Raw genomic sequence first — 57,671 nt, 5'->3', positions numbered from 1 at the left:
GAAACTTGCCGGGTGTAGGGAGCCGGATGGCTGGTAGTGACAGTTAATTTGGCAGGGTCGGCCGGATCTGGCGTGCCAAATGTACCGGGATCACGGGCAATGCCCGGGTAAATTTTGCTATCCTTAGAGTCTATTGTAAAGTGATATATGGTTCCCTGTGGTACACCTACCTGTACCATCGATTCTGGCGCGGGATTATGGGTTGCACCGATAACAAAGTTTCCATTTATACTGGGCGAGGGATTGGTGCCATCCGGCAATTCGGTGGCCGATACATAACCCGGCGTATGCGGATCGCGGGTTGGCACCTGGGCCATCGCCGGGTTTATGCGCTGTGTGATGTAAAACAACGTACCGAAAACTATGGCACGGATAATCATTTTAGATCGCTTCATTTATTTGGGTTTAAGGGAGATGAACGTATGCACGCACCTTAAATTTAGAACTTATTATGGCGGTATCAAAATTTGGTTGATTTATTTATTGGAGACTTTGCACGCGGACCAAAGTGGGAAAATAGCTTTTAGAATTTCCAGGTTTATTTAGGCTAAGGCCACTTTGTTTATCGCTTTTTGCCGCCCCATAAAGGCGACGGCAATGAATTTTCAAATAGGTTTCAAGCCTGCTTTTTTAATTCATTGCCGTTTTGAGTTTAGCCAACGATTAATTAAAGTAACCATAAAAGAGGTTTTAACCCCAAAATTGCAGAGTTGGTTTCTAAAAGCGATTTCCTTGTTTTGAGTGCCTCACCTCAACAACGTTAAACTGCCCGATAATATGCTGCAACTGGTGCTTAAATTGATGATGTAATAATACACGGCAGCAGGTAATTTTTTTCCATTCATAGTACCGTTAAAAGGCTGTGCATAACCCTTTGATTCAAATACTTTTTGCCCCTGGCGGTTAAAAACCTGCACGAGCGATGCCGGATAGTTTTCAATGCCAGGGATGGTCCAGTAATCGTTAACGCCATCATTGTTAGGAGTAAACGTATTGGGAATATTGGTGCTGGCAATGCCTACGCCAATTTGTACAGGAGCGCGGGCGCTTTCGCAAGTGCCCGAAAATTGACTCACGTAAACAGTTGTATTGGTTTGCACATCTACCTTAAAAACACCATCCGGCCGGGTGTCTGCCGGGAGAGTGCCTGTTTGAGAGGTGTATAAATGATAGCTGTATATGGTTTGCGGATTATTAACCTTTACCAGCACATAGCCGGGGCTGCATAACTGCACGTTATTAACAACGGGTAACGGAATATCGTTTTCCTGGTTTTGTACATGGTAAATTGATGAAACCAGGCTATTACAATTGCGGGCGTCGTTAACCTGCAGGGTATAATCGCCGGCATTAAGACCTGTAAGATCAGCGCTGACCGAAACAATATTATTGTTAACATCAGTCCATTGGTAGGTATAAGGCGGCACGCCACCGGTTACCTTAATATTTTTGATACTTCCTGTTTTTTGCGTGCATTGGTCATCCGTGATTTCTGCCGAACCTGTAACCAATTGAAGTGGGGGGATGGCGGCCACGGCGTAATCTTTAAACAGGGTTTCGCAACCATTTTGATCGGTAAGGTAAAGCCGGTAGCTGCCCTCCGCCAAATTTTTTGCCTGGTTATCGGTAGCTACAGTTGCCCCCAGGCTGTTCACCCATCGTGCAGCTTTGACTATCGCATCGGTAGCTACGGAAATAAAACCATTACTTTGGCCCTGGCAGGTGTTTTGTATAGTGGCCTGGTAGGCGGGGTAAATAGTTGGCGGCAACAAATCGATATGGTACGTTTTACTGGATTTAAGGCAGCCAAATGAGTTAGATGCGTTAAGGGTATAATCGCCGGCTGCCGTGGCATTTAAATCTGTAGTGGTGGCAATCACGTTATTGTGTGCGTCAACCCATTTATAATCTGTTGCGCCACTTACCTGTATGCCACTTACCGCTCCGTTATTATTGCTACAGGTAGCCGGCGTAGTTTGCGCTTTGCTTTCATCAAGGGTAATGCCGTTTACTTCGGGTATCTGAATAACGGTGGAATATACAGGGCCGCATTGGGTGTTATCGGTAATTTGTAAAGTGTATTGCCCGGCCGGCTGGCCGGTTAAATCGGCGGTGGTGCCAACTTCCTGCTGCGAGGCGTTTTTCCAGCTGTACACCACTGTGCCGGAGCCGGTAGCGGTTATCCCGGTGATAGAACCAACAGATTGCCCGCAGTTGGTTGGCTCAACAACAGCTTTGGATTGATCAATGTTGGGGCCTGTGGTGTTTTTAAGCACCACCGGGCCGTAATTAGCAGTACAGCCATCTGAAGTTTTAACGGTTAAAAGATAGCTTCCGGCAGGCAAACTTTCAACATCGGAACCAGATCCTACAACCATCCCGCTTCCGTTGGTCCATGTTTCGCTACTGATTTGGGATAAAGGATCATAAATAAACAGTCCTTTTATAGCGCCGGTGTTGGCTCCGCAGCTGATATCGGTTTTGGTTAACCCGTCATCATAAATCCTTAACCTGTTATCGTTAATCTGAAAAGGGTCGCTGATGATACAGCCATCCCCCAATACCAGCTGATAGGTTCCCTGTTTTCCTGTTTTGAAATCTAAATCTGTGGATACCTTGTTTCCCTGGTCATCTATCCAATAATAAGAGAGCCCCGCCGGAACCTTCAGGCCCGTGATAGAGGCCTGGGCGTTACACCGTAAATTGGTTATAACCATGTTTTGGGTATTAATTTCGAACGTTTTGAATGCCGATGTTCTTTTGTTTATGGATGCAGAAGCGTAAAAGATGCCCGAAAAGTTTAACGGGCCGCTATGCCAATGCCCGGTATTATCCGCGGTTGTTGTTTCAACAAGAGTCCTGATACTGCATTTAGCAAAATCACAGGATTCGGACGAGTAAATTTCAATTGTCGCGCCCGGATCGGCAGTGCCGGATATGGCAGTTTGCGTAGGGTTTTTCACAACCTGGTCTATCGAGATGGGCGGAAGAGGCTTGCTGGCATAGGTGCCATATACGTTACCAGAAACGCATTCATAATCGTTGTTCCTGATAAATATATTAGACGAATTTTCGGTCACAACCGCAGAAACGCAATTTGCAAGGAAGTTCTTTTTTGTTGGGTCAGCGCCGCCAATTGTTACTTGAGCTGTGCAATAGTGAAACGCAATGGGGGCACCATCATTTGGGTGCGAGTTAAGGTCCAGGTTGGTTGATCCGTCTTTGGAGATACCTAAATAATTATTATAGAAATTGATAACACCGGCCACCGTGTTTAAAATAAAGGCATTACTAAAGCTCCCGGCAACATTGTTTTCAATATTCATATTAACCGTTGCCAGTACGCTGCTGTCAAAATCTGCCGGACCGGTATAACTTACATTTTCTGTAGATAGGTGGATAAACGTACCCTCCTGGAACATAAAACTAATGGTTTTGCCATCCTGGAACACGCCGAACAGATTCGACTTTACAGCGATATTGTTGCCGGTTGATTTTTGAGAAAAAACTAAGTCTACGAGCGTAAAAAAAACGTTTCCCTCATTGGCATTGCCTCCTATGGTAATATTATTACATTTATAAATACTCAAGGGCGTGGTATAGTCATATATACCAATTTCGTCTTCATCAAAATCGTTGTGTTCGCCTAATCCAATAACATTGCTTTGCAGCGTTACAAAGTTTACGTTGCTTAAGTTTACAGAGTTTATGTTAAAACCCCGTATCATGTTACCTTTCCCCGCACTTCCAATAATAATGTTGGTTGATTGTGATATATTAATGCCGGTTCGGGCCTGCAAATCCGGGCGTGATACGTTACCACCGGTATAATCATATATGTAAAGACCGTAAAACTCAACGTCGTTTAACCCTGTACCGGTGAAGGTTGTAATAGTGATGTAATTACGGGGTGTGGCAATTTTAACCATGGCATTGCTTTTGCCAAATGGTGTTCCGGCTTGCGTTGTGCCATCAATTACCAAATTTGATGACAGGTTGGGCAATTGACTAACCAATGTTATCGTTCTGCCGGTTTCTGTTAAATCGGGTAAATTAAATATAATGAGGTCTTTTAGGGTACTGCCGTTGGCCGACGCTTGCGTTAATGCGTCCCTGAGCGTTCCCGGGCCGGCGTCGGCGTTGCTGGTAACCGTGAATACGGTGCCATGGGCTTTTATACTCAAAAACAAAAACAGGATGAAAAGGAATGGTATTCTTAATATCATAGACAAGGCAAAGCGCTTTAAAATTAATTATTTATGCGGGATTTGTGCGTGCGGTGGGCATTTTATCATTGTTGTTTCCGTTCGGGGCTGAAACCGTTAGTAAAAGCATTTACATAGGGCGATATATGCAGCTATGTATCGCCCCGCGTGTTGGAATTAGTATGCCATAATGTTTTACTATCTGGAAAATCGCTTTTAAACTTTTATAGCTCATTTTGGCTAAAGCCAGCTCGTTTATTTCTTTTTTCCGCCCCATAAATGGGACGGCAATGAGTTTTAAAATAACTTTCAAGTCTGACTTTTTTATTCATTGCCGTTTTGGCTTTAGCCAACGGTTAATGAAAGTAACCAGCAAGGTGGCTTTAGCCCCAAATTGCAGAGTTGGATTCTAAAAGCGATTTCCCCGGTTTTACTATACAGGGAAATCGCTTTTAAACTTTAAACTGATAAGGAGGCACCTACGGAGCCTTGTTTTTAGAACTAATTTGACTATAAACACGGGACTCCCCTGGAGTCTGTTTAATGCAATTTAAAACTCCGTTAGGAGTATCGTGTTTATAGGTTTAAAATCATCTGTCTTTTTGACTCCTTAGGTGTCTCCTTTTTAAAAGCGATTTCCTTCTTTTTACTATGCCATTTTAAACAGTTTGCTATATAAATCGTAAATTCATCCATCGTTTATCAATAAACAACATCATGAAAGTTTTAAAGACCGCTACTTTAAGTATCCTGTATGTATTGCTCTTTACCATAGGTGTCGGTGCACAGGATAAAGTGTTAAAAGAACCGGTAAATACGGTAATAAATAACTACCTGGCACTAAAAAACACATTGATAACTGCCGATGGTGATGCCGCGGAGATTAAAGCGAAGACATTATTAAATTCAGTTAGCGCGATACCCAAAGCCGGATTAAGTACCGATGTTACCGACCTGGTTGCCAAACTGGCGTATGATAGCAGGCACATCAGCGAAGTAAATAAAGTACCACATCAGCGGGAACATTTTGCCAGCCTATCCTATAATTTATACACCCTGGTAAAAAAACTGAGGATTAATAACACGGTGCTTTATCGCCAGTACTGCACCATGACTAAAAACTATTTCCTGAGCGAATCTGACAAGGGGCGCGACCCTTATATGGGTATGGCCAATTGTACTAAAGTGACGGAAACCTTGCCGGCATTTAGATAGGTGATACCGGTGTTTGCGCCTTGTTGTGACACGACCTACTTCAAAATCTTATCCGCCTCCTTATCCGTAAGCAAAGTTAACTTCATCCAAACCGGCGTATCGGGGTTTCCCGCTTTATCAACTTTTACAGCGGTGATCTTGTCTATAAGGTCTATCCCTTTTACAATTTCGCCAAACACGGTATAATGCTGATCGAGGCGGGGCGTGCCGCCGATGGTGCGGTAAGCGTTGCGCTGTTCGGCGGTAAAATGGTTTTTGTATTTTATTTCGATTGCATCCAATTGCTCGTCGGTATAGGTTTTGCCATCCACAATATAAAACTGGGTAGTAAAGGACGATTCGGCCGCATTGCCGTCGCGCCCCATCGCTACCACTCCCCTGTGATGATAAAGTTCGGGCACAAACTCGGGCGCTATCCAATACATTTCGGGCTTTAACACGTGGCCTTTTTCATACAAAGAATCCTGGTCGCCGCCCTGTATCACAAAGTTTTTGAGGATGCGGTTAAAGGTGGTGGCATCAAAATAGTGGCTTTTAACCAGTTTGATAAAGTTATCGCGGTGCACCGGCGTTTCATTATACAATTTTACCAGGCACCAGCCTTGCGGCGTTTCTATTTTAACGTATTGATTTTTTTGCTGGGCGAATGTGCTTATACAAAAGCCCCAGATGAGGGCCATCAGCAGAATTGATTTTTTCAAATGACTATAGTTTACAAAGCGTTAGCGAACACTAATTTATATAAAAAGATTATTTTTTTTTGGCGCATTAAACGCGCCTGATAAATATCCGCTTAGTGGCGGTTTAACCAGGTAAGTATTTTTGTTGTGTACTCTGTTTGCTTTACAGTTTTGTCGCTATCGGTACTGTTAAGATAATGATCGCAGCCAACGCATGGGTCGTACGTCAAATTTGTTTTTCCAAGCCGCATAAAATCCAACAGAACATAATCCAGGCCGTAAATGGGCGAGTTATTATCGGCGGTACTCACTATCATATAAATGGGAATGTGCAGCATCCTCAGTTTTTCAAACGGAGGGTTAAGGCCAAAGCTTGCCCACCTTTTGTATGAGTGCCCATCGTACTGTAGTGTTGAACTTTCCGGGTGTCGGTAAATATCTTTAATTTGTTTCAAATTGGCATCAATACTATCCTGGGCTTGTTGTTGCGTAACTTCGTTATGGGCAGCCTTAATCCGCCAGCCAATAATCCGGTCGTAAAATTGATTTAAACCACTGCCAACCACAGGTATAATATGTGTTACCCGCTTGTCGGCAACGGCTAAAGAAGGCACCACCTGCCCCCCTTCCGAATAACCATAAGCAACAATTTTGCCCCGGTTCCAAAAGCGATGCGTAATGAGGTACGATATCACTTTTTTAGTTGCCTGCACCCGCCAGTTTAAACTAAGCCGTTGGTTATATTCCTTTGAAAAAGCATAGCTGGAAATTAAAGCATGTTCATCATAATGTTTGATGTCATTTGGTGTACTTATGCTATCGCAAAACGGCGTGCCTGGTTTGCCCAGCACAATGTAATGAAATTGGTTTTTTGTGGCATCCTTAAGCTGGCTGTTAAAGGTATTTAAAGTGGCGCCAAAGCCCTTGCCTTTAATATAAACACAAAGCGGAAGCCCGCCGCTACCGTTAACCTCAATAAAAAGAGGCTTCTTTTTTTGTATATTTTCGGTGCTTACATAAAATCGTATTAGCCCCAGTTTTTTATCCTGTAAACTAAACTCCTTTAGCCCGTAATCAGCTGGTTTCAGTGGCTGGGCGTTTAAGCGTGCGGTTAAACAACCTAAAAATATTACAGGCAAAAATAAATGTTTAAGATAAGGCATGCTAACAAATTTATTTTTGAAGATACTTAAATTTACTAAACCGTGCCACTATATTAAGGGTGCTACAGGGCTGTTTTATATGCGATATTTTTAATATCTATGAATTACTGTCGGCCAAATAGATTTTATCTATGAAGCAAACCCGGTTTCGGTGGTTACATTTGAGCATCTATTGTAAACGTTATGGAACGACGGACTTTTTGTAAAAACTCTTTATTAGGCGGTGCCGCGGTGCTGGCCAATCCTTTAATTGGCAGGGCCAATGCGCTGAACCTTTTTGGCGGCAACCAGGTTACACCTTTAATGGGCAACCGCTTTGTTACCTTTTGCATTATGATCCGTACTTCGCCCTGGGAGGTATCGCGCGATGTAAAGCTCATTAACCGCGACGAAGCCTTCGCGCATACTTTGGAGGTTGCACAGCGCCTAAGGGAAACCTTTGCCAAAAACGCGCCCGGCGGCAGGCTCACCTGGGGTTTTACGCTGAACGCGCTGGAAGATAAGCGCCAGAACTACGTAGACATCCGCAAATACGTGGCCGATTGCCAGCTTAAATATGGCGATGAGGTTTCTTATTTCCCCGGCTACTTCCCGGCCATGTACCTGCCCCGTAAACGTATAAACCAGGAAATGACCGAAGCCCTGCAACGTATTACACATATGGTAGGTAATGGCTATCGCCCGAAGGGGATTATGGGCGGCTTTTTATCGGCCGATAACCTGGCTTACCTGGCCGAAAAGGAAGATATCCATGTGGCGCACGCCGTAATTTGGAGCCAGCATGAAACCGATGGCGGCGGAGCCGATGGTTCGCCCTCCTACCCTTTTTATCCATCCAAACAACATTTTTGTAAACCCGCCCAGGGCAAAAGCGATTTTATTGATTGCGTAAACCTGGATGGCTGGAGCGTTGATTTTTTAAACGCCTTGCAAAGCGGTAACGTATGGGGAACTACGCCGTTTAACGGTGCGGCAAGCAGGCGTGGCGTTGGGCCGATAGAAACCTATGGCGATTGGGGACTTGATATTGGCCATTATGCGGTGATGCATACGCAATCTATTCATTTTGATAAAGGTTTTGAGCTGAATGGTTTTGGCTGGATTCCGAACATATGGGAGGCCGCATTAGTAAAAATAGCCGAACGTAAAAACTGGGACGATACCCTGGCCTACCGGGCGCTGGATAAATGGATTGGCGCCACCGTACAACGCTGGCCCGACGTAAAGTTTATAACCTTTGGCGAGTATGGCGAGATCTGGCGTAACCACTACAGTGATAACAACCAATGGAACTATCGCTTTGAAGAAAAGGGCCTGGGCATTGGCAATTCATGGGGTAACGAAGAGATCAAATGGTATATGAACAAGGAATTTCGCCTGGCTACAGTACGGAACTGGCACCGCAACACGCCCGAAATGGTGGTCGACTTTACACGGTATGATCTGCCGGCCCAGGAACCCGCCGATCCGTCGCCGCAAAAACCGGCTAAAGACTGGAGCCTCATGAACCGCATTAATCAAAAAGGCCTGCGCCCGCAGGATGCTCCCATTTTATTGAGCCAGCTTACTAATGATGAAAAAGATATGATTGTTAAATATTATCCAGGCTTGTTTAAGTAAAGGGGATATCCTTTGTATTCAAAATCGTAACAACAACTCTTGTTTAATTTTATTTGCATTGGTCTGAATAACAACAACTCTCAGAAGAAACGACAGGCGCTATGCTGCGGGTTTGATTGACGCATGGCCTCTATTTTATTCAATTAATTGAGGAGCTCCTTCGCAATTAATTCCAGCTGGTGAATATGCCGTTGCGCGTGGTATAAAGCTACGCATACCCACTCCAGCCGGGTAAGTTGTCCTATGCCTGTAAAATCAAAACTTGTACAGGTATCTGTAAGATCCAACTGTGCCGATATTTGTATTAGCTGGTCAAAAGCGGTAGCCACTTCAGGAATTAATATCGCTTTATCATATCGCTTAGGTTCGGGTATCAGGCTTGGGGCTGATGGATATTTGGCGTTAAAGTCAAGAAAAAGGTTCCTGATCGCGTTTACATTTTGATCGGGTGCCCGGTTAGTGGCCGTAGCGGGTCCTTTCAATATTTGAATACTTCCGGAGAGCGATAGCCTCAGGTGTTCCGTGTTTTCTGCCGCGCTCCATTTTCCTTCAAATGGTGTATTGTTAAAATTAAGTTCATTGATGCCCGCCAATACTTCGACTAAATGCGCCGCTGTTGATTGCAGTTCGATCAATAAAGGTTGCGGTAGGGTGTTTTGCTGATCTTTCATGATTTATCCCTTAGGTTATATCTCAAAGATAGGGTTCCATAGCCTTAAAAGACCGGGGCAAAAACGACACTTAAGGGGCGGTTTGCGACAATTTCATTTTGCATCGGCCCGTTAAATGGGGTAATATAAATCGTATACCTTGCATGCGGACCACAAGGCAGAGCCTTGCGGCAGCTACGAATAAAAAGATTAGCTATTGATATGCTGCAATGCGAAGTTGATAAAGTTGCTTGTTAACCCGTAATCCTCTGTGCCTTTGCGACGAATGAAAAAGAAATCGCGGGTAATTTTCAGGCCCTCTATGGGTACCCCAACCAGGTCGCCCTCGGCTAATTGCCTTACTATGGATGGGCGGGGCATAAAACCAAGGCATTGATCGGCCAATAAAAAGTTCTTCAGCGCTTCGGTACCACCCAGGCGGATTTTTACCGATAGATCTGCCGGTTTGATATGCAGGGCCGAAAGCGATTTTAGGACGGCGTTAAGCGTGCCAGAGCCACGCTCCCTAACAGCCAAAGGTGTTTTAACCAATTGCTTTAAAGTGAGCGAGCGGCCCGCCAAAGGACTTTTAGCCGAGCATACCGGTATCACCTCATCGCTCATAAATGGCGTGTAGGATACCGTTGTGAGTTTATTATCAACCTCAATAATACCAATATCAACTTCGTGGTTTAGCAGCGCATTCAGGATATACTCTGAGTTACGGTTTACCAGCTGCACATCCACATTCGCATATTCGCGCTGAAAGCCGGAAAGTATCGATGGTAAAATATACAAGGCGATGGTGGTACTGGCACCTAAACGCAAATGCCCGGCCGCCTGCGAAAGGTTGCTGAGTACCGATAGGTCGTATTCAATTTTCCGTTCTATCTCGGTAGCCTGTTGCAGATATTCGTTGAGTTTTTTTCCGGCTTCGGTGAGCAGGATGCTGTTGCCTTTACGCTCAAACAGGGGCACTTTATACTGATCTTCCAGCGCTTTGATGTGCTTGCTGATGGCCGGCTGCGTTACAAACAGCACCTGTGCCGCCTTTGAGAAACTCAAATTGGCAGCCACTTCCATAAAAACACGGTGAGCGAAGGAGATCATGGCGCTAAGTTAGCTTTTTACCTTCTCAAAAAACTGCCCTGTAAATTTGTAGGTGATAAATCTACGGGTCATTTTACCTTTATAGTCAACTAACGGTGCCAGGATGGTTTGGGCTTTGGCATCAACGGTTATGGTGGGGAATGTATCCCAATCGGCTACTGAATTTAAATCGTACTCATAGTAAAGCCGGCTTAGCACCGCTGTTGGCGTTTTAACCATGGGCACGCGGCCATTCAATACTCCTTTTTCTATAGCATAAGCCCGAATACCCTGCCCGGCTTTGGTAGCCGACATTACCGAGTTATACACTGCCAGGTACATGGTTTTATTATTGGCCGTAAACATATAAATTTTAGGGAACCAATACGCTTCCTTGCCCGGCGGGTCCATTTTTAACAGGGAAAGTGTTTGAGCGCCAACTTTGTATTGCAGTATATTATCAAAATCGTAGCCTCCGTTGCCCAGCCGGGTATCCCAGGAGTAGGTACGGAACATGCCATCCGCAGAGGTTGCGATTACCATCCGTTCTTTTATTAGCGATGTAAATTTTTGGCTAATGGTGAAAGGATATTTTGAAGTGTAGTATTTAAGTTTAAAAGCAAAAATGCTGTTCATCTTTTTTAAAGAATCAACTGCCTTAAATTCCTTTTTATGTGTGCCGTAATAGTTTACCCGTTTAAAGATCCGCAGCAAATCATCCTCAATAGCCTGTGGACTACTTATAGTTTGCCCGAATGAATGGGCAGTAATAAAACAGCTGCAAAAAATAAATATCAGCCTAAATGATCTCATCGGAAACAAGTTAGTAAAAAAGCATCAACATGCTAAGATAACAGTTATAATTTATAACTAAATGGCAAGATGGTTTGCTTTCAAAGGAAATAGCTTTAATATAGGAGGCACCTAACGGAGCCCAAAAACAATATGTGGCTTTACTATAAACACGATACTCCTACGGAGTGCTGAATTGCTTTCGTTTAATGTATATCATGAATAGATAATAGAATTATCTCCTAACTCTAAATCAATTTAAGGATAATACCCCATAAAGCGATGGGGCTCCAGCGGAGCCACGTGTTTATAGCTTAAATGCCCTAAAATATTTGGCTCCGTTAGGTGCCTCCTATATTAAAGCGATGAACTATAATGGTTTTGTTTTATTAAAACGCTAATCTCCCTACCTCAACGTAGCATAATTATAAAACTGCAATCCGCCGTTACCCTGTACATTAATAGTTTTGGTTTCGGTAGCACCATGCGCGTTTGTTAAAGCTATGCTTACTTTATTATCTCCTTTTTGCAGTGGAACACGGGCGTAAGAGATAGAAGAAGGCAGGGACTGCCAGTTGCGGGTATCGGCTTTTTCTGATAGCAGGCTGTAAAGCTGAATACCGTATCCCAACCCTTCTAACACGCCGTTTGTTTTGCCATCGGTGGTGGCCGCGGCGCGTACGCTGTACTCAGCAATCTTTTTAACCGCAAGCCTGGCCAACACTTTGCCCATTTCTTTTAAGGCGCGTTGCCTCAGTGTTGCAAAAGCCAGTTCATTAACATCTTCGGTTTTTTCAAAAGGGATTTGCTGGTTATTTACCGCAACGCTGCCGGTTAAATAATAAAGCGGCTGGGCAATGTATTTTGGAAATGCCACACGCATGGTTTCAACCGATTTTAATTTTACGCTGTTCCTGTCGCCGCTATAATTAAAGGGGATTTCTAAACCGGTTCCGTCAACAAAAAACAGGCCGCCATCACTATGCCTTACCAGGCTAAAAAATAAATCCTCCTGGGTTTTAACAGGAGCCAAACCGTTTTCCCAAAACAGGATCAGCTCGCCACCCTCTAAAGGTTTTTCGGGTTTATATTGAATATTAAATGTTTTCTCAAACTGATCGGCCTCGGTTGTAAAACCGTTTAGCATAGCCGTCCGGATCACATCCTCTTTTAATCCCATTGGCATGGTGGTGCCGTAATAGGTTTGGTCGGGGTTTTTCAGGTAAATCTCGGCAGCATTGCGGTACGATATAAAGGCGTTATTTACATCGTTATTCTTTTCATAAAGCATCCCCTGGAACATCAGCGAAAATGCGTCGTTGGAGTACCGGTTATCCTTATTGTTAAATTTATCGCCCTGCTGCTGCGCTTGCAATGTAATACGGCGGGCTTCTACAATGGCATCTTCGGTATTGTGGAGATACAAATAATTAAGCGCCTTGTAATAATGCACCATGAATTTTTCAAAATCCTCGCCTTTGTACGTTTGCGACAGGGAGTTAACTAGCAGGCCAACCGCCGCGTCGGCAGTGCCGCTCAGGCCACTATCAAGCAGGTTATCGGCATTATTAAAATACTTATTGCTTGCTTCATATTCGCCCCTCAAATGCGCTATGCGGCCCTTCTCCATCAAAAACAATAGTTTATTGCGGGGCTTTTGAATGAGGCCATTATTATCCAGGTCTTTTTCGGCCTGGGGGTAATTGCCGGCGTAAACGTTTTTGTAATAAGAGGTAAGGCTTTGGTTGTAAGTGGTACAACCAAATAAAAAAAGCATCATCCCGATAACAGATGATGCGCGAAAAAAATACGTACGTATGTTTATCATTATAAGGTTTAAGTAAGCCCGGATATGGCATACCATATTCGGGCTTTACTCAATTAATTTTTTACGTATTTGGCTATTTTTTTCTCACCTATCCAAACTACTTCATTGGTTTGAATATTGGTAAGCTCCAGGTTTACCTGGTAGTAAACCACTTTTTGGCGTTTGTGCGCGTCAACAATAGAATTGATGGAGCCTTGCAGTATATAATCGGCACCGTTCTCTAAACCAAATTGTTTCATGGTTGATACGGTGGCGTTGGTCTGCTGATCGGCTTTTTCGGCACGCAGCTCTTCACGTTTTTTACCGCCTTGTACCAAACGCACTTTTTGAGTTTGGATAAATGAGCTTTCTATATCCTTTAAAAACGTTTCGGCATCAATATGCTCGTGGCTCTTGTTTTGAACAAAGCCCACAATAACCACCGGTTTTTTGCCCTGGTGTTCGTTTTGGTGGGTGTCTATCCAGTTTGCACCTAAAATTTTGCCGGTAAGTTCATCGGCGGCCATCCTTGAGTCGCTGTTATTCCAGTTGCCGCTTACATCGATGGTTTCGTCGGTGTTTACACGGGTTACCTGCCTTGTTGCGCATGAGACCACAAAAAGTGTTGAAGCTGCCAACGCGGCAATGGTTAAAATCCTATTGAATTTCATTGGTATGATGTTATTAAATTATGATGGTTTGATTGTATGTTGTGCTATTTGTTACCAGCCGAAGCCTACTCCTATGCTTGAACGACCGCCCCAGCCGCCCCAGCCGCCACGGCCCCAGCTGCGGCCAAAACCAAAGTTTAAGGATGGTGTGTAATAATTATCATAAAAGCCCCATGATGGTGTATAATCATAATACCCGTTCATGCGTTCCTGGTGCCGCCATTCGCGGTTTTGCTGGCGACGGGCAAGTTTGGCCTCGTACCAATCATATGCTTTATAAGTGTCCTGTATGGTAGTGCCGTGTAAGCTGTTCAGGCTATCTGCTCCCAGGGCATACTTAATTTGGCTTTCCCTAAAACGCGGATTTTGATCGGCAAGAAGGGTAATTTGCTGCGCGCTAACTTTGCTGCTGTAAATGCCACATAACACGGTAACGGCTGCTATAATTATCTTAGTTTTCATGATGAAATAAAATAATGTAATTAAAATACAAATGACGTTATTAAACGTAATAAGTTAACGGCAATGCACTGTTAAATTGTGTTAATAAGCCTCTTTTTACTTAATTATGAAAGATAAAGTTATATCGGTACAAAAAAGCCCGAAATCAGCAGTATTACACTGCTGTTTTCGGGCTTCTGAACTTTTATTAAAACTTACGGGGCAAGCCCCGGCTCAATTAAACTTATGCCTCAACCGGCTGACCGATGAGGTTTTTTGCCGCAAGATATTCTGCAATTTGTACGGCATTGGTAGCAGCACCTTTACGCAGGTTATCTGATACTATCCAGCAGTTTAACGTATTATCCTGGCTTTCGTCACGGCGTAAGCGACCTACAAACACCTCGTCTTTATCGTGCGCGTCAAGCGGCATTGGGTATTTAAGATTGGCGGTATCATCAACCACAACAATGCCTGGCGAATTAGCCAACAGATCACGGACTTCACTCAAATCAAAATCATGTAAAAACTCAATGTTTACAGATTCTGAGTGACCGCCCATAACCGGGATACGCACGGTGGTAGCCGTAACTTTAATGCTATCATCGCCCATGATCTTTTTGGTTTCCAGGATCATTTTCATTTCCTCTTTGGTGTAACCATTGTCGGTGAAAACATCAATCTGCGGAATCACGTTCAGGTCGATAGTATAAGGGTAAACCTTAGGGCCATCAATACCTTTACGCTCGTTAAACAACTGGTCAACAGCCTTAACGCCTGTACCTGTTACCGATTGGTAGGTAGATACTACTACGCGTTTAATTTTATATTTATCGTGCAGTGGTTTTAAAGCCACTACCATTTGTATGGTTGAGCAATTTGGGTTGGCAATGATCTTGTCATCGGCGGTTAATACATCGGCATTTACTTCGGGCACAACCAGTTTTTTGGTTGGGTCCATACGCCAGGCCGATGAATTATCAATAACAGTGGTGCCTGCAGCCGCGAAAAGCGGAGCCTGCGTTAATGAAGTGCTTCCGCCGGCGCTGAAAATGGCAACGTCCGGCTTCATCTTAATCGCATCCTCAACAGAAACTACCTTAAACTGCTTACCCTTAAAAGTAATTTCTTTACCAATACTTTTCTCTGAAGCTACGGGAATTAATTCTGTAACGGGGAAGTTGCGTTCTGCCAGAACCTGCAACATTTTGGTGCCTACTAAGCCAGTAGCACCTACTACTGCGACTTTCATTTTGTGTTAAATTGTTAAATAATAAATATTAAACCCCAAATATGCACATTTTATTTGATAATCTACTGAGTTAGTAGTTAATAAAACGGAGAAGAGCTTATACAAGGAGATACAACTGGAAACAGGTAGCCGCTATGCTCAATGTCATTAAGTTAAGAGATTGACAGGTTGCTCCATCGGAGCAAAAGCTTTGTAGCATGCGAGAAATTAATATTTTTTGCGTGCCGTAGGTACGCTACTCAGGTTCCGTACCTACGGCACGGGGGCTGTTTCTTGTTTTTTCTACAAAGCTTTACCCCCTATGGGGGAGAAAATCCTTAACTTAATGACCTTACGCTATGCGACAGAGCGTAAGGTATAGTAATAACCACTTTAAACGTAAATATACAACCGCCGGCATCCAACGCCGCTATACCTGCCGCATAGCAGCTACCTGTTTGTAGAAAAAAACCATAAAACATTTATGCACCGTAGGTGCTACCTCCACCGCCGAAAAAGCAAATACAGGTATGGTACAAAAAACCAATAAATATATTTTCAGTATTTATTGAAAATTCAAAACAAACCGTACATTTGTCTTGTTAAACAATAACAAACCTTTACTACAATGAAAACGCTTAGCAACCACATGGTACTTTTTGATGCAGAATGCCCCATGTGCCGTGTATATACCAAAGCCTTTGTAAAAACCGGTATGCTTGATGATGCCGGCAGGGCAGCCTACCAAACCATGCCTCAAAACAATTGCCCGGTTTATGACAGGCAACGCGCCGTTAATGAAATTGCCCTTATTGATATGAAAAGCGGCGAGGTTACTTATGGCATTAAAAGCCTGTTTAAAATATTGGGGAACGCCTGGCCTGTATTTGCTCCCCTATTTGCTTTTAATCCTTTTGTGTGGTTAATGAGCAAGGTTTATGCCTTTGTGTCTTACAACCGCCGGGTTATTATCCCGCCCACTGCCGAAGACGCCGGTTTTGCCTATCAGCCTACTTTCAAATTGCATTACCGCATCGCCTATTTGTTATTCACCTGGTTTTGCACGGGTTTTATACTCACCCGGTACGCGCATTTGCTGGTAGGGATGGTACCACTTGGCAACGCCTACCGCGAATACATGATTTGCGGCGGCCAGGTTATTTTCCAGGCATTGGTGATCAGCACCTTTGCCAAAGAAAAAATGTGGACGTACCTTGGCAACATGATGACTATCTCTTTTGCAGGCAGCCTGTTATTGCTTATTCCCTTGGCTGTTAGTCATTGGTTTAAGCTTGGGCCATTGCCTGCTACCATTTGCTTTATGGGCGTGGCCGGGCTGATGTTTTTAGAGCATATACGCCGCACCAAATTATTGCAATTAGGCTGGGTAATGACTATTACCTGGGTGTGTTATCGCATTGCATTATTGTTCATCATTTTAAATTAAAAGCCATGAAACCTTATAAAAAAATTGTGCTTGCCGGCGGTAACGGTTACCTGGGCACGGTACTTGCCAAATACTATAAAAACCTGGCCGATGAAGTAATCATCCTGGCCCGCAAACAGGCCCCTGCTGTTGATAATATCCGCACGGTGGTTTGGGACGGCAAAACAGAAAACGGCTGGACAGTGCAGTTAACCCATGCCGATATGCTCATTAATCTTTGCGGCAAAAACGTAAATTGCCGTTACACCAAAAAGAATAAGGCCGAAATCATCGCATCACGGGTGGTGCCTACCAAACTCCTGGGCGATGTGATCCATAAAATGACCGATCCGCCAAAACTCTGGATCAATATTACCTCTGCCACCATTTACCGCCACGCCCAGGACCACCCGCAGGACGAACTAACTGGTGAAATAGGCTACGGCTTCAGCATTGATGTATGCAACATTTGGGAAAGCACCTTTTACCAGAGCGAAACCCCGCATACCCGTAAAATTGCCTTGCGCATGGGCATTGTGCTTGGGCGCAGCAACAGCGTTTTTCCGCGCTTGCTTAACCTGGTAAAACTGGGCATGGGCGGCAAACAAGGTGATGGCGAGCAATACCTGGCCTGGGTGCATGAACATGACGTCGCCCGCAGCACCCAATACCTGCTCGATCATCCCGAAATGGAGGGCGTTTACAATTGCACCGCACCATATGGTGAAAAAAACGCTGATTTTATGCGCCACATTCGCAAGGCATACGGCATGCCTATTGGCTTACCGGCCCCCCAATGGCTGCTTGAAATTGGCGCTAAAGTAATCGGTACCGAAACAGAACTGATATTGAAAAGCCGCTGGGTAAAACCGCAGCGCTTGTTAGATGCAGGTTTTATTTTTCAATATGAAAAAGCGGAGTATGCTATTCATGATATTTTGAGTATAAAGGGGTAGCCACTAAAGCGTCCTTCCAACATGTCTGTTCCCAGGGGCGCATTACTCCTCTAACTTCGGTTGGTTGGGCAAAATGAAAAGAGGGCCTTGAGTACCGAAATATTTATCTTATTTTATCTCGACAAATGCAGAGTTACGACGTAGTTATTATAGGATGTGGAGTTGCCGGCATGGCAACTGCTACCAGGCTCCAGGCAGCGGGAAAATCAACCCTGATTTTAGAAGCGCATGGTCAGCCGGGCGGCTGCGCGGGCTTCTTTTCCAAAAAAGGATTTAGCTTTGATGTTGGCGCCACTACGCTTGTTGACTTTGAGCAAGGCGGTATTGGCGGCGAATTACTCAACGCCATAGGTCTGAAAATGCCCGAATCGGAACCGTTGGATTACCGGTTATGGTTGCCTGGCAAGTCGATCCAGCTTTACCGCGATAAAAATAAATGGCACCAGGAAAGAATAGCAAAGTTAGGAAACACACCTGCCCATGCACGTTTCTGGGCTTTAATGGATAAGCTGGCGCGTGTGTTTTGGCAGGCCAGCAGCAAGGGTGTGAAATTGCCTATCCAGAACATTGGAGACGCTTTAAACGCGGTTAATTCAATTGGTATCAGTAATATTTTGCTGGGCCGTTTTTTAAACTGTACCGTAATAGATATTTTAAAAAAAAATGGACTTGAAAACGACCGGGAGTTAAAGGCGGTACTATCTATGCTGGTAGAAGACACTGTAAATAGTACCCTTGAAGAAGCCCCTTAATTAACGCGGCCCTTGGAATGACCATACGCGGCGCCGGATTGCGACGAGCCAAGGGTGGGATGAAAGGTTTTTGGGCAAACTTAACCGCTCATTATAAAAAACTGGGCGGAGTGTTATTAGTAGGCCACAGGGTTGAAAAGTTAGAGTCCATGAACAACGGCTATATGGTTATAACCAGGAAAGGAACTTTCCTGGCCAGGCAGGTTGTAAGCGCGATACCTGCCGAAAACACGATGACTATTGCTCCGCCTAATATAAAACAGATTTTAAACCGTTACGTTACAAGAGATAACGACCGCTACGAAAGCGCTATTGTTGTTTTTTTGGGCGTACCCGAATCTGAAGTGAGCTGTCAACCTATTACGCATCACCAGCTATTATATGATTATAATTTACCGCTGGGCAACGGGAACAATATGTTTATTTCTGTTTCGGCCCAGGGCGATACTGATAGTGCCCCCAAGGAATACAGGGCAGTAATGATATCGACACACTGCAAGCTTAGCGAATGGCGGCATCTTACCGAAGAAGCTTATCAGCAGAAAAAAGAAGACATGGGCAAACATTTGATTAATTTGGCAAAGCAGGTATATCCTCAATTAGGCACAAACGCGGTGTTATATGAGGTGGGGACACCACGTACGTATCAAAAATATACCGGAAGGATAAACGGTACCGTTGGCGGTATCAGGCAAAATTTACAAAACTCAAATCAGAAAGCGATGCCACATGATATTGGTATAAAAAACTTCAGAATGGTCGGCGACACCACCTGGCCCGGTCTTGGCACCGTAGCATGCATTGTTGGCAGTAAAATAGTTGCCGATCAGTTGCTGAATAATTAAAGCCCGCCCGTTGTTGGTGTTGTCACCAACAACTTTATCCGGCGCTATCATCACTAAGAAAATCTTGCCATTGTTCCAAAACATCAAGTAGCAATTCTTAGTGTTTTTTAGGTAATCGACCATTGCTGGGTACCCGAACCTGTTGTTGGTGACAACACCAACAACGAGCGGAGTATGCTATTCATGATATTTTGAGTATCAAAAGGTAAGGATAACGATACGATAAAAACAGAGGGCATGTGCGATTCCCCTCTTGAGAGGGGCGGAGGGGTGTGTTTATATAAACGAGTAGAACGCGGGCTAAACACCCCCCTGCCATCGCTCATTCCTTCGCGCCCCCTCTCAAGAGGGGATTTAAAATCCTGGGGCGCAAAAACAAATAACACAATTTAATCTAAACCTTATCGTTATTCTCCCGCCTTCTTCCCCACTTCCTTCACCATCTTTAAAGTAAGCAGTAGCAATACACCAACAGCGGCAATGATGGCAAGCCAGATCAGCACCGTATAATCTTTAGCTGCTTTTGGTTTTTCGGCGATGGCTACGGTATTTTTAACGATAGCTTGATGATTAATTGCCGGGATATTATCCTTTATGCTATCGGCAAAAAACTTCAAATCGTATTCGGGTGCCTGGGCGGTGGAGTCGCCGGCAAGCAGGTGATAGCTTTGTTTGCCTTCCAGGTAACTGATAATGTATTCGTCGGATTGATAGGCCTTGATATCGCTGATAGCTAAAGGCTGATTATCGCCATTGCTGATCTGTATTTGCAGTTGTTTTGCTTTCGCGGCAAAAAGCAGATCGTTGTTTTTTATGGAATTTAGTTCGGCCTCTAAAACGGCTTCTTTATAGCCGCCAATTACCTGATAAATGATAACGCTTCGTTTAAAGTATTTGGGCGCGGTGATATTAAGATGCAGCTTGTTTACCTGGTAATTATCATTCAGTTTTATATTGATAAAGGTGATCTTGTTACTATCAGCACGGGTAAATGTAAGTCCGGGGATAGGGGTGTAAGCCAGCATGGCGGCATACGCGGTATAAACACCGGCCTGCAAAAATTTGATAGGCGTTTTGTTTTTATCATCAACCAATAGCTTTAAATAGCGGTAACTGCTGGCTGGGAATGAGAGCGATTGCATGTAAGTGCCCTCGCTGTTTTGTACGGCTTCCTGTAGTGGGATATTTTCCTGTATGGCAAACCATTGTTTAAGGTCATCGCTGCCCACCAGGTTTACTTTACGCTGCACGGCGGTATTTTGCAGCTTTATCCAAAGGCGATCAAGCGGCAGCCCCGTTTTGTTTTCAACCACGTAGGTGGTGCCGGTATCAGTGGGCAGACGAGCGTCTATCGTATTAAAAACAACAAAACTTTTCTGATCTTTTTGCGGCAGGCTGCCTGCCTGTATATAAGGCACAAAATTGCCTTTGGCATCAGTTATCCTGATATCGGCCATATCGCCCTTTGCTTTGGCAATAAAGGCCGGCTGCAGGTTAATGCGGTAAAAGCCCGTACTATCTGCCTTTTGCAGCGCGGCACCATATTTAAAAGTTTTTTGTGCCGATGCAGCAAGCGTTAAGCCGCAAAATAACGCGGTTAATACAATGCTATTCTTCCTTAGGCTCATCGGCCTTTTTGGTGGTTTCATCATCAACAATAATTTTTTTAACCTTTTGGTACATGAACGATATTATGAGCAGCAAAATACCCAGGCAAAAGAATGCCGCTATTTTACCGGCCTGCGGGATATCCACAATATCAAACAAAAATAGTTTTAATAATGTAAGCGAAAACAGGCTTAACGATACAATACGCATGGTGCGCATTTTATACCGCATACCCAGCCACATCAACGCGAACGACAGCAGTCCCCATAAAATAGGCAGCGTAGTTTTGATGTAAACCGTTTCAATCCTGTCAATATCGTGCATTTTACTGTAGAACAGCAGGTTGCTCAACAGGCAAATTTCCAGACTTAAAAATGCGACAACACCGGCGCTGATGATCCAAGTAAAAAGGGTTTTCATACCAGCATCTAACGTAGACTGGCACAGGCGGATGAGGCGGTAAAACAAGAGGCATATAAACAAGGCACTGATCCAATGCGCCGAGTAATGACTTAGCGGCGTTTTTTTTAATGTCAGCATATCGGTAAGCAGGCTAAAGAAACCAGGCATCACCGCCAGGTAAATAGTGATAGCAACCACCAGGATTCCAATGCGCAAGCTATCATTAAATCGCAATACGGTAACTTTTAGCGATACCAGGTAATAGGCATAAATAAATGCCGGCGTATACAGCATCATGTACAAGATGTTTAATGATGTTTCGGGATAGCGATTCGAAAACTGGTGGTTCACTTCTAAAAGTCCGCTTAAAAATAATAACGCAAGACCTATCGTACTAAAGATATACGGGCTTATTTTGACATCGCCTTTGCCCTGCTCCTGATCGCGTCTTATCAGCACAAACATCAGCGATGAACTGACTGCGGCTACCAGCGTTGTAATAAATCCCTTGTTGGCAATAATGGTTAATGTGCCCTGTTGGTAAATGTATATCTGGTACCAGTCCATAAACAGGCTCAGCAACATGGCTGTATATAAAATAAGCGATGTCAGTCTCATGAGTTTGATAGACGAGCGCAGATATAGCCAGTACAACAACACCGTTTCGGTAGCCCAGAAAAGCGTAATACTGTTACCATGTAACTGAATTGGCGCGGCTAATGAAATAAACGTGAGCGTAATACCAATAAGCAGGTACAGCACATTGGTATCAACCTTACGGTTGCGGAACAGGATGTATGATAAAACAAGGTTCACCACAGCCAAACTCACACAAAATAAGCCCCTGAATTGCTGCTCGTGCATCATGGTAAGCAGGTACAGACCTACGCCAAAATACAAACCCGTGTTAAGCAGCAGGATACTGAAATCAGAGCCTATAAACTTTTTGTTTTCCTTTACATTATTGGCCACATTAATGGCAAAGTACAGTACGTAAAATATGCTGGCATATATAAAGCCGTAATGGTATGTAGCCGGGGTAAGCGTATACACCACGCCGCCAAATACCAGTACGGTAAAGGCAAAGGATACAATGTTAAGCACCCGCCACGCTTTATAGTAGGCGATAACCAGCAGACCGGTGTTCAATATCAGCAGGTAAATAAACAAAGCATCATAATTGGCTTTGCCGGTACTTACCATAAACGGACTGGCAAAGCCGCCCACCAAAGCGATAACCGCCAGTTCCTGCTTATCATACAACAAGGCAAGCAGCACCGCGAAAATGGTGATCACTATCAAAATAACAAATGCGGCCACCTGGCTATCGGGTAAATGAAACTGGTGATGCCCCAGCGTAATAATAAAATAAAACACCGCCAAACCGCCGCCGGCCAATACCGAACTAAACGCCTTATAACTATTGCGTAACCGATGGGCTATCCCTATTAAAATAGCGCCGCAAGCCACGCCAATACCGATACGCCCCAGCGGACCAACCCAGTTATTATCAATAGCAAACTTTACAAAGTAGCCAATGGCCAACACCAATATGGCAATGCCAATTTTATTGATCAGGTTTTCGCCAATGAATTTCTCCAGATCAGGGTGGCTTTCAAAAAAAGATGGCTTTGGTTCGGCCGGAGTTGGCGGAATGTGAGCATTGGTTTTTACAGGGCGATGTATGGTGGATAAACTGTCGCTAATCACTTCTGATTGTTTTTCAAGGGTTAAAGGTTCTACAAGTTCGGCCTTAATATCAACTTCTACCACAACCGGTATTACCGGCGTAACTACGATTGGTTCATCGGGTGTTTTAACAACCGGGGCCTCTTTTGTAACGGGCTTAGGTTTTTCATCTGATTTAGCTGTTTCATCACCGGATGCCAGTCGCCTCAATTGATCAATCATCAATTTAAGCTGCAATATCTGGGCTTGCAACTCATCGTTCTGTTTGTTGAGTTGCCGGGTTATACTTCCCTTGCTGTTAATCACCAAAATAACGATGAGCAGGCACACAAATAAGGTTAAAATATCCATAGGTATCAGGTAAGGTAAAAAATAAAGATAGGTGGAATTACATAACAAACAACAATTGTACAATATTGGTACAGGAAAGGTTTTTAAAATTGGGCAATGTTTTCAGCGTGAGGATGGGTTTAAATTCCATTCCCATAGTGTAAGGTTTTTTTATTCCCTTCCTCGGGAGGGGTGCGGCTGGGAATGCGCGCAAATGCAGGGAGGGGTTTCTAAAAGCGATGGAAAACGTGGCGATGGGTAGCTGATTAAACCCCAACCTCCTCCTTCCCCCAATGTCATTAAGTTAAGGATTTAATGTTGATTTTAATATTGAACACAGAATGTCCAATATCGAATAATGAAGTAAAACCCTTCGGTGTTGGACATTCAAAATTCATTATTCGATATTATTTCTAATTCTGTTTTTCCTTAACTTAATGACATTGCCTCCTTCCCCAAGGAAGGAATCGCACACGCCCACCGCCTTTTTTCATACGTTGCCCCACGCTTCCCTACAATGCTATTTTCAATATCAAACCATCTAACTTTAATTGTAATTTAGCATTACAACCACCTGTTAACCTACACTTTCATGAAAGCACTTTTAAAGCCCTTATTATTGCTGCTGTTTTTATCGGCCGCGATAAACGGAAACGCCCAAACTATTAATCCGGCCTTATTGAAAGGTTCATGGAAAGCGGCCTGGATAACCTTGCCCGGCGAGTCTTTAAAAGATTATGGTGTGTATTATTTCAGGAAAAGTATCGATCTTAAAGATAAACCTGTAAACTTCGTTGTACACGTATCGGCCGATAACCGGTACAAGCTATATGTTAACCAAACGCTGGTATCCTTGGGCCCGGCCCGTGGCGATACTTATTACTGGAACTACGAAACCGTCGATCTGTCGCCTTACCTTAAAGCGGGGGTGAATACCATTGCCGCGCTGGTCTGGAACGACGGCGATTACCGTCCCGAAGCGCAGATCAGTCTGCAAACAGGCTTTATTATGCAGGGCGATTCGGAGGCCGAGGCTGTAGTAAATACCGATAAAACCTGGAAAGGTGTTCGTAACCCGGCTTATAAGCCGCTCACCGGTATTGGCTTTCACCCTTATTATGTAGCCGGGCCGGGTGAACGGATAGATATGAACCAGGGCATCGATAATTGGGACGCGGCATCTTTTGATGATAGCGGGTGGAAAAACGCTATCAAAATAGATAATGGCAATACCAAGGGAACGGTTAACGCTTTCGCTTGGATGCTGGTGCCTTCGGCCATCCCGCCGGTGGAGCTAACCATGCAGCATATTCCTGTGCTCCGCAAGGCAGATGGTATTAGTGTTCCCAAAACTTTCCCGGCAACAAAAACCGCTATTACTATCCCGGCAAATACCACGGCTACCTTACTGCTCGATCAAACTTATTTAACCAACGCTTATGTTACCCTTAATTTTAGCAAAGGCAAAAACGCGGGTATCAGCTTAAGCTATGCCGAAGCCCTGTTTACCAAACTAAACCCCAACGGCGAATGGGAAAAGGGCAACCGCAATGAAGTGGAAGGGCATGTTTTTGCCGGTCGAAAGGATAGTATTATTTCCAATGGCGCTAATGGGCAATCGTTTACTACGCTGGCTTTCCGCACTTATCGTTATATTCAATTACAGGTTAAAACAGGTGCCGAACCTTTAATTATTGATGATCTTTACGGCACCTTTACCGGTTATCCGTTTCAGCTAAATGCCAGACTCAACGGCACGCCCGAAATGCAAAAGATGCTGGATATTGGCTGGCGCACCGCCCGTCTTTGCGCCTGGGAAACCTATACCGATTGCCCGTACTATGAGCAATTGCAATACGTTGGCGATACCCGCATCCAGGCCCTGGTATCGTATTACAACAGCGGCGACGACCGCCTGGTGCGCAATGCCATCAACCTGATGGACCACTCCCGCCTGGCCGAAGGTATTACCCTGAGCCGACATCCCTCCTTTTCGCCACAAATAATTTCCACATTTTCATTATGGTACATTGGCATGCTGCATGATTACTGGATGTACCGGCCCGATAGCAGCTTTGTAAAAGATAAACTGCAGGGCGTACAGGATGTGCTTATGTTTTTTGCCCGATACCAACAGCCCGATGGTTCTTTAAAAGATACCCCATACTGGAACTTTGCCGATTGGGTTGGCGGCAAAGGCTGGGATTTTGGGGCGGCACCGGTAAGCGCCAAAGGAAGCTCGGCATTGTTAGATATGCAATTGATGTGGGCCTACAGCCAGGCCGCCCAAATGGAGGCTAAATTGGGCGCGTCCTACTTTGCAAAAATGTACGCCGATAAAGCATCCCAATTAAAAGCTACTATTCAAAAAAAGTATTGGGTGACCGATAAGCAACTATACTCCGATGTGGAAGATGATCACCTGTTTTCGCAACATACCAACTCCCTGGCCATATTAACCGGGATGGCATCCGGCGCAGACGAAACCGCCCTTGGCAAGAAACTAATGACCGATAGCACGCTTACCCAATGTACCATCTATTTTAAATACTACCTGCACCAGGCCTTAATAAAGGCGGGCTTTGGCGATAACTATTTGAGTTGGCTCGACATTTGGCGGCGCAACATCGACATGGGCTTAACAACCTGGGCCGAGATCTCCGACCTGGAACATAACCGGTCCGACTGCCACGCCTGGGGAGCCAGCCCTAATATTGAGTTTTACCGCACCGTGTTGGGGGTAGATAGCTACGCACCAGGCTTTAGCGAAGTAAAAATTGAGCCACACCTGGGCGATTTGAAAGCGATAAGCGGCGAAATTCCGCACCCTAACGGCCAAATAGCTGTAAAATATGAGCTAAAAAAAGGAAGGTGGAACATAGATATCACGCTGCCGCCAAATTTATCGGGCTTTTTTATATGGAAAGCGCAAAAATATTCCATAAAACCGGGCAAAAATTTAATTTCTATTAAAAATCAATAAAAAACATGATTTAAATCATGTTTTACTATGTAATATTTGATTAAAAAGACATATTTGCAATGATTTTAGACATAAATACTATAATTAACCAACAAACAACACAGAAAACCTAATTTTTTCTGACATTTTAAGCCATTTATTGCAATCTCTTACAAAACAATGCCGCCATAATCGCGAAATATTGGTTAAAAACCAAACAGACATAGTGCTAAGCCAGTCGAGTATCTATTAAGAGAGTTTAACATGAGATAACGATGATTTGAAACCCATCGTAACAGTGCAAATTCACCGAGGAGTTATGAACATTTGTGTCCAAATGACACGTTTTTGCCACATTTAAGTAAATAGTTTTAAATATCTGTTGACAAAGCAAACATCCGGGCTAACTTTACTCTTGTACTGTTTACCGCTCTGGGTGTTATTTATGCAATTTAACATACAGATATTATTAAAAATGTGATATTTACGCGCTACAATTACTAAACACCCTGGTTAACACCGGGTTCCAAAAGCGTTAAAATCTATATTCAATGAAAACTACTTCATCTCAGGTAAAAATTCTTTCAATCGATATCGGTGGCTCACACATTAAGGCCACTATTTTAAACAGCAAGGGCGAATTAAAGATGGAGTACGATAAGATCGCTACCCCGGCACCAGCCAGCCCCGAAAATCTGATCAACGCCATCAAGGTGCTGATCAAAAAGTTCCCTGCTTATGATAAAATCTCGGTTGGCTTCCCTGGTTATGTGAAAAACGGCGTTGTTAAAACCGCGCCAAACTTAAACACCAAGCTATGGGCCGATGTTGACCTGGCGCAAAAACTTACCGAAACCCTGGGCAAACCCACGCAAGTAGTAAACGATGCCGATATGCAAGGCTTAGGCGTTGTAGCAGGCAAAGGGCTTGAAATGGTAATAACCCTGGGCACCGGTTTTGGTACAGCCCTATTGATGGATGGCCACCTGCTGCCGCATTTTGAACTTTCGCACCTGCCTATTAAAGAGGGCAAAGATTATGACGATTACATTGGCGAGCGGGCGTTGGAGAAAGAGGGTAAAGAAAAATGGAACAAACGGATGAAAAAGGTTTTTGAAATATTAAAAACCGTATTCAACTACGATACTTTATATATAGGCGGCGGCAATTCAGACATGCTTACTTTTAAGTTGGATAAAAACATGAAAATTGTAACCAATGCCGATGGCATCAAAGGCGGAGCCAGGCTGTGGCTTGATGATAGTGAAAGCAAAACAAAACGCGTAGTAGCAACCCCAACAGAATAATATACAATACCAACATAATAATGGAAAACACACAGGACATAGAAAAATTAGCAATAGATACCGTAAGGATCTTATCGGCAGATGCGGTGCAAAAAGCAAACTCGGGCCACCCCGGCACAGCAATGGCACTGGCACCTATGGGCCACGTTTTATGGTCAAAAGCATTAAACTACAATCCTAAAAACCCGGATTGGGCAAACCGCGACAGGTTTATCCTATCATGCGGTCACGCTTGTATGTTACAATACAGCTTTTTGTATTTAACCGGGTACGATTTAAGTTTAGATGATATTAAACAATTTCGCCAGTTAAACAGCAAAACCGCCGGTCACCCCGAGTACGGTTTGGCTCCTGGTATTGATGTTACAACTGGTCCGCTGGGACAGGGTTTTGCCAACGGTGTAGGTTTTGCCATAGCACAAAAACACTTAGCCGCGCGTTATAACAAACCAGGCTTTGATCTTTTTAACTACCATGTATATGCTATTGTAAGTGATGGCGATATGATGGAAGGTGTTACTTCTGAAGCCGCCTCATTAGCTGGTCACCTGGAGTTGGGTAACATTATTTATTTATACGATGATAACCATATCTCGATAGAAGGTGCTACAGATATTACTTTTAACGAAGATGTAAGCGCCCGTTTCCGTTCATACGGCTGGCATGTACAGGATTTACCGGATGTTAACGATACCCACGCTTTAGAGCTTGCTTTGATAAACGCTAAAGCCGAAGCGCAAAAACCATCGTTGATCCGCGTACGTTCGTTAATCGCTTATGGCAGCCCTAATAAATCTGGTACTGCAGGTTCGCATGGCGCGCCGCTTGGTGCCGATGAAATTAAACTGGTAAAAGAATTTTTTGGCTTTGATCCGGATAAATCATTCAACGTGCCTGATGAAGTATTAAAATACTACCATGACAAAGGTGCCCGTGGTGGTGCAGCCGAAGAAAAATGGAATAAATTATTTGCCGATTATAAAGCAGCCTACCCTGAATTAGCTGCAGAATACGAAGCCGCGTTTAAAGGCGAACTGCCTGAAGGCTGGTTAGATGCATTACCGGTATTTAAAGCGTCTGATCCTAAAATGGCTACCCGTGTGGCATCTGGCAAAACGCTTAACGCGCTTGCAGCAGGCCTGCCAAATTTAATTGGCGGCGCGGCAGATTTAGCCCCGTCTACAGAAACCAACCTTAAAGGGTTTGATTCTTTCACATCTGAAAACCGTGGCGGCCGTAACTTTCACTTCGGTATCCGTGAGCATGCCATGGGTTCGGCTTTAAATGGTATGGCTTTAACAAAAGGCGTATTGCCTTTTGGCGCTACTTTCCTCATGTTCTCAGAATATATGCGCCCGCCAATCCGTTTGGCCGCTATTATGAAAGTGAGCCCTATATTTGTTTATACCCACGATAGTATTGGTTTAGGCGAGGACGGCACAACCCACCAACCGGTTGAGCAATTAGCCTCTTTACGCTCTATCCCAAATGTTACCATCATTCGCCCGGCCGATGCCAACGAAAGCGCGCATGCATGGCGGGTAGCCATTGAGAAAAAAGGCGGCCCAACAGTATTGGTATTTACCCGCCAGGGCTTGCCTATCCTTGATCAGGATAAATACGCGAAAGCCGAAAATCTTGAAAAAGGCGCTTACGTCTTATCAGAAGCCAGCAAAAACCCCGATTTGATTTTAATGGCAACCGGTTCTGAAGTAGCCCTGATTATGGATGCACAGGCTAAATTAGAAGCCGAAGGTATTTCAACCCGCGTGGTGAGTATGCCATCGTGGGAATTGTTTGAAAAACAGGATGCGGCTTACAAAGAGTCGGTATTCCCTAAAGCATACAAAAAACGTTTAGCCGTTGAAATGGCATCGCCAATGGGCTGGCATAAATACACTACCGACGAAGGCGACATGCTTGGCATGACCACCTTTGGCGAATCGGCCCCGGCAGATGACTTGTATAAACACTTTGGCTTCACAGTTGATAATGTTGTAGCGAGGGCGAAAGCTTTATTAAAGTAGTAAGTAGTAAGTATCAAGTAGTAAGATTTTTTCTATTGCTTGATACTTACCTCCGTTTTAAGTATTAAAGTTTTTTTTAAAGTAATGGTAGAAGGGGCTCTGTCTTGATACTTGATACTTAATACTTGATACTAAAAGGCGGTCTTGATACTTACTACTTGATACTTACTACTAAAAAAATGGATTGGAATAGTAATCTTATTAACAACCTGGCCTGGTCGTCAGAGATCATTAATGCTGCGGGCAAGCAGAAAGTGGCGCAGCAAATTGCCGCTAAGGTAAAGGATGGCGATGTGCTGGGCGTCGGCTCAGGCTCTACCGTGTATATGGCTTTATTGGCTATTGCTGATAGAATTAAGGCCGAGAAGCTGAATGTTTTGGCTATCCCAACCTCGTTAGAAATTTCGATGTTTTGCGCTAAGCTTGGCATTCCGCTTACTACCTTGTTTGAGCACAAACCCGATTGGTTGTTTGATGGTGCCGATGAGGTTGACCCTAACAATAGCCTGATTAAAGGTCGCGGCGGCGCTATGTTTAAAGAAAAACTTTTAATAGCCTCAAGCCCGGTAAATTACATCATTGTGGACGACTCTAAAATAGTGGATAAAATAGGTACTAACTTCCCTATCCCCATTGAAGTGTTTCCGCAAGCTTTATTGCATGTAGAAGCCGAACTGCAAAAATTAGGTGCAAGCAGCATTGTGGTACGCCCGGCAAAAGGCAAAGACGGGCCAATCATCACCGAAAACAACAACATGGTTTTAGATTGCCATTTTAACGATGTGCCACTAAGCATGGAAAAAGATATTAAAGGCATTACCGGTGTTATTGAAAGCGGATTATTTATAGGCTATAACCTGGAGATTTTAGTAGCGTCAAATACTTAGCATTGTTACTTTACCGTAACCAAATGATGATATTTGGCTTACAATAAACAGAATATTAACAAAGAACTTTACAAAACGGATCAAACGAATACATTTGCACAATATCTATTAAGTTAATAGGCATTTTGCTTATTTATGAGTTCAATCCAATAAAAAATATAATTTTTAACCCGACCATTATGGCAACCAACAATGTAAAACAGATACACAGTTTCGGACAAAGTATCTGGCTTGATTTCATCGACCGCGAGATCATGGCATCCGGAAAACTGCAAAAATTAATTGACGAAGATGGCGTTAGAGGCGTAACCTCAAACCCGGCTATCTTTGAAAAAGCGATAACCAGCAGCTCTGATTATGATGCAGATATTAAAGAACTGGCTAAAACCACTTCAGATAATGAAGCTTTATTTTTTGAAGTAGCTGTTAAAGATATCCAGCAGGCAACAGCCCTTTTCAAAGGTATTTACGATGAATCAAACAAAGTTGATGGCTACGTAAGTTTAGAGGTTTCTCCGTTTTTAGCTTTAGATACCGAAGGTACCGCTAAACAAGCCGAAGAACTGTGGAAAAAAGTTGACCGCGAAAACGTAATGATCAAAATCCCTGGTACACAACCAGGCTTAGCCGCTATTCAGCAATCAATCGCGAAAGGCATCAACATTAACGTTACCCTGCTTTTTGGTTTAAAGCGTTACGAAGCTGTTACCGAAGCTTACATTGCCGGTTTAGAAGAGCATTTAGCTGCCGGTCATAAAATTGCGCACATTTCATCTGTAGCCAGCTTCTTCCTGAGCCGTATCGACGTTATTGTTGATCCGTTATTGGAAGCTAAAGGCGCTAAAGAATTGCAAGGCGAAGTTGCTATCGCATCGGCCAAAAAAGCATACGAAATTTACAAAAGAGTATTCAGCACCGAAAGGTGGAAAAAACTGGCAGCAGAAGGCGCGCAGCCACAACGTTTACTTTGGGCAAGTACAGGCAGCAAAAACCCTGCATTTAAAGATACCAAATACGTAGAGGCTTTAATTGGTCCGGATACTGTTGATACCGTTCCTTTAGAAACTGTTGACGCTTTCCGCGATCATGGTATTGCTGCTAATGTTTTAGAAGACGGCTTGGAAGAAGCAACCGCTACTTTAGCTAAACTAAAAGATTTAGGTATTGATCTTGACGCCATCACTCAGCAATTAGAGGATGAAGGCATCGAAAAATTCAACAAACCTTTTGAGAAGCTGTTAGGCGCTATCGAAGATCAAAAAAACAAATAATACTTACACACCTATGGAAGTTGCAGATCTGAAGATCCTCTTTTTTGACGTGGGCGGCATTTTGCTATCCAACGGTTGGGGGCACGAAGCCCGCGAGGAAGCAGCAAAAAGGTTTAACCTTGATTATGCCGAAGTAAACGCCCTGCACAATTTCATTTTCAATGTATATGAAATTGGCAGTATCACGCTTGATGAATACCTGGATACGGTAATTTTTAACCACCCAAGGGATTTTGTGCGCGAAGATTTTAAGGATTTTATTTACTCTACCTCGGTTGAGCTGCCCGATATGCTGCAATGGTTAAAAGAGTGGAAAAAAGACTGTGGCTTCCGTATTATTTCTGTTAATAACGAAGGTAAAGAGCTTAATGATTACCGGGTACGCAAGTTTAAACTGCACGAGTGCTTTGATGCGTTTGTATCATCGTGCGAGGTAAAAATGCGCAAGCCTGATCCGGGCATATGGCAGCTGGCTATGGGTATTGCCCAGGCATCGCCACAACAATGTGTATACTTTGATGATAGGATGATGTTTGTTACCACGGCTCAAAAGCTGGGCATCCGCTCGTTCCAGCATACCAGCTTTGAAACCACCAAAAAAATATTAGAAGACCTTAAAAAAGAAAACCTCAAAACAACATGAGCGCAACAACAGATAAATATGCTTTTGGCATGATAGGCTTAGGCGTTATGGGCCGCAGCTTACTATTAAACATGGCCGATCACGGTTTTGCAGTGGCCGGGCATGATAAAGATGCCGGTAAAGTAGCGTCATTAAATGACGAAGCAGGCGATAGGGCCGCTAAAGGCTTTGGCGATGTTAAAGAATTTATACAAAGCCTTACTACGCCACGTGCTATTATGATGCTGGTACCAGCAGGTAAAATTGTAGACGCCGTAATTGAGGAACTTACTCCGCTATTGGAGAAAGGCGATATTTTAATTGATGGCGGTAACTCGCACTTTACAGATACCAACCGCCGTGTTGACGAATTAGAGGCTATTGGCCTGCATTTCTTTGGCATGGGTGTATCTGGCGGCGAAGAAGGCGCGCGCCGTGGCCCAAGCATGATGCCGGGTGGCGATAAAGAAGCTTATAACGTAATGAAGCCTATCTTCGAAGCTATTGCAGCTAAGGTAGATGGCGCGCCATGCGTAACTTATATTGGCCCTGGTGCATCTGGCCACTTTGTTAAAATGGTGCACAACGGTATCGAGTATGGTTTGATGCAATTACTGGCAGAAACCTACGAGGTAATGAAAAAAGGCCTTAAGATGGACAATGATGCCATGCAAAAGGTATTTGCCCAGTGGAACGAAGGCCGTTTACAATCATTCCTGTTAGATATTACCAAAGATATCTTCGCCTTTAAAGCACCGGGAACAGATCATTTATTATTAGATGATATTAAGGATGAGGCCCGCGCCAAAGGTACCGGTAAATGGACATCGCAAGTGGCTATGGACCTGCAGGCTCCAATTCCTACCGTAGATATTTCGGTATCTATGCGCGATATGTCAAAATACAAACAACTGCGCGAAAAAGCTGCCGCTATTTACGCTACCGAAGAAATTGTTTTTGATGCGGATAAAGAAGAAATACTTGTTGCATTGGAGCAGGCTTTCTACTTCACCATGATTGTTAGTTATGCGCAGGGCATGCAATTGCTTTCAAATGCATCTGCCGAGTATAAATACGATCTGCATTTAGGTGAGATTGCCAAAATATGGAGAGGCGGCTGTATCATCCGCTCAAAATTCCTGAACGACATTTTTAACGCTTACGAAAAAGATGCCGGTTTAGAGCACTTACTATTAGATAGCAATGTTGCTGCCTTGATTGAAGAATCTGTAAAAGGTATCAGAACATTGTTGTCAAAAACCATCGCGGCAGGTATAGCCACACCAGGCTACGCTGCATCACTAAGCTACTTTGACGCTTTCCGCAGTGCAAGGATGCCATCAAACCTTACCCAGGCTCAACGCGACTACTTTGGCGCGCATACTTATGAGCTGATAGGCAAAGAAGGCACTTTCCACACGCAATGGACTAAAGCAGAGTAAGGATTAAAGGAGCAAGGAACAAAGACAAAAGGAACAAGGATTTTTGGAGTAAAGAATAAGGATGGAAAGAATAATGATTTAAGGAAAAAGCTTGCAGGTAATCCTTGCTCTTTTGTCCTTTTATCTTTTGTCCCAAAATCCTTGCTCCCCAAATCTTTGTTCACAAAATAAAATTACAATGAGCACAAGCACTAAATCAGATCCTACTATATTCATCATTTTTGGTGGCACCGGCGATTTAAATTCCCGGAAAATTGCACCAGCCCTTTACAATCTATTTTTAGATGGCTGGATGCCGAAACAATTTTCAATAATTGGAACAGGCCGCACCAAATTAACCGACGAGCAATTCAGGGAAAACCTGCATAAAGATATCAACCAGTTTTCGCGCAGCGGTAAAACCGACGAGAAGAAATGGGCCGAGTTTGTAAACAATATTTACTACCAGGTATCTGACGCTACCGACGCCGAAACTTACAAAGAGTTTGGCAAACGTATTGATAAACACAATGCCGAGTGGAAAACCAAAGCAAACGTATTATTTTACCTTGCCGTGGCGCCAAACTTTTTCCCAATCATCGCGTCGAACATTTCAAAAGCCAAATTGGCCGAAGATAAAAAACGCGTTAGGATCATCATCGAAAAACCATTCGGTCATGACCTGGAAACAGCTAAAGAACTTAACGCGTTATTGAAAAGTATTTTTGACGAGTGCCAGATTTACCGTATTGACCACTACCTTGGTAAAGAAACCGTTCAGAATATTATGGCGTTCCGTTTTGCCAACTCCATTATGGAGCCGCTATGGAACCGTAATTATATTGAGCACGTACAGATTTCTGTCACCGAGCAATTAGGCGTTGAAGAACGTGGCGACTATTACGATGGCAGCGGTGCCATGCGCGATATGATCCAAAATCACCTGTTGCAATTGCTTTGCCACATAGCCATGGAGCCACCGGTTAGCTTTAGCGCCGATGAGGTACGCGACCGTAAGGTTGATGTATTGAAAGCCATGCGCAAATTTACACCCGAGGATGTGCGTAATTCGGCCGTGCGTGGCCAGTACGGCAGCGGCTGGATGAAGGGCAAAGAAGTACCGGGTTACCGCGAAGAACCAAAGGTTAATCCTGAATCAAATACCGAAACTTTTGCAGCTATTAAATTCTTTGTTGATAACTGGCGCTGGCAAGGTGTACCATTCTATTTACGTACCGGTAAAAGAATGCACCAGTCATCATCTGTGATCACCATACAGTTTAAGGATGTACCTCACCAGATATTCCCGGCCGAAGCAACAGAAAGCTGGCAGCAAAACAGGCTCATCATCAGCATACAGCCAGAAATGAGCATCCGTTTACAGGTGCAGGCCAAACGCCCTGGTATTGATATGGTATTAAACGCTGTTGATATGGTGTTTGATTACAAAGGCACCTATACTAACCAGGCCCCCGAAGCTTATGAAACACTGATACTTGATACCATGATGGGCGATCAAACGCTGTTTATGCGTGGCGACCAGGTTGAAGCTGCATGGGAATTGGTTATGCCGATACTAAGCACATGGCAACATAAAAAGAGTTTGAATTTCCCTAACTATTCTGCCGATTCATGGGGACCAGAAGCTGCCGAGGCCTTAATTGCCCGCGACGGTTACAATTGGTTCACATTACCGGTTAACGGGAAGAAGTAGTAATTTTTGGTGCGGGGAGTGAGGTTCCAGGTGCGGGTTTTAAGAAATATTTATCTTACACCGGTACCTCGCCCCCGGCTCCCCGATCCTCAAAAAAAGACATATGAATTTAAATATCTTTAATACTGCCGACGAAACGTTGATGGCGCTGGCAGATTATTTTGTCAAAATAGCCGACGCGTCAATTACAGCCCGTGGTAAATTTACGGTAGCGTTATCAGGCGGCAGCTCGCCCAAAAAATTGTACGAGCTGTTGGCTTCAACAAGCTATGCCGACCAGGTAGACTGGACAAAGGTTTATTTCTTTTTTGGCGATGAGCGCAATGTGCCTCAAACCCATAAGGATAGCAATTACCTGATGGCTAAAACAGCTTTGTTTGATCCATTGTTGATTAGTCCGGCAAACGTATTCGCGGTTGATACCTCATTTGAACCTGCCGAAGCAGCCGAAAAATACTGGCAAATGATCTCTACCTTTTTTGATGAAGAAGAATTGAGTTTCGACCTTGTGTTATTAGGCCTGGGCGATAATTCGCACACGGCATCATTATTCCCGCATACGCCGGTATTACATGATACTACACCGGGTGTAAAAGAAGTATGGTTAGAAGATCAGCAGGTATGGCGCATTACGCTAAATGCACCTTTAATAAACGATGCACGCTACATAGCGTTCCTGGTTTATGGCGAAGGCAAAGCTATTGCTGTACATCACATTTTGGAAGACGACGAAGACATTGAAGAATACCCGGCCCAGCTTATCGACTCAATAGTTGGCGAAACCGAGTGGTTTTTAGATGAACCCGCCGCCGCTAATCTGCAAGAACTGGAATAGCGCATTATCTTTTTAAAAATAAAGGGTCGCAAGCATGAAGTTTGTGGCCCTTTTTGTGTTTAAGTTCCCTGGTAAGCATCAATCCGTTACAAAAAAAACTATACTTAGTGTATTTACTTTTATTAAAATATTGTTCAAAGATTTCAAATAATTCGATATAAACTTCAATAATCGGTTGTGTAAATTATTAATTTTTATTCTTTAGTTATTAAATGAAGTAAAAATCAAATTTGTTTTGATTATGTATGATAAAAGTGCAAACAAAATTCAAAATAGATAGTACACTAATCAATTATTGCAACTATAACGTTTAAGTTTTACGTTTTTGTTCAAATAAATTATCGATAAAACGTTTTAATTGTGCTTAAAAAATTAAATTATTTTAACATTTCGATAATATTGCCATATAAAAAATATAAAAACATCAATTCCCTTTAAAATTTTCCAGCCTTTTTGCTTTAATGATAAAAATTGCATGCTGAATTGTAATGTGTTTGTTACAATGTATATTGTAATTGAACACTATTAACTATTTAACTGATTTACAGCATGAAAAAAAGTTTCCTCAAAAACTTGATGGGAATGCTATTGGCCATATTTTGCCAATACGCCTACGCCCAAAATCGAACAATTACCGGTACGGTAACAAGTAAAGACGACGGTTTACCCATCCCGGGGGTAAGTGTTACCGTAAAAGGAACACACGTCGGCACCCAAACCTCCGGCTCGGGTAAGTTTTCCTTAAGCGTGCCATCCTCGGGCACCACCCTCGTATTTTCTTTTATCGGCTACCTTAAAACCGAAGTGCCCATTGAAGGCAGCGTAGTAAACGTAGCGCTTGCCAATGACTTCAAAGCCCTGAGCGAAGTTGTTGTAACAGGATCAGGTGTGGCGACCAACAAAGCCAAATTGGGTATTTCTGTAGAAGCACTTTCGGGCAAAAGCTTGTCGGCATCGCCCCAGGCCTCTATTGACCAGGGCTTGATAGGGCAGGTTCCCGGCGCGCAGATCTCGTCTGTTGACGGTACTCCCGGTGCAAAAACCAACATTGTATTACGCGGTATCAATACTGTACAAGGCAGTACATCGCCTATGATATTGGTAGATGGTGTTGAATCGCGCACAACGGATATAACACAGCTTGATCCGGCCACGGTTGATCACATCGAGATTGTACAGGGTGCGGCTGCATCAACAATTTATGGTGCGCAAGGAGCCAATGGTGTTATACAGGTTTTTACCAAAAAGGGTAAATTGGGTAAAACACGTATAGAGGTTTCATCAAGTGCAAGCGCGGGTAACTACCTTAATCTTGGCGATGTACACCAGGCAAAACTAAGCAGCTTTAAAACTGATGCCAGCGGCCAGTTCATTGATGCCGATAATAAACCTATAGTAAGAAACCAGGACGGCAGGTACCTTGGCCTCCAATGGGCTTACGGCGCAGATCCTTCGAATGGCGCGCCAACGGCAATGTCAAACCCATTAAACATCGCCCATCAGCAATATGGCACCAACTTAAAATATTATGACCACCTTGCCCAACTGTTTAAAACGGCTTATACCACCAACAACAGTGTAGCACTTTCTGGGGCGAACGAAAAGTCTGATTATGCTTTAACGTTATCAAACAATCATCAACAAAGTAACATCCGCAATAACGGTTATAATGACAGGAGCAATTTAACCGCAAACATTGGTGCCGAATTATTTAAAGGATTCACCATACGGTCAATCACCCAGCTTATTTATACCAAAAACACCATTAACCCCAACTACGGTATAGGTAACGCAGGTGGTATTTTCGATGTGTTAAACGCATCGCCGTACTATGATTTTAATCAAAAAAATGCCGACGGCAGCTACCCGCTTTCATTAAACTCTGGCACGGTGAGTGTAAACGGATCAAACCCTAATTATTACACCCAATGGGCCAGCAGGATAGCCAACCGTGAAGATCTGCTACAAAGTTTCCAGGCCGATTATAAGATCAATAAATTTATATCGTTAAACGCCAAGTACGGCCTTAACTATCAGCATACCGAACAGAATACCATATATAAAAATCAATCGGGTACACTTACCGCAATTGACCTGGGATCATATTATGGAGCTTACGCCGCTAACCCTAACGGCGAGCTTGATAAAGCCACCAACAGTACCACGTTTCAAAACTTTAACGGATCGGCAATTATTAAAACCGATTTTGAAAAAGATTTTCACATCAACGTACCTATTACAACCACTACACTGTTAGGTTATGACTATCGTAAAAATGTAGACAAATATTTTAACACCTATGGTTTAGAGTTGCCGGTTTACGCCATTTACAACTTTAACCAAACAGCCACGCAAGCCGTGTCTTATGACTACACGCAGCCTTTTATTACTTACGGCTTTTATGTAAATCAAAAAATTGATTTTGGCGATTACGCTGGTGTTGCAGGCGGTTTCAGAAGTGATTATTCGTCGGCTTTTGGTGGTGGTTCAAAGCCATTTACTTTCCCCAATGCCAACGGTTACGTCAGGATATCATCATTTGATTTCTGGAAAAATTCAAAATTGGGCGAAGTTGTTCCTGAGTTTAAATTCCGCGGCGGTTATGGCGAGGCCGGAACACAGCCACAACCGTTTGACAGGTATCCAACCATTAACCCGGGCAATATTGGTACGGCACTTACCTTTAACCTGCCTACATCGCTGGCTAACCCTAACTTAAAGGTAGAGGTTTCAAAAGAATATGAAGTTGGTACAGATTTCAGCATCAAAGGATCATCGGGCAACTGGTTCAGCGATATAAGTGTAAGCGGTACCTACTGGAACCGTAAAGCAAATAACGTTATCTATAATATCAATACGCCACCGTCAACCGGTGGTACCCAAATAAAAACCAATGCCATCGGCCTTGCATCGCATGGATTCCAGGCATCGGTTAACCTTAATATTTTAAAAGCTAAAGACTTTAACTGGAGTTTTACAAACAATTTTAGCAAAGCTACCACTATAATCACCAGCACAAGCGGCGCGCCAATTATTTTAAGCACCGCCGCGGGCAGCACCCAGTTAACCTTAGCTGCGGGTCAAAAAATAGGGCAGATATTTGGTAACAAAGCCTTAACAAGTCTTAGCGAAACCAATAGCGCGGGTGTGCCATACATATTGCCGGCAGATTACAGCAAATACACCATTGTAGATGGTCGTGTGGTTAACATTGCTACCAAGGGCATCCAGTTTGCAAGTGAGGCAACCTCATTTGGCGATCCGAACCCTAAATTCAACGCCTCTTTCATCAACAATTTTAACTACAAATCACTTTCGTTCGGCTTTCAGTTTGATTGGGTTTACGGCAGCCATCTTTACAATCAAACCAAAGAATGGCAATACCGTGATGGCATAAGCGGCGACTATGATAAAGCCGTTAACATTGGCGGCACAACCGCGGCTTACACCGCGTATTACCGTAGCGCCTATGCCGATATTATTGGAGCCAGGAACGGAGCCAGGAACGGAACCAAAGATTATTTTTATGAAGGTGCCTCGTTTTTAAGATTAAGGAACATTTACCTTGGGTACGATTTCTCTAAATACATCGGCGGCAAGGTTTTCAAAAAAGCCGTTTTAACCTTTACCGGGCGTAACATCTTAACATTTACTAAATACACAGGCTTTGATCCCGAAACCAGCTCTGGCGCGTCAAACTCGCCATTTGACAGAGGGGTTGATCATGATTCAACACCAAACAGCAAATCATACCAGGTGGGCATAAATCTTGGGTTTTAATTGAATTTAACTAAACAGAAATGAAAAAATATAAATATATAACAGCATCAATACTTTTGGCCGGCAGTATTGTATCATCATCGTGCAAAAAAGAACTGGATGTTAAAAACCCCAATTCGCCAACACTTGAGCAGGCAAAAACCGAAAGCGGCCTTACCTCGCTGGCATCGGGCAGTATTTACATTAACGGCTTTGTGAATGGCGACGGCTGGCTGGGAGATAGCTTTTTCTCGCTTTGCTATGGCTATCATGAATTACTTGCCGATGATGTTTCGGCACAGGCATCAAACCAAAACGTTAACCTTGTTAACGTACCAGACTACGCCATTCTTGACGATGGATCACGCGTTACCAATCCGCAACCTCAAATTGCCAACCTGCGTCTTAACAACACCCGCGATAAGCAAGGTACTAATATGTTTTACTACGAGTGGCAAAGCATGTACGGCTTAAACAACGCGGCAAACCAGATCCTGGCACTTGCAGGCAGTGTGCCGCTATCGGGCGATGCTGCAACCAAACTGGCTACCTACAAAGCCTGGGCTTATTGGTGGAAAGGTTATGCTTATGCCCGGTTAGGTTCCGTTTATTACGCCGGTTTGATTAATGATGTTGTAAGCACCGCAAGCAACACCTACGTTACCAGCGCTGCTTTAATTGCCGAATCAAATAAAAACCTTAACCAGGCAGCAACGCTTTTGAAATCTATCAGCAGTACCGATGCTTACACTACGTTAATGAAATCGTTACTGCCTTCATTTTTCCAGACCGGTAATGCCCAGGTACCAACGCCAGATATGTTTATTCACAGTATAAACACCTTATTGGCGCGCAACCTTTTGGTAAATACCAGAACATCGGCCATGACCGCCGATAACTGGGCCAGCATCCTTACCCTAACTAACGCCGGTATCGCATCATCTGATAATGTATTTGCCGGCTGGACCACCGCAAACAATTATGTGTTTTCGGCAGGTGGCGGCTCGGTAGCAGCTAATACCTCGGGCGATGAAACCGCGAGCAGCTTTACCATTAGCGAAAGACTGGTACAGGATATTAAAGCCGGCGACAAACGCAAAACACAAAACTTTTTGCAGGTGAAGCCTTTTTACAACCAGGTAGGTGGTTTCACCTTCAGTACCCGTTGGAAACTATATGACGCCAAACTTGATTCTGTACCTAATACCGGTGCAATACAAATAGCCAATAAAACCCCCGGTAAACAAGAAGTATACATGGCCGGCAGCTACGAAGAAAACGAGTTAATGAAAGCCGAAGCATTGATTTACACCGGTAAAATTGATTTAGGGTTGGCGAGCATTGATAATGTGCGTACCTACCAGGGAGCTGGTTTGGCCAAAGTATCGGGCACCGGCCTTACTTTAACACAAGCGCTTGAAGAGTTGAGAAAAGAGCGCCGTTTGGCTTTATTATTCAGAGGTACCGCGTTTTATGATGCCCGCCGCTGGGGTGTTATTTACGATATATCAAAAGGCGGTGGTCGTACAAATTGCGTTGTGTTAACCCCTGCGGGCGTTTTAAACACACATGCCACTATTAACTACAATTTCCTTGATTATTGGGATGTACCGGCAGATGAAACGGTATTAAACCCACCGGGAGCAGGCAGCGCCCCGGTAAAAAATCCAAATTGATTTGTTATCGTTCTTTATAAATATCAGTTAATACTGCTAAGGTCGTGCAAACAAATGCACGGCCTTTTATTTTTTAAGATTTGGGGTAGGTTTATATCTCTACCACCCCATCAAAAACCTGCATCGCGGGACCTTCTAAAAAAATATCGGTAAACGCTTTGCCATCGTAGTTAAAGCGGATGTTGAGGTTGCCGCCTAATACTTTAATGGGCGTATCAATGTGGCCAGTTTGCTGGTTGTGGCTGGCCATGGCTAAGGCTACGGCGGTAACTCCTGTACCGCAGGCAAAGGTTTCGTCCTCTACACCGCGTTCAAAAGTGCGTACAAAATAACCTTTATCCATTGGTTCAACAAAGTTTACGTTGATACCTTTTTCGCGGTAAGTGGCGTTATTGCGGATGGCTTTGCCTTCATGAAAAACATCGCGGCTTTCCAGGCCGTCAACCAATTTCACGTAATGCGGCGATCCTGTATTGAGCACGTAGGCGTCCAAATCGGTATTCAATTCGTTTACATCAATCATTTGCAGGCTTACCCAATCGCCCTCGGCAGAAATTTTGGCAATATGCGGACCATCAACCGCCAAAAATTCAGTTTCAGCATCAATCACCCCTAAAAATTTGGCAAAAGCTACAATACAACGACCGCCGTTACCGCACATGCTGCTTGGCTGACCATCGGCATTGTAATACACCATCTCAAAATCAAAACCCTCTTTGTTTTGCAAAAACATAGCGCCGTCGCCACCAATGCCAAATCGGCGGTCGCAAAGGCGCTCAATCAACTTAGGATTATGATGATCAACTATATTTTCGCGGTTATCAACCAATATAAAATCGTTGCCGGCACCCTGGTATTTATAGAAATGTATTTTCACAATGATGTATTTTACTGAACTCCTTCTAAATCTTCTTCTGTTATAAAAGCGCTACTGACCTTCAGATAATTCCGAAATCGAACATCCGAAATCCGACATCAAAATTAGCTCAAATCATTTTAACAAATTTTAACACAATCGGTGATAACTTATCGTTGATTATGTAGTCTATATGGTATTAAATTTGATTTGTTAATTATAAACAAAATAAAGAAAGGCAAATATAAAGATGAAAAAGATTGGTTTAACATTATTAACCGCTTTTGTTGGAGGAGCCATGGCTTTAGGCGCTTACAAGGTTATCGAGAATAAATATTCGGATAACATGAGCTTCGAAGACAAACAAAAAGTTTATTTCACCAGTAACCACCAGGCCCCGGTAGTATCATCAACCGGCGCGCTTGATTTTACTGAAGCCGCGGCGGCTGTTACGCCGGCGGTAGTTTACATTCGTACCACGTACAGCAGCCAGGGCAGCGGCAGCAGCCAGGACCAGTTGCAGCAAATGTTTGGCGATATGTTTGGCCAGCGTGTACGTCCGCAAGGTCCGCAAATGGCATCAGGCTCGGGTGTTATTATTTCAAATGACGGCTATATTGTTACCAACAACCACGTTGTTGAAAAGGCCGACAAAATTACCGTGGCCACTAATGACCACCGCACCTTTGAAGCTAAAGTAATTGGTACCGACCCTAACACCGACCTGGCCCTGATCAAAATCAGCGCTACCGACCTGCCTATCGTAAAATTAGGTAACTCTGACGAGGCCCGTGTTGGCGAATGGGTTTTAGCCGTAGGTAACCCTTTTAACTTAACCTCGACAGTAACCGCAGGGATCATTAGCGCTAAAGGCCGTAACATTGGCATCATTGGCAGCGAAGACAACCAGGACGAGAGCAATCCGTTTGGCCGTACCCGCAACCAGCCGGCAACGCCAAAATTGAACAAGGCTATTGAATCGTTCATTCAAACAGATGCCGCCATAAACCCCGGTAACAGCGGCGGTGCCCTTGTAAACACCAAAGGCGAGCTGATAGGCATCAACGCCGCGATAGCTTCTCATACCGGCTCATATGAAGGCTACGGCTTTGCTATCCCGGTTAACCTGGCCAAAAAAGTACTGAACGATATTAAAAAATTCGGTACCGTTAAACGTGGCTATGTTGGCGTAAGCTTTACCGAGCTTAACCCGGATGTTGCTCAAAAATTAGGCGTTAGCCAAACCACCGGCTTATATGTAAACGAGTTGGTTGATGGCGGCGGTGCGCAAGCTGCGGGTCTGCAAAAAGGTGATATAATTGAAAAGGTAGAAGGTGTACAGGTGTACGAATCATCTGATTTGCAGGAGCACGTAGGTCGTTTGCAACCGGGCGATAAAATTAACCTTACTGTGTTGCGCGATGGTAAAGAAAAAGCTTTCGCGGTAACCCTTAAAGCCGATGCCACCCCTGCAACTAACCGTACCGCGGCGGTGTCAAAATCGGCCGAAGAATTGTTTAACAAACTTGGCGCAAGCTTCCAGCCTTTAACCCAGGCGCAGAAAGCTAAATACCACGTAAACTCCGGCGTATTGGTTACCCAGGTGCGCGAAGGCCGTGTGTTTGATAGCTTCGAAATTCCGGTAGGTTCTATAATCACCAGCATCAATAAATCGCCAATTAACAGTGTGGCCGATATTGACAAAGTGATCACCAACCTGCGTAACGGTAACCTGGTTATATCGGGCTACTACCCTGATGGTACAAACTTTAACAATATGTTCCAGGTGCAGTAAACCCTGATATGCAGATGTGCAGATTTCAGATGTGCAGATGATGTTTAACATAAAAGCCCGGCTGACGCCGGGCTTTTATGCTTTATTTTTTTTATGTAGAGACGCAATATTTTGCGTCTCTAACTATACAGGGCGAATTTGCAGGGCCGGTTTGCATTATTGATTTGCTTAACCGATTTGCACGCGGGAGACGCAAAATATTGCGTCTCTACTGTAACATGTTATTTCGCTCCAAAATCATAAAACTTCCATTGCGTGGTAAAATCGCGGGTGAGGGCCTGGTTGGTGAGGGTGGCGCGAACCATTTCAATAGGCATGGCGTTTTCTTTCATTACGGCATCATGGAATTGCTTGTAGGTCATTTTGCCGCCGTCAACTAATTCACGTTTCAGGCTCATCAATTGCAAGCCTCCGGTGAGGTAAGCCACCTGGTATAGCGGACTATAATCTCCCTTAAACGACCGGCGCACTTCGCCCTCTGCATTGGCCCGTTCGTGGCCAACACGGTCAACCAAAAAGTCGATGCATTGCTGTGGTGTCCAGTTCCCTAAGTGGTAGTTGAGCGAGAAGATGATCCTTGCGCAACGGTGCATACGCCAAAACATCATACCAATGCGCTCCTCGGGCGTTTTGGCAAAACCTTGATCGTACAATAACAACTCCCAATATAACGACCACCCTTCAATCCAAAACGGCGTGTTGAACATATCCCTGTACGGCTTGTAGCGACTGTTCATAAAGTATTGCAGGTTGTGGCCCGGCAATAATTCGTGCTGCACCGTCCCCCGGGAGAAGTACGGGTTATTACCACGCATGCTCATCAACTTATCAGCCTCGTTCATGGTGTTGGTAGGATAGCTGATGATAATTTCCGGTCCGCCTAAAAAGAAGGGGTTAACCAGCTGGCGCTCGGGTGTCATCATGGTCATGCCCCAGGTTTCTTCGGCCAACGGAGGAATGGAAATCAGGTCGCGCGCTTTGATGAAGGAGAGTGCATCGTTATACAATTTCAGGATAGCCTCGGGCTGATGACCGGCGGGAACATAGCTGTTCTTCACTTTTTCCAATGCCTTGTGCCAATCGTTACCAAAGCCCATTTCGTTACTGGCTTTCAGCATCTCTTTATCGCAAAAAGCAAACTCTTTATTGGCTAACGCGATGAGTTCCTGCGGCGAGTAGGGGATCATTTCTGCTTTGAGCTGGCGCACCAGTTCGTCGTTACCTATCGGTACGCCTTTAATGCCGCTGCTATCGGGCTTTTGCGTGGTGCTTACTTTGCCCTTGCTCATGATTTGCCCGGCGTAAGTTGTTAAAGCCGAATCGAGTTTCTGATATGGTTTGGGAGCCCACCAGGTAAAGTTGGGATCGTACCCCATGTAAAAATCAAAGAAGCTTTTAAGCCTGCGCCCTAAACCCAGCGCGGCAGCTTTGCCTTTACGGGCCAGTGGCATATCTAATGATTTAACCGCGACAAAACCAATTTGGGCGGTTTTAACTTCTTTTAAAATATTGTTGAGCTGCAAGGCCACATCCTGTCCATCTACATAAATACCACGGCGACGCTTTTTTTCCAGCTGATAAATTTCATCGGCAAAGGGGAGGTAGCCGGCTATTTTGCTGTACTCATCGGCATCAAGCTTAATAGCGCCCAGGTCATACACTATTTGTTTTTTTAGCAAGGTATAATCTACCTTGCCATAAATGCTCATGCTGTCAAAATCGGTTTGCTTAAGCTTTTCGAGGTAGCCGTTGGCAATTTCGGTAAGCCGGGTGCTTTCTTCGGGCGATACCTGAGTCGACTGGTCGTTATAGCCGTCAATAGCCGTATAGGGCGAATAAAAATCGCGAATGGCGTTCATATCCCTGCCGTATTGAATTACCAGGCCCGATACTTCGCTGGCCTGCTCATACAAGGCCGCCTTTTGCTGCGCGGTTTGGGCAATGGCTTTGGGCGGCATTAACATCGCCAAGGCCACAGCTGTAAAAGTTAGCGGCTTTATAAAAATTTTTAAATTAGGATGAGGTATTTTTAGATACATGCGATATGGATTGAAATACAATAAAAACACGATGGGTTATCGAATCTCAAGATACGCAATATCCATTTATACCCCTCAACCTGCGATTAGCCAATTGTGGTCGAATTTTATCTTAAAGTCCCTTGTTCGTAGTTGGTATTAAGAGCGGGGGTGCCCGGGCTGATTTGTCTTTAGCGTTCCACCGGAACGGGTGGAACACGCGGAACACTTTGGAACGCATTAATTCTGATAATCAGGAAGTTATCGTTTTGTCAAAAAGAAACCAATGGAACATTTTATCGCTTGAATATCAATAACTTAGACAATATTTTACAGGGTTATTCATTTAAAGTGTAGACTTTTTTCAGGATGAGTTATCCCTACTAAGCAATAATAATTATATGGCATCTTGATGCTTGAATCAACATTGTTCATAATATTTGTAAATGAACCAACCCGAACCTGAAAGCCATGTGATCAATGACTTTACCGACAGCACGATCATAAAACCCGCCTACCCTAATGGCAAATCTATTTTCAGGCTGTTTTTTGTAATTATTTTTTATAATATCATCGGATCTATCGCCATACTCATTTTGCTTTCTGCAGCCAAGGGGCTGGAGTGGCAATCTCCTTTACTAACCTCCTTTTTTAACTTGCTGGCATATCTTTTTAGCTTTTTGTTTATCATAAAATACGCTATCAAAAAAAGCAAAATGCAGGAAGGAAATTCCTTCAGTATTAGCTTTAGCAAAGTGCCGGCCTGGCTTTTCCCTGTAGTAATCATCAGCACAATGGCTTTTGTAGTTGGTTCAGAGCGAATTTCGCATATACTGCCTATGCCGCCTTCTGTAGAAAAGCTTTTTGAAAAAGTGTTATCAAAGGATGTATTGTCAATCATTACCATAACTGTGGTAGCCCCCATTATAGAAGAGCTCCTGTGCCGCGGAATTGTTTTAAGGGGGCTGTTAAAAAACTATACTCCCAATAAAGCAATCTTAATCTCCGCTCTCTTTTTCGCGCTTATACATCTTAACCCCTGGCAAGCTCTACCTGCCTTTTTTATTGGCTTGTTTTTGGGATGGGTATTTTACAAAACAAAATCGGTTTTACCGGGCATTATCATCCATGCCACAAACAACAGTATAGCGATGCTATTTCTATTTTTCCCAAAAAACAGGCAGGATCTTTTGATTATTTTAGGAGTGCCCTATTATATTGCGCTATGCGTTTGCGCGGCAATTGTGTTTACGGGCGGATGTTGGATTATTAACAGAAAGGCTGCTTCCATCGAGGTGGAACTATAGGACATAAAACCTACTTGTTGCACACTTTGCATGCAGGCTACAAGCGAGACGTTTGTGGCAGCGACGAAAGATTGAATAGCAAACAATGATGTTGAAGAACCCAGGCTTCCGAAGTTTTAAAAACTTCGGAAGCCTTTCGCTGAAAATGTTATCCTATTATCTTTTGTCTCAAAGTCAACTCGTCCCAAATTCAGCCAGTCCGCTACTTCCGCTCCCCTGTCATTTTCGATGCTATTTGAAGTGCTTTATAAGCATTTACAATACCGCCGGTTTTGCTTAGGGTTGTAAAGTCAACTTTCTCGGTTTTGCTGCCGGGCTTATAAACCATGGTGCCGTTTAGTGGCGTTGCCGATTGCAGGATAGCTTGTTTTAATTGTTTCGCGCTCAAGGTTGGATAGTATTCCAAAATTAAAGCCGCTACCCCAGCTGTTATTGGTGCAGAAAAGCTGGTGCCATCTTCTGTATTAAATTCGGCATCGGTATCAATGGTGGTTACCTTAACGCCGGGCGCGAAAACATCTACATTCTTTTTGCCATAATTACTAAAATCGCCGGCAAGGTGATCGCCCAATTTAGCACTTGAAGCACCTACGTTGATCAGGTTATCGGCATCGGTTGATGAGCCGTCAAGGAAGGTGTCATTAGGGAAATCGGGCTCTTTATCCATGTCAGCGTTGTCATTACCCGCGGCCAATACCAATAATACATCTTTTGCCGCCGCGTATTTAAAAGCCTCGTCAACCCATTCTTTATGGGGCGATAGCTTTTTGCCAAAGCTCATGTTGATGATTTTGGCACCATTGTCAACCGCGTAATGAATGGCGTTGGCAACGTCTTTATCGTATTCGTCGCCATTGGGTACTGTTTTAACAGCCATGATGCGCACATTATCAGCCACGCCATTGATGCCGTAGTTATTGCCGCGCACGGCACCTATAAGCCCCGCTACACCTGTACCATGCGATGCATCGGCAAATTTTAATAGGTTGTTGCCATAGGGTATATGGTCCATGCTATCTACGTTATCGCCCACAATGCGCTTACGCGATTCCAGGTCTGGCGATAGGTCATTATTCAATTTTTCAAGGTATTCGCTCAGGTCTTTAATAATGGCGGCGTTAGTTTTGTTGCCACCCTCCTGCGAAAATATGGTTGCCCATACATATTTGCTTTGACTCAAAGTATCATTGGTGGTGGTTATTTTTACCAGGTCGGTTTCTTTGAAAGTGCCTCCGGCATCAAGCTTAAGGGCTTTTTTAATGTAGCCGCTGGTGGCCATCAAGGCATTCATGATGGGCTGTAATTGCTCGGTTTCTGTACGGGCTTTATTGATGGTGGTATCGTAAACCGTTTTAACCCGTTGCCAGTAAGCAAAGGCTTTTTTATCCGGAGCGGTAGCTTCGGTTAGCGAGTTGTATTTATCTTTTAATTTATTGTATTCGCGTACCTCTTCGGTGGTTTGGTTAAAATCGGCCTTGCCGCCTTTGCCACCTAAAAAGTTCCAGCCATGTACATCGTCAATATAGCCGTTATGATCATCGTCTATACCGTTGCCGGGTATCTCTTTGGTATTTACCCATAAAATGCTCTTCAAATCTTTCTGCAGGGTGTCAATACCGCTATCGAGCGTGGCCACAACCACGGTTTTGCTTTGTTTGCCTTTTAAAAACAGGTAAGCCTGTTTGGCGCTAATGCCAAAATAGCCGGTTTCCTTCAGGTCCATTAACTGCCAATGCTTTGGTGGTTCGGCTTCGGGTTTAGCCATTGATATGGCATCGGCCGGCGCGTTGGGTTGTGGATTTGTTTGGGCCGATACAGAAAAGCTAACACTTAATGAAGCAAAAAGAACGGTAGAGACTAAAGAACGAAAATTGAACATGTACAAGTATTAGAAAATAAAAAATATTAGAGGTCAAATTTGATCCCCTGGGCTAAAGGCAACGTTTTTGAATAATTAATAGTATTGGTTTGCCTTCTCATGTAAACTTTCCATGCATCAGAGCCAGATTCGCGGCCCCCGCCGGTTTCTTTTTCACCGCCAAAGGCCCCGCCAATTTCGGCTCCCGATGTACCAATGTTTACGTTGGCAATTCCACAATCAGAACCAGCGTAGGATAGAAATTGTTCTGCCTCGCGTAAATTATTAGTCATGATGGCCGATGAGAGGCCCTGTGGCACACCATTTTGCAGGTCGATAGCCTCTTCAATGGTTGAATATTTGATTAAATACAGTATTGGTGCAAAGGTTTCGTGCTGCACTATCTGGTAATGATTCTCCACCTCGGCAATACATGGTTTTACATAACAGCCGGATGCGTAGGCATCGCCTTCAAGTTTGCCGCCTTCAACAACAAATTTGCCACCTTCGGCTTTGCATTTTTCAATCGAATCTAAGTAAAGGGCTACCGCGTCCTGGTCAATCAGCGGGCCCATGTGGTTATGCTCATCCAGAGGATTGCCAATACGGATCTGCCCATAAGCGTTAACCAGTTTTTGTTTAAATGCCTCGTAAACGCTATCGTGGATGATAAGCCTGCGGGTACTGGTGCAACGTTGCCCGGCGGTACCAACCGCTCCAAATACCGCGCCGATAAGCGACATGTCCAGGTCGGCATTTTCGCTGATGATGATGGCGTTATTGCCGCCAAGCTCTAACAGGCTGGTGCCCAACCTTGCGCCAACAGCGGCGCTTACCGCTTTACCCATGCGGGTTGAGCCGGTGGCCGATACTAACGGGATGCGGGTATCATTGGCCATTAACTCGCCAATTACGCGATCGCCAATTACCAGGCTTAAAACGCCTTCTTCAATATTGTTTTTTGCCAAAACCTGCTGCGCGATATGCAGGCAGGCAATAGCGGTTAATGGTGTTTTTTCTGAGGGTTTCCAGATGCTTACATCGCCGCAAACCATGGCCAGTAATGAGTTCCAGCTCCAAACGGCTACGGGGAAGTTAAATGCCGAAATAATGCAAACAATACCCAACGGGTGGTACTGCTCATACATGCGGTGGTTGGGGCGTTCGCTGTGCATGGTTAAACCGTACAGCTGGCGGCTTAGGCCAACAGCAAAATCGGCAATATCAATCATTTCCTGCACTTCGCCCAGGCCCTCTTGCAGGCTTTTGCCCATTTCGTAGGATACCAAAGTGCCCAGGTCCTGTTTATTAGCGCGTAAAGCATCGCCAATTTGCCTTACTATCTCGCCGCGTTTTGGTGCCGGCACCTGTCGCCAGGTTTTAAATGCCTTGGCAGCAGTAGTAACTACCTGGTTATAATCGGCTTCGGAGGCAAACCTTACCGAAGCTATTTTTTGACCGTCAACCGGCGATATGATGTCTTTTACGGTAGCACCAGCGCTACTGCCCCAGGTGCCGCCTGTACTAAAAGCGTCATTTACATCGTTTATATGTAAACGTTTTAGAATAGCCGAAATATCCAAGCTCATAATTGTTACTTTTGCCAAAGGTAAAAATCTTTGAGGCAATATTTGAAATTGCGGGGTTTTAATGATTGCTGTTAATTATCAATCATTTGTAATTAACAGTTGTTAACAATGTGCGAATGTTGAAAACTAAATTCTATTTAGGTTGGTTACTTGTTGTAATTTAAACTCAATAAGTCTTTACAAAGCAATTACATTGTTAACCTAAAGCGGATGTTCTGCAAACAAAATTGAATGGAAGAAGAATTTGAATTTGGTTTTACTGAAGATCCCAAATTTTCGGTAGAGCGGTACGAGGAAATGATTCGAAATCACGACCAGTACTTTTTTGATGCCCAGGCGTTTGAGAACATTATCGACTATTACATAGAGAAAAATGATCCGTCGAAGGCACTACAGGTTGCAGAGTATGCGCGTAATCAGCACCCATTTGCAGCGGTATTTTTAATTAAGCAGGCCCAGTTACTGGTAGTAGGTAATAAAGTGCCCGAGGCTTTTGCCGCGCTTGAAAAGGCTGCCATGCTCGAAGCATCAGATGCTGATATCTACATTATTCGCGGTAATATGTACGAGAGCATGGAGCGTTTTAGCGAGGCCCTTGAAAACTATGAGAAAGCCCTTGAGCTGGCCGAAGAAACCGACGAAATCCTGTTACACATTGCCTACGTTTACCAAAACATGGGCGATTATGATACCGCCGTTAGTTACCTTAAGCTTTGCCTTAAGCAAAATATGGAAAACCAGGATGCCCTTTACGAGTTAGCTTTTTGCTACGATGTAATGGACAACCAGCAAGAAAGCGTTCAGTTTTATCAGCAATATATTGATAACGAGCCTTACAGTTATGCCGCATGGTATAACCTGGGCAACGCCTACACCAAACTCAGCTTATTTGAAAAGGCTATTGATGCTTATGATTATGCCATCCTGATTAAGGATAGCTTTGCATCGGCTTACTTTAACAAGGGTAACGCCTTGGTTAACCTGGAAAAATATGCCGAGGCTATTGAGGTTTACCGCCATACGTTTGAGTATGAGCAACCCAATGCCGATACGTATTGTGCCATTGGCGAATGCTACGAAAAGCTGGAGCAAATGGACGATGCCCGAGCGTTTTACAAAAAATCGGTTAAAATGGACCCTAAATTGGCCGACGCCTGGTTTGGGATTGGAGTTACCCTTGATTTTGAAGAACGCTATTTTGAGGCCCTGCATTTTTACAAAAAAGCGCTTGATTTGGATATTGCCAATGCCGACTACTGGTTTGCCATTGCCGATGCCGAATATAAACTGGGCCACATGGACGAAGCCGAGCAGGCTTATGAAAAGGTTGTGGAGCTAAACCCGCTTGATATTGATGCCTGGTTAGATTATTCGTCTATTTTGTATGAGCAGCAAAGGCTGGGCGGTGCCATCGAAATTATTTCGCAGGCAATAAAAAACAACCCTGAAGCAGCCGAGCTGTATTACCGCATGGTGGCCTACCTTTTTGCCAAAGGCGAGTACAATGAAGCACTAAGCCAGCTGGAAATGGCCCTCACCAGCGACCCGGATAAGCACTATATTTTATTTGATTACTTGCCACAGCTGCAAACCAACAAAGTGATAGTTGATATTATCAACAGGTATACGAAGTAGATTGGTAGATATGCAGATTTTAGATGTGCAGATGATTGATTGAATGATTTGCCTACCTGCTATAAATGAAAAGGGATGATGATTTGCCAATTAAATCATCATCCCTTTTTTCATTTGCATATCTGCACATCTGAAATTTGCACATCAAAACATCACTTCTTAGTTTTAATCATCACCACGCCGTTAATACCTTTATCACCGTAAAGTGCAGTAGCTGATTTGTCTTTTAACACGCTGATGCTTTCTATGGTGTTTACGTCGATGCCTTTCATTTTATCTTCACCAATTTCTTTGCCATTAAGTACATATAGCGGCTGGGCAACTTTACCGTTTTTCCCGGTTAATAATAATCCACTATACTCTGCTTTGCCTGCTATGTGCCCTTTCAAAGTGTCTCTGGTGCTTTCGGCGCCGGCATATGATGGTTTATTATCTAGTGGAGGTGCTTGTACCGCCCCGGTTTTGTTGGCTGGTTTGTTATCATCGGCCAGGGTAAAACTAATAGGAACAGCATATTGAACTCTTACCGTTTTTCCTTTTTGTGTGCCGGGCTTCCATTTAGGTGATAATGCTAATACCCTAAGCGCTTCGGCATCAATATCAGCGCTTACACCTCGTACTACCTTAATATCCGACAGGCTTCCATCTTTTTCGACAATGAAAGTAACTATTACCCTGCCTTGTATTCCTTTTTCGCGGGCGTTTTTAGGATACCGGACTTTTGAACCCAGGAATTTTCCAAATGCCTCAACGCCTCCGGGAAATTCGGGTAAATGTTCTACGGATGAAAAAACGCCTGCTTGTGAAGCGGGTACTTCTTTAACAACCGGCGGCGGATCGCCCTGTCCCTCTCCAATAGCTGCCTTATTGTTGCTATCCTCTAACCTAAACCTTATTGGCACCGAATATTGGGTACGTACCTTATGATTATTTTGAATCCCGGGTTTCCATGTTGGCGATAGCTTTAATACCCGTATGGCTTCGGCATCAATATCGGGGTTTACGCCGCGGCTTGTATGGATGTTTGACAGGTTACCATCTTTTTCCACAATAAAAGTACAGATCACGGTGCCCTGAACTTTTTGCTCCCTGGCCTTTGATGGATATTTAATTTTTGATGCTAAAAAATGCCCAAAGGCTTCAACTCCCCCCGGAAATTCGGGCAAAGTTTCTACCGACGAGAAAACTTTATTGTCGGTAGTATCTGCTTCGTTTCTAACTTCGGTGGTATCTGTAACTACGGATGCTGCATCATCAATCACCTTGGCTAATGACACCTGGTTTGCAGGCGTAATGAAAATTTCCTGCGCTTTGTTGTTAATAGTGGTTACGGTTTTACTGTTGTTGATGGTGGCCGATGATAAAACCAGCATCAATATAAACAGCGGGGCAGACAGGCCGTATTTAATTAGCCTGATACGCTGCGATTTGTTTTTTTGCAACATCATAATTCGTTTTTTTAATAAAGTGTGATTAAAAAACGGGTTTACCAATTGATGCGCGGGCGCGTTAAAGGTTTGGTTTAACAACAACAAAGCATAATCGGCCTTGCTGGTGCCTGCCTGTACGGCCTGCCTATCGGCAATAAACTCGTGAATGTGTTTAATAGCAAAGCGATAAAAGTAAACCACCGGGTTAAACCAGTTAATGATCATCACCATTTCAATCAGCAGCACATCGGCCGAATGCCATTGTTGGGCATGTACCTGTTCGTGCGCCTCGATAATAGCGTTATCGGGGTTGCTTTCATCAAGCTTTACGGTTTTAAAAAATGAATACGGCACATTGGTTTTGGGCATGCTCAATACCTTTTTTAGTTTAAAAAGCTGCCAGGTAAGTTTTGCCGATAATACCACAATACCGCATAAATAAAGCAGGGCAAACAACTCGCCTAATTTGAAATGGCTTTCGGCAATAGGTTTAAACTGGTACTCTATCGCCGGGATGTTGTAAATGGTATACTTTACCTGTTGAGTAATAAACAGGTTTTGAACCCAATCGGCCTGTATTACCGGGATAAAAAACGACAACAGCGCCGCCGTTACCAGGTAAATCCTGTTAAGCTGAAAAAAAGTTTCGCGCTGTAACAGCAAAGCGTAGAAGGCATAAAACAACACCAGGTAAATATTTACCAGTAATAAATATTGCCACCAAATCATAACTACTTGTCTTTAAGTTTTTCAATCAGTTTCATGATCTCATCGGCCTCCTTCAGGTCGATCTTTTCTTTCTTCACAAAAAAGGAAAGCATGCGGTTAACCGAATTATCAAAATAGCCGCTCAATAACTTGTCCGAAGCAAAATCCTGGTACTGGTCTTTACTTACTATGGGATGATACTGGTGGCTTTTTCCAAATGCTGTGTGGCCAACAAAGCCTTTGGTTTCCAGGATGCGGATAATGGTTGATACGGTATTATAAGCTGGCTTTGGCTCTGGTAACTGATCAATGATATCTTTTACATACGCTTTTTCCAGCTGCCATAATACCTGCATTAACTGTTCTTCGGCCCGGGTTAACTCTTTAATTTCCATGTGCTTTAATAATAAAAATTGCCTTTGCTTATTTAAAATGGCGCGGGCGTGTCCAATTGGTAAATCTAAGGTAGATAGTATAAATGAAATTAACAACTAAAAACTTAGTTTTGTTTTTATTAAACATTTAATGTGCATTTTCGTTGCATCTTTTTCATCCCAATTATAAATGAATATAACATTTCATGGCGCCGCGCGTAACGTTACCGGCAGCAAGCATTTGATCCGTTTAAAAGACGACACCGGTATATTATTGGATTGCGGCATGTTCCAGGGCATGGGCGATCAGTCTGAAGAACTGAACGAACATTTTGGCTTTAACCCTAAGAAGGTAGATTACATGATCCTTTCGCACGCGCATATTGATCATTGCGGCTTAATACCTCGCCTGGTTGCCGAAGGGTTTACCGGCCCGATATTCTGTACATCGGCTACGATGGATCTTGCCCGCATCCTGATGTTGGATTCGGCCCATATACAAATGCAGGATGTGGCTTATAGCAACAAACACCGCCAGCGAAAAGGTATGCCGTTGCTGGAGCCTTTGTATACCGATGTGGAAGCTACTGCCGCCCTGCGCCAGTTTAAAATTGTGGAGTATGGGCAGGATCATGAAATTATGCCCGGTGTAAAATTTAAGTTTACCGATGCCGGTCATATTTTGGGGAGCGCGGCAATCCATTTATCCATTATGGAAGATGGTAAGCTTACCCGCATTACCTTTAGTGGCGATGTTGGCCGTTATGATGATATGCTGCTGAAAGATCCGCAACCGTTTGACCAGGCCGATTATATTTTGCTGGAATCTACCTATGGCGATTCATTGCACAAAGAATCTGGCCCTATTGAAGATGCCCTGTTGGAAATCATCAAACAAACCTGCGAGGTTAAAAAAGGAAAAGTAATTATTCCGGCATTTAGTGTTGGCCGCACGCAGGAGTTGCTATATGCGCTTAACGCGCTTGAACTAAGAGGCGTGTTGCCCGATGTGCATTATTATGTGGATAGCCCGTTATCGCAAAAAGCCACAGAGGTATTAATGAACCACCCCGAGGTTTATAATAAAGAGGTACAAGAGGTGTTAAAAACCGACGCTAATCCGTTTGGCTTTAAAGGCTTGCGCTTTATACAGTCGACCGAAGAATCGATGGCTTTGAATAATGACCCGCGGCCATGCGTTATCATCTCCTCCTCGGGCATGGCCGAAGCCGGACGGGTTAAACATCACATTAAAAATAACATCAACAGCGATAAGAATACCATTTTAATGGTGGGCTATTGCGAGCCAAACTCATTGGGTGGCCATTTATTGCGAGGTGATCATGAAGTACATATTTTTGCCGAGACCTATAAAGTTAATGCCGAAGTACGTTCTATAAGATCTATGAGTGCCCATGGTGATTACGACGATCTGCTGCATTTTTTGGCCTGCCAAAACCCGGCGCAAGTGAAGGAAGTGTTTTTAGTGCATGGCGAATATGAGGTGCAGCAACATTTTAGCGGAAAACTCAAAGAAAAAGGGTTTAAACATGTGCAAATCCCTTATCAGCATCAGCGAATAGACTTGCAGTAAAAATAAAAAGTGGAAAAATTTCTTTTTTAATCGGAAAAATTTCTATATTTGATTACGGGAGGTAAACCAATGGCAAAAGATAAAACAATAGATAAAAAAAAGGCACCGGTAATTTATAAAGATGTTGATAGGGTTAGCGTTTTTAATGATTTTGAGGTAGGGTATAAAACCACGCCCAAGTACACGGATGCCATTAGCTTATTAAACACTTCCAAAAAAGGCCTCGATGCCAAAAGCGCTCTCGATTTTTTATCGTTATCGGGCTTTACGCAGGATGAGTTCCAGGAAACTTTTAAAACTACTGTTAAAACTATTCAAAATCATGTAAACAAGGATTTGAAACTGGATGCAGCCCTCAGCGAAAAACTGCTTAAATCATTTGCTCTGTTTGATACCGGTATTGAAATATTTGGCTCGGGGCAGGCTTTCCATCGGTGGCTTGGTACGCCAGCTT

At 43.8% G+C, this 57,671-nt stretch carries 41 protein-coding genes and 1 pseudogene (2 of these 42 running past the window's edge); 22 read left to right on the top strand and 20 right to left on the bottom strand.

Going from position 1 to position 57,671, the window contains the following annotated elements:
* A protein-coding gene (locus QWZ17_RS22235) for an alpha/beta hydrolase (protein ID WP_290307520.1) crosses the window boundary here: on the bottom strand, positions 1-395 show its beginning. It extends 727 nt beyond the left edge of the window; only the first 395 of its 1,122 coding nucleotides appear in the window; its start codon is at positions 393-395; the stop codon falls past the left edge of the window.
* A gap of 351 nt (positions 396-746) precedes the next feature.
* Complete coding sequence (locus tag QWZ17_RS22230; RefSeq protein WP_290307519.1) at positions 747-4,226, bottom strand: gliding motility-associated C-terminal domain-containing protein; 3,480 nt, start codon at positions 4,224-4,226, stop codon at positions 747-749.
* A 696-nt stretch (positions 4,227-4,922) separates the two neighbouring features.
* On the opposite strand from QWZ17_RS22230, the gene QWZ17_RS22225 reads away from it, so the two are divergent.
* The gene (locus tag QWZ17_RS22225; RefSeq protein ID WP_290307518.1) at positions 4,923-5,420 is read left to right on the top strand and encodes a DUF3347 domain-containing protein; all 498 of its coding nucleotides are present in this window, start codon (positions 4,923-4,925) and stop codon (positions 5,418-5,420) included.
* A gap of 35 nt (positions 5,421-5,455) precedes the next feature.
* Here QWZ17_RS22225 and QWZ17_RS22220 read toward each other — a convergent pair whose 3' ends face one another.
* Positions 5,456-6,121, bottom strand: coding sequence for a peptidylprolyl isomerase (locus QWZ17_RS22220; RefSeq protein ID WP_290307517.1), 666 nt, complete (start codon positions 6,119-6,121; stop codon positions 5,456-5,458).
* 92 nt (positions 6,122-6,213) lie between these two features.
* Positions 6,214-7,263, bottom strand: a complete 1,050-nt coding sequence (locus tag QWZ17_RS22215) for a hypothetical protein (RefSeq protein WP_290307516.1) — start codon at positions 7,261-7,263, stop codon at positions 6,214-6,216.
* A gap of 183 nt (positions 7,264-7,446) precedes the next feature.
* Between QWZ17_RS22215 and QWZ17_RS22210 the strand changes: the two genes are divergently transcribed.
* Positions 7,447-8,883, top strand: a complete 1,437-nt coding sequence (locus tag QWZ17_RS22210; protein ID WP_290307515.1) for a DUF3863 domain-containing protein — start codon at positions 7,447-7,449, stop codon at positions 8,881-8,883.
* A gap of 143 nt (positions 8,884-9,026) precedes the next feature.
* On the opposite strand, the gene QWZ17_RS22205 is transcribed toward QWZ17_RS22210, so the two are convergent.
* From QWZ17_RS22205 to QWZ17_RS22175, 7 genes are all read right to left on the bottom strand, one after another.
* The gene (locus tag QWZ17_RS22205) at positions 9,027-9,554 is read right to left on the bottom strand and encodes a DinB family protein (RefSeq protein WP_290307514.1); all 528 of its coding nucleotides are present in this window, start codon (positions 9,552-9,554) and stop codon (positions 9,027-9,029) included.
* A 189-nt stretch (positions 9,555-9,743) separates the two neighbouring features.
* On the bottom strand, positions 9,744-10,643 hold the full coding sequence (locus QWZ17_RS22200; protein WP_290307513.1) for a LysR family transcriptional regulator: 900 nt from the start codon (positions 10,641-10,643) through the stop codon (positions 9,744-9,746).
* 9 nt (positions 10,644-10,652) lie between these two features.
* On the bottom strand, positions 10,653-11,435 hold the full coding sequence (locus tag QWZ17_RS22195; protein WP_290307512.1) for a hypothetical protein: 783 nt from the start codon (positions 11,433-11,435) through the stop codon (positions 10,653-10,655).
* Positions 11,436-11,820: 385 nt separating this feature from the next.
* Positions 11,821-13,242, bottom strand: a complete 1,422-nt coding sequence (locus QWZ17_RS22190; protein WP_290307511.1) for a COG3014 family protein — start codon at positions 13,240-13,242, stop codon at positions 11,821-11,823.
* 53 nt (positions 13,243-13,295) lie between these two features.
* Entirely contained in the window at positions 13,296-13,892 is a 597-nt protein-coding gene (locus QWZ17_RS22185; RefSeq protein WP_290307510.1) for a penicillin-binding protein activator LpoB, read from the bottom strand.
* 51 nt (positions 13,893-13,943) lie between these two features.
* On the bottom strand, positions 13,944-14,354 hold the full coding sequence (locus tag QWZ17_RS22180) for a hypothetical protein (RefSeq protein ID WP_290307509.1): 411 nt from the start codon (positions 14,352-14,354) through the stop codon (positions 13,944-13,946).
* 223 nt (positions 14,355-14,577) lie between these two features.
* Positions 14,578-15,585, bottom strand: a complete 1,008-nt coding sequence (locus QWZ17_RS22175) for an aspartate-semialdehyde dehydrogenase (protein WP_290307508.1) — start codon at positions 15,583-15,585, stop codon at positions 14,578-14,580.
* 607 nt (positions 15,586-16,192) lie between these two features.
* On the opposite strand from QWZ17_RS22175, the pseudogene QWZ17_RS29735 reads away from it, so the two are divergent.
* The 4 genes and pseudogenes from QWZ17_RS29735 to QWZ17_RS22155 all read left to right on the top strand — a co-directional run.
* Positions 16,193-16,516 (top strand): annotated as a pseudogene (locus tag QWZ17_RS29735) (thiol-disulfide oxidoreductase DCC family protein); the annotation flags it as partial.
* Positions 16,517-17,016: 500 nt separating this feature from the next.
* Positions 17,017-17,946 carry a TIGR01777 family oxidoreductase gene (locus QWZ17_RS22165; RefSeq protein WP_290307506.1) on the top strand — a complete coding sequence of 310 codons (930 nt, stop codon included), beginning with the start codon at positions 17,017-17,019 and terminating at the stop codon, positions 17,944-17,946.
* A gap of 125 nt (positions 17,947-18,071) precedes the next feature.
* A complete protein-coding gene (locus tag QWZ17_RS22160) occupies positions 18,072-18,698 on the top strand; it encodes a phytoene desaturase family protein (RefSeq protein ID WP_290307505.1) in 627 nt (208 codons plus the stop codon).
* 17 nt (positions 18,699-18,715) lie between these two features.
* Positions 18,716-19,543: a phytoene desaturase family protein gene (locus tag QWZ17_RS22155; protein WP_290307504.1), complete on the top strand. Its 828-nt coding sequence runs from the start codon at positions 18,716-18,718 to the stop codon at positions 19,541-19,543.
* 107 nt (positions 19,544-19,650) lie between these two features.
* Here QWZ17_RS22155 and QWZ17_RS22150 read toward each other — a convergent pair whose 3' ends face one another.
* The 3 genes from QWZ17_RS22150 to QWZ17_RS22140 form a co-directional block, all read right to left on the bottom strand.
* The gene (locus tag QWZ17_RS22150) at positions 19,651-19,782 is read right to left on the bottom strand and encodes a hypothetical protein (protein WP_290307503.1); all 132 of its coding nucleotides are present in this window, start codon (positions 19,780-19,782) and stop codon (positions 19,651-19,653) included.
* Positions 19,783-19,950: 168 nt separating this feature from the next.
* On the bottom strand, positions 19,951-21,171 hold the full coding sequence (locus QWZ17_RS22145; RefSeq protein WP_290307502.1) for a DUF3999 family protein: 1,221 nt from the start codon (positions 21,169-21,171) through the stop codon (positions 19,951-19,953).
* Entirely contained in the window at positions 21,152-23,593 is a 2,442-nt protein-coding gene (locus QWZ17_RS22140; protein ID WP_290307501.1) for a DUF2339 domain-containing protein, read from the bottom strand. The genes QWZ17_RS22145 and QWZ17_RS22140 overlap by 20 nt, the downstream gene beginning before the upstream one ends.
* A 571-nt stretch (positions 23,594-24,164) precedes the next feature.
* Here QWZ17_RS22140 and QWZ17_RS22135 point away from each other — a divergent pair.
* From QWZ17_RS22135 to QWZ17_RS22085, 11 genes are all read left to right on the top strand, one after another.
* Positions 24,165-26,555, top strand: coding sequence for an alpha-L-rhamnosidase-related protein (locus QWZ17_RS22135; protein ID WP_290307500.1), 2,391 nt, complete (start codon positions 24,165-24,167; stop codon positions 26,553-26,555).
* A gap of 530 nt (positions 26,556-27,085) precedes the next feature.
* A complete protein-coding gene (locus QWZ17_RS22130) occupies positions 27,086-27,841 on the top strand; it encodes an ROK family protein (RefSeq protein WP_290307499.1) in 756 nt (251 codons plus the stop codon).
* A gap of 20 nt (positions 27,842-27,861) precedes the next feature.
* Positions 27,862-29,868 (top strand): transketolase, encoded by a 2,007-nt coding sequence (gene tkt / locus QWZ17_RS22125; RefSeq protein WP_290307498.1) that lies wholly within the window; start codon positions 27,862-27,864, stop codon positions 29,866-29,868.
* Positions 29,869-30,047: 179 nt separating this feature from the next.
* On the top strand, positions 30,048-30,755 hold the full coding sequence (rpiA, locus tag QWZ17_RS22120) for a ribose 5-phosphate isomerase A (RefSeq protein WP_290307497.1): 708 nt from the start codon (positions 30,048-30,050) through the stop codon (positions 30,753-30,755).
* Between the two features lie 179 nt (positions 30,756-30,934).
* Positions 30,935-32,026, top strand: a complete 1,092-nt coding sequence (tal, locus tag QWZ17_RS22115) for a transaldolase (RefSeq protein ID WP_290307496.1) — start codon at positions 30,935-30,937, stop codon at positions 32,024-32,026.
* A gap of 13 nt (positions 32,027-32,039) precedes the next feature.
* Complete coding sequence (locus QWZ17_RS22110) at positions 32,040-32,669, top strand: HAD family hydrolase (protein ID WP_290307495.1); 630 nt, start codon at positions 32,040-32,042, stop codon at positions 32,667-32,669.
* Positions 32,666-34,090, top strand: a complete 1,425-nt coding sequence (gene gnd / locus QWZ17_RS22105; RefSeq protein ID WP_290307494.1) for an NADP-dependent phosphogluconate dehydrogenase — start codon at positions 32,666-32,668, stop codon at positions 34,088-34,090. Before QWZ17_RS22110 ends, gnd begins: the two co-directional genes overlap by 4 nt.
* A gap of 178 nt (positions 34,091-34,268) precedes the next feature.
* Positions 34,269-35,783 carry a glucose-6-phosphate dehydrogenase gene (zwf, locus tag QWZ17_RS22100; RefSeq protein WP_290307493.1) on the top strand — a complete coding sequence of 505 codons (1,515 nt, stop codon included), beginning with the start codon at positions 34,269-34,271 and terminating at the stop codon, positions 35,781-35,783.
* Positions 35,784-35,886: 103 nt separating this feature from the next.
* Positions 35,887-36,618 (top strand): 6-phosphogluconolactonase, encoded by a 732-nt coding sequence (pgl, locus tag QWZ17_RS22095; protein WP_290307492.1) that lies wholly within the window; start codon positions 35,887-35,889, stop codon positions 36,616-36,618.
* A 549-nt stretch (positions 36,619-37,167) separates the two neighbouring features.
* Entirely contained in the window at positions 37,168-40,398 is a 3,231-nt protein-coding gene (locus QWZ17_RS22090; protein ID WP_290307491.1) for a SusC/RagA family TonB-linked outer membrane protein, read from the top strand.
* Positions 40,399-40,418: 20 nt separating this feature from the next.
* Complete coding sequence (locus QWZ17_RS22085; RefSeq protein ID WP_290307490.1) at positions 40,419-42,053, top strand: RagB/SusD family nutrient uptake outer membrane protein; 1,635 nt, start codon at positions 40,419-40,421, stop codon at positions 42,051-42,053.
* Between the two features lie 91 nt (positions 42,054-42,144).
* Here the strand turns inward: QWZ17_RS22085 and dapF are convergent, their stop codons facing one another.
* Positions 42,145-42,930 (bottom strand): diaminopimelate epimerase, encoded by a 786-nt coding sequence (dapF, locus tag QWZ17_RS22080; RefSeq protein WP_290307489.1) that lies wholly within the window; start codon positions 42,928-42,930, stop codon positions 42,145-42,147.
* A gap of 229 nt (positions 42,931-43,159) precedes the next feature.
* Between dapF and QWZ17_RS22075 the strand changes: the two genes are divergently transcribed.
* Positions 43,160-44,704, top strand: coding sequence for a Do family serine endopeptidase (locus QWZ17_RS22075; RefSeq protein ID WP_290307488.1), 1,545 nt, complete (start codon positions 43,160-43,162; stop codon positions 44,702-44,704).
* Between the two features lie 221 nt (positions 44,705-44,925).
* On the opposite strand, the gene QWZ17_RS22070 is transcribed toward QWZ17_RS22075, so the two are convergent.
* A complete protein-coding gene (locus QWZ17_RS22070) occupies positions 44,926-46,743 on the bottom strand; it encodes a DUF885 family protein (protein ID WP_290307487.1) in 1,818 nt (605 codons plus the stop codon).
* A 425-nt stretch (positions 46,744-47,168) separates the two neighbouring features.
* Here QWZ17_RS22070 and QWZ17_RS22065 point away from each other — a divergent pair, with 425 nt between their 5' ends.
* Entirely contained in the window at positions 47,169-48,029 is an 861-nt protein-coding gene (locus tag QWZ17_RS22065) for a CPBP family intramembrane glutamic endopeptidase (RefSeq protein ID WP_290307486.1), read from the top strand.
* Positions 48,030-48,231: 202 nt separating this feature from the next.
* Here the strand turns inward: QWZ17_RS22065 and QWZ17_RS22060 are convergent, their stop codons facing one another.
* Positions 48,232-49,908, bottom strand: a complete 1,677-nt coding sequence (locus QWZ17_RS22060) for a S8 family serine peptidase (RefSeq protein WP_290307485.1) — start codon at positions 49,906-49,908, stop codon at positions 48,232-48,234.
* Between the two features lie 26 nt (positions 49,909-49,934).
* On the bottom strand, positions 49,935-51,476 hold the full coding sequence (gene amaB / locus QWZ17_RS22055) for an L-piperidine-6-carboxylate dehydrogenase (RefSeq protein ID WP_290307484.1): 1,542 nt from the start codon (positions 51,474-51,476) through the stop codon (positions 49,935-49,937).
* 231 nt (positions 51,477-51,707) lie between these two features.
* Here amaB and QWZ17_RS22050 point away from each other — a divergent pair, with 231 nt between their 5' ends.
* A complete protein-coding gene (locus QWZ17_RS22050; protein ID WP_290307483.1) occupies positions 51,708-53,111 on the top strand; it encodes a tetratricopeptide repeat protein in 1,404 nt (467 codons plus the stop codon).
* Between the two features lie 152 nt (positions 53,112-53,263).
* Here the strand turns inward: QWZ17_RS22050 and QWZ17_RS22045 are convergent, their stop codons facing one another.
* Together QWZ17_RS22045 and QWZ17_RS22040 are read right to left on the bottom strand one after the other, a co-directional pair.
* Positions 53,264-55,270: a M56 family metallopeptidase gene (locus tag QWZ17_RS22045; protein ID WP_290307482.1), complete on the bottom strand. Its 2,007-nt coding sequence runs from the start codon at positions 55,268-55,270 to the stop codon at positions 53,264-53,266.
* 2 nt (positions 55,271-55,272) lie between these two features.
* Positions 55,273-55,644 (bottom strand): BlaI/MecI/CopY family transcriptional regulator, encoded by a 372-nt coding sequence (locus QWZ17_RS22040; RefSeq protein ID WP_290307481.1) that lies wholly within the window; start codon positions 55,642-55,644, stop codon positions 55,273-55,275.
* A 169-nt stretch (positions 55,645-55,813) separates the two neighbouring features.
* On the opposite strand from QWZ17_RS22040, the gene QWZ17_RS22035 reads away from it, so the two are divergent.
* Positions 55,814-57,217, top strand: coding sequence for an MBL fold metallo-hydrolase RNA specificity domain-containing protein (locus QWZ17_RS22035; protein ID WP_290307480.1), 1,404 nt, complete (start codon positions 55,814-55,816; stop codon positions 57,215-57,217).
* A gap of 69 nt (positions 57,218-57,286) precedes the next feature.
* Positions 57,287-57,671 carry the 5' portion of an Xre family toxin-antitoxin system antitoxin gene (locus QWZ17_RS22030; protein ID WP_290307479.1) on the top strand. 104 nt of this gene lie beyond the right edge of the window, so only the first 385 of its 489 coding nucleotides appear in the window; the start codon lies at positions 57,287-57,289; its stop codon lies off the right edge, out of view.

Source organism: Mucilaginibacter flavus (assembly GCF_030409315.1).
Lineage (GTDB): Bacteria > Bacteroidota > Bacteroidia > Sphingobacteriales > Sphingobacteriaceae > Mucilaginibacter > Mucilaginibacter flavus.
This window is presented reverse-complemented; position numbering and strand designations above follow the sequence as displayed.

Coding starts and splice junctions, on each gene's coding strand:
- QWZ17_RS22230 (WP_290307519.1), bottom strand. CDS start 4,226: ATGATATTAAGAATACCATTCCTTTTCATCCTGTTTTTGTTTTTGAGT.
- QWZ17_RS22225 (WP_290307518.1), top strand. CDS start 4,923: ATGAAAGTTTTAAAGACCGCTACTTTAAGTATCCTGTATGTATTGCTC.
- QWZ17_RS22215 (WP_290307516.1), bottom strand. CDS start 7,263: ATGCCTTATCTTAAACATTTATTTTTGCCTGTAATATTTTTAGGTTGT.
- QWZ17_RS22210 (WP_290307515.1), top strand. CDS start 7,447: ATGGAACGACGGACTTTTTGTAAAAACTCTTTATTAGGCGGTGCCGCG.
- QWZ17_RS22205 (WP_290307514.1), bottom strand. CDS start 9,554: ATGAAAGATCAGCAAAACACCCTACCGCAACCTTTATTGATCGAACTG.
- QWZ17_RS22200 (WP_290307513.1), bottom strand. CDS start 10,643: ATGATCTCCTTCGCTCACCGTGTTTTTATGGAAGTGGCTGCCAATTTG.
- QWZ17_RS22195 (WP_290307512.1), bottom strand. CDS start 11,435: ATGAGATCATTTAGGCTGATATTTATTTTTTGCAGCTGTTTTATTACT.
- QWZ17_RS22190 (WP_290307511.1), bottom strand. CDS start 13,242: ATGATAAACATACGTACGTATTTTTTTCGCGCATCATCTGTTATCGGG.
- QWZ17_RS22185 (WP_290307510.1), bottom strand. CDS start 13,892: ATGAAATTCAATAGGATTTTAACCATTGCCGCGTTGGCAGCTTCAACA.
- QWZ17_RS22180 (WP_290307509.1), bottom strand. CDS start 14,354: ATGAAAACTAAGATAATTATAGCAGCCGTTACCGTGTTATGTGGCATT.
- QWZ17_RS22175 (WP_290307508.1), bottom strand. CDS start 15,585: ATGAAAGTCGCAGTAGTAGGTGCTACTGGCTTAGTAGGCACCAAAATG.
- QWZ17_RS22165 (WP_290307506.1), top strand. CDS start 17,017: ATGAAACCTTATAAAAAAATTGTGCTTGCCGGCGGTAACGGTTACCTG.
- QWZ17_RS22160 (WP_290307505.1), top strand. CDS start 18,072: ATGCAGAGTTACGACGTAGTTATTATAGGATGTGGAGTTGCCGGCATG.
- QWZ17_RS22155 (WP_290307504.1), top strand. CDS start 18,716: ATGACCATACGCGGCGCCGGATTGCGACGAGCCAAGGGTGGGATGAAA.
- QWZ17_RS22150 (WP_290307503.1), bottom strand. CDS start 19,782: ATGCCCTCTGTTTTTATCGTATCGTTATCCTTACCTTTTGATACTCAA.
- QWZ17_RS22145 (WP_290307502.1), bottom strand. CDS start 21,171: ATGAGCCTAAGGAAGAATAGCATTGTATTAACCGCGTTATTTTGCGGC.
- QWZ17_RS22140 (WP_290307501.1), bottom strand. CDS start 23,593: ATGGATATTTTAACCTTATTTGTGTGCCTGCTCATCGTTATTTTGGTG.
- QWZ17_RS22135 (WP_290307500.1), top strand. CDS start 24,165: ATGAAAGCACTTTTAAAGCCCTTATTATTGCTGCTGTTTTTATCGGCC.
- QWZ17_RS22130 (WP_290307499.1), top strand. CDS start 27,086: ATGAAAACTACTTCATCTCAGGTAAAAATTCTTTCAATCGATATCGGT.
- tkt (WP_290307498.1), top strand. CDS start 27,862: ATGGAAAACACACAGGACATAGAAAAATTAGCAATAGATACCGTAAGG.
- rpiA (WP_290307497.1), top strand. CDS start 30,048: ATGGATTGGAATAGTAATCTTATTAACAACCTGGCCTGGTCGTCAGAG.
- tal (WP_290307496.1), top strand. CDS start 30,935: ATGGCAACCAACAATGTAAAACAGATACACAGTTTCGGACAAAGTATC.
- QWZ17_RS22110 (WP_290307495.1), top strand. CDS start 32,040: ATGGAAGTTGCAGATCTGAAGATCCTCTTTTTTGACGTGGGCGGCATT.
- gnd (WP_290307494.1), top strand. CDS start 32,666: ATGAGCGCAACAACAGATAAATATGCTTTTGGCATGATAGGCTTAGGC.
- zwf (WP_290307493.1), top strand. CDS start 34,269: ATGAGCACAAGCACTAAATCAGATCCTACTATATTCATCATTTTTGGT.
- pgl (WP_290307492.1), top strand. CDS start 35,887: ATGAATTTAAATATCTTTAATACTGCCGACGAAACGTTGATGGCGCTG.
- QWZ17_RS22090 (WP_290307491.1), top strand. CDS start 37,168: ATGAAAAAAAGTTTCCTCAAAAACTTGATGGGAATGCTATTGGCCATA.
- QWZ17_RS22085 (WP_290307490.1), top strand. CDS start 40,419: ATGAAAAAATATAAATATATAACAGCATCAATACTTTTGGCCGGCAGT.
- QWZ17_RS22075 (WP_290307488.1), top strand. CDS start 43,160: ATGAAAAAGATTGGTTTAACATTATTAACCGCTTTTGTTGGAGGAGCC.
- QWZ17_RS22070 (WP_290307487.1), bottom strand. CDS start 46,743: ATGTATCTAAAAATACCTCATCCTAATTTAAAAATTTTTATAAAGCCG.
- QWZ17_RS22065 (WP_290307486.1), top strand. CDS start 47,169: ATGAACCAACCCGAACCTGAAAGCCATGTGATCAATGACTTTACCGAC.
- QWZ17_RS22060 (WP_290307485.1), bottom strand. CDS start 49,908: ATGTTCAATTTTCGTTCTTTAGTCTCTACCGTTCTTTTTGCTTCATTA.
- amaB (WP_290307484.1), bottom strand. CDS start 51,476: ATGAGCTTGGATATTTCGGCTATTCTAAAACGTTTACATATAAACGAT.
- QWZ17_RS22050 (WP_290307483.1), top strand. CDS start 51,708: ATGGAAGAAGAATTTGAATTTGGTTTTACTGAAGATCCCAAATTTTCG.
- QWZ17_RS22045 (WP_290307482.1), bottom strand. CDS start 55,270: ATGATTTGGTGGCAATATTTATTACTGGTAAATATTTACCTGGTGTTG.
- QWZ17_RS22040 (WP_290307481.1), bottom strand. CDS start 55,644: ATGGAAATTAAAGAGTTAACCCGGGCCGAAGAACAGTTAATGCAGGTA.
- QWZ17_RS22035 (WP_290307480.1), top strand. CDS start 55,814: ATGAATATAACATTTCATGGCGCCGCGCGTAACGTTACCGGCAGCAAG.